General features: G+C 64.8%; 49 protein-coding genes and 1 pseudogene (1 of these 50 only partly in view). 28 read left to right on the forward strand and 22 right to left on the reverse strand.

Annotation, left to right across the window (positions count from 1 at the left end; translation table 11 throughout):
- From GGD65_RS23420 to GGD65_RS23430, 3 genes are all read right to left on the reverse strand, one after another.
- Nucleotides 1-826: the 5' portion of a phosphoenolpyruvate carboxykinase gene (locus tag GGD65_RS23420; protein ID WP_183236737.1), read on the reverse strand. Its footprint begins 791 nt before the window's first position; only the first 826 of its 1,617 coding nucleotides appear in the window; the start codon lies at nt 824-826; its stop codon lies beyond the left edge, outside the window.
- Between the two features lie 286 nt (nt 827-1,112).
- Nucleotides 1,113-3,707 (reverse strand): CHAT domain-containing tetratricopeptide repeat protein, encoded by a 2,595-nt coding sequence (locus GGD65_RS23425; protein WP_183236738.1) that lies wholly within the window; start codon nt 3,705-3,707, stop codon nt 1,113-1,115.
- Between the two features lie 76 nt (nt 3,708-3,783).
- Nucleotides 3,784-4,518, reverse strand: coding sequence for a HugZ family protein (locus tag GGD65_RS23430; RefSeq protein ID WP_183236739.1), 735 nt, complete (start codon nt 4,516-4,518; stop codon nt 3,784-3,786).
- Nucleotides 4,519-4,759: 241 nt separating this feature from the next.
- Between GGD65_RS23430 and GGD65_RS23435 the strand changes: the two genes are divergently transcribed.
- The 5 genes from GGD65_RS23435 to GGD65_RS23455 all read left to right on the forward strand — a co-directional run bounded on the left by GGD65_RS23435 (nt 4,760) and on the right by GGD65_RS23455 (nt 8,789).
- Nucleotides 4,760-5,461, forward strand: a complete 702-nt coding sequence (locus GGD65_RS23435) for a response regulator transcription factor (protein ID WP_008542552.1) — start codon at nt 4,760-4,762, stop codon at nt 5,459-5,461.
- A gap of 116 nt (nt 5,462-5,577) precedes the next feature.
- A complete protein-coding gene (locus GGD65_RS23440) occupies nt 5,578-7,374 on the forward strand; it encodes a sensor histidine kinase (RefSeq protein WP_018316386.1) in 1,797 nt (598 codons plus the stop codon).
- Nucleotides 7,371-7,940: an HPr kinase/phosphorylase gene (locus GGD65_RS23445; protein WP_183236740.1), complete on the forward strand. Its 570-nt coding sequence runs from the start codon at nt 7,371-7,373 to the stop codon at nt 7,938-7,940. The genes GGD65_RS23440 and GGD65_RS23445 overlap by 4 nt, the downstream gene beginning before the upstream one ends.
- Before the next feature lie 133 nt (nt 7,941-8,073).
- Nucleotides 8,074-8,475 (forward strand): PTS sugar transporter subunit IIA, encoded by a 402-nt coding sequence (locus GGD65_RS23450; RefSeq protein WP_007597752.1) that lies wholly within the window; start codon nt 8,074-8,076, stop codon nt 8,473-8,475.
- The gene (locus GGD65_RS23455) at nt 8,472-8,789 is read left to right on the forward strand and encodes an HPr family phosphocarrier protein (RefSeq protein WP_018316388.1); all 318 of its coding nucleotides are present in this window, start codon (nt 8,472-8,474) and stop codon (nt 8,787-8,789) included. Before GGD65_RS23450 ends, GGD65_RS23455 begins: the two co-directional genes overlap by 4 nt.
- Nucleotides 8,790-8,916: 127 nt before the next feature.
- Here GGD65_RS23455 and GGD65_RS23460 read toward each other — a convergent pair whose 3' ends face one another.
- Nucleotides 8,917-10,542, reverse strand: a complete 1,626-nt coding sequence (locus GGD65_RS23460; protein WP_183236741.1) for a glycosyltransferase family 39 protein — start codon at nt 10,540-10,542, stop codon at nt 8,917-8,919.
- A 114-nt stretch (nt 10,543-10,656) separates the two neighbouring features.
- Here GGD65_RS23460 and lepA point away from each other — a divergent pair, with 114 nt between their 5' ends.
- The 4 genes from lepA to GGD65_RS23480 all read left to right on the forward strand — a co-directional run bounded on the left by lepA (nt 10,657) and on the right by GGD65_RS23480 (nt 14,894).
- On the forward strand, nt 10,657-12,468 hold the full coding sequence (gene lepA / locus GGD65_RS23465) for a translation elongation factor 4 (protein WP_026201664.1): 1,812 nt from the start codon (nt 10,657-10,659) through the stop codon (nt 12,466-12,468).
- A 301-nt stretch (nt 12,469-12,769) separates the two neighbouring features.
- Nucleotides 12,770-13,150 (forward strand): nuclear transport factor 2 family protein, encoded by a 381-nt coding sequence (locus tag GGD65_RS23470; protein ID WP_179732014.1) that lies wholly within the window; start codon nt 12,770-12,772, stop codon nt 13,148-13,150.
- A gap of 13 nt (nt 13,151-13,163) precedes the next feature.
- Complete coding sequence (locus tag GGD65_RS23475; protein WP_183236742.1) at nt 13,164-14,093, forward strand: NAD(P)-dependent alcohol dehydrogenase; 930 nt, start codon at nt 13,164-13,166, stop codon at nt 14,091-14,093.
- 99 nt (nt 14,094-14,192) lie between these two features.
- On the forward strand, nt 14,193-14,894 hold the full coding sequence (locus GGD65_RS23480) for a YafY family protein (protein ID WP_183236743.1): 702 nt from the start codon (nt 14,193-14,195) through the stop codon (nt 14,892-14,894).
- Between the two features lie 119 nt (nt 14,895-15,013).
- On the opposite strand, the pseudogene GGD65_RS23485 reads toward GGD65_RS23480, so the two are convergent.
- A pseudogene (locus GGD65_RS23485) lies at nt 15,014-15,175 on the reverse strand (SRPBCC domain-containing protein); the annotation flags it as partial.
- A gap of 691 nt (nt 15,176-15,866) precedes the next feature.
- On the opposite strand from GGD65_RS23485, the gene GGD65_RS23490 reads away from it, so the two are divergent.
- Together GGD65_RS23490 and GGD65_RS23495 are read left to right on the forward strand one after the other, a co-directional pair.
- Complete coding sequence (locus GGD65_RS23490) at nt 15,867-17,108, forward strand: MFS transporter (RefSeq protein ID WP_183236744.1); 1,242 nt, start codon at nt 15,867-15,869, stop codon at nt 17,106-17,108.
- A gap of 215 nt (nt 17,109-17,323) precedes the next feature.
- Nucleotides 17,324-18,847 (forward strand): FAD-dependent monooxygenase, encoded by a 1,524-nt coding sequence (locus tag GGD65_RS23495; protein WP_183236745.1) that lies wholly within the window; start codon nt 17,324-17,326, stop codon nt 18,845-18,847.
- Between the two features lie 128 nt (nt 18,848-18,975).
- Here GGD65_RS23495 and GGD65_RS23500 read toward each other — a convergent pair whose 3' ends face one another.
- Complete coding sequence (locus GGD65_RS23500; RefSeq protein ID WP_183236746.1) at nt 18,976-19,452, reverse strand: GNAT family N-acetyltransferase; 477 nt, start codon at nt 19,450-19,452, stop codon at nt 18,976-18,978.
- 134 nt (nt 19,453-19,586) lie between these two features.
- Between GGD65_RS23500 and GGD65_RS23505 the strand changes: the two genes are divergently transcribed.
- A complete protein-coding gene (locus GGD65_RS23505; protein WP_246783386.1) occupies nt 19,587-20,813 on the forward strand; it encodes an amidase family protein in 1,227 nt (408 codons plus the stop codon).
- 80 nt (nt 20,814-20,893) lie between these two features.
- Nucleotides 20,894-21,244 carry a hypothetical protein gene (locus tag GGD65_RS40285; protein WP_246783387.1) on the forward strand — a complete coding sequence of 117 codons (351 nt, stop codon included), beginning with the start codon at nt 20,894-20,896 and terminating at the stop codon, nt 21,242-21,244.
- On the opposite strand, the gene GGD65_RS23510 is transcribed toward GGD65_RS40285, so the two are convergent.
- Nucleotides 21,216-21,962 carry a hypothetical protein gene (locus GGD65_RS23510; RefSeq protein WP_183236747.1) on the reverse strand — a complete coding sequence of 249 codons (747 nt, stop codon included), beginning with the start codon at nt 21,960-21,962 and terminating at the stop codon, nt 21,216-21,218. The genes GGD65_RS40285 and GGD65_RS23510 overlap by 29 nt on opposite strands.
- A gap of 184 nt (nt 21,963-22,146) precedes the next feature.
- Between GGD65_RS23510 and GGD65_RS23515 the strand changes: the two genes are divergently transcribed.
- The gene (locus GGD65_RS23515) at nt 22,147-23,304 is read left to right on the forward strand and encodes an acyl-CoA dehydrogenase family protein (RefSeq protein WP_183236748.1); all 1,158 of its coding nucleotides are present in this window, start codon (nt 22,147-22,149) and stop codon (nt 23,302-23,304) included.
- Nucleotides 23,305-23,476: 172 nt separating this feature from the next.
- Nucleotides 23,477-23,908, forward strand: a complete 432-nt coding sequence (locus GGD65_RS23520) for a hypothetical protein (RefSeq protein ID WP_018316399.1) — start codon at nt 23,477-23,479, stop codon at nt 23,906-23,908.
- A 36-nt stretch (nt 23,909-23,944) separates the two neighbouring features.
- Here the strand turns inward: GGD65_RS23520 and GGD65_RS23525 are convergent, their stop codons facing one another.
- Entirely contained in the window at nt 23,945-26,107 is a 2,163-nt protein-coding gene (locus GGD65_RS23525; protein ID WP_183236749.1) for an EAL domain-containing protein, read from the reverse strand.
- Nucleotides 26,108-26,644: 537 nt separating this feature from the next.
- Between GGD65_RS23525 and mepA the strand changes: the two genes are divergently transcribed.
- The 5 genes from mepA to modC all read left to right on the forward strand — a co-directional run bounded on the left by mepA (nt 26,645) and on the right by modC (nt 30,637).
- Complete coding sequence (mepA, locus tag GGD65_RS23530; RefSeq protein WP_183236750.1) at nt 26,645-27,589, forward strand: penicillin-insensitive murein endopeptidase; 945 nt, start codon at nt 26,645-26,647, stop codon at nt 27,587-27,589.
- A 189-nt stretch (nt 27,590-27,778) separates the two neighbouring features.
- Nucleotides 27,779-28,282: a hypothetical protein gene (locus GGD65_RS23535; protein WP_183236751.1), complete on the forward strand. Its 504-nt coding sequence runs from the start codon at nt 27,779-27,781 to the stop codon at nt 28,280-28,282.
- Nucleotides 28,283-28,477: 195 nt separating this feature from the next.
- Nucleotides 28,478-29,263 carry a molybdate ABC transporter substrate-binding protein gene (modA, locus tag GGD65_RS23540; protein WP_183236752.1) on the forward strand — a complete coding sequence of 262 codons (786 nt, stop codon included), beginning with the start codon at nt 28,478-28,480 and terminating at the stop codon, nt 29,261-29,263.
- A gap of 13 nt (nt 29,264-29,276) precedes the next feature.
- On the forward strand, nt 29,277-29,972 hold the full coding sequence (modB, locus tag GGD65_RS23545; protein ID WP_018316404.1) for a molybdate ABC transporter permease subunit: 696 nt from the start codon (nt 29,277-29,279) through the stop codon (nt 29,970-29,972).
- Nucleotides 29,973-29,974: 2 nt separating this feature from the next.
- Nucleotides 29,975-30,637: a molybdenum ABC transporter ATP-binding protein gene (modC, locus tag GGD65_RS23550; protein WP_183236753.1), complete on the forward strand. Its 663-nt coding sequence runs from the start codon at nt 29,975-29,977 to the stop codon at nt 30,635-30,637.
- A gap of 124 nt (nt 30,638-30,761) precedes the next feature.
- Here modC and GGD65_RS23555 read toward each other — a convergent pair whose 3' ends face one another.
- Nucleotides 30,762-32,555 carry a potassium/proton antiporter gene (locus GGD65_RS23555; RefSeq protein ID WP_183236754.1) on the reverse strand — a complete coding sequence of 598 codons (1,794 nt, stop codon included), beginning with the start codon at nt 32,553-32,555 and terminating at the stop codon, nt 30,762-30,764.
- A gap of 433 nt (nt 32,556-32,988) precedes the next feature.
- Here GGD65_RS23555 and GGD65_RS23560 point away from each other — a divergent pair, with 433 nt between their 5' ends.
- The 3 genes from GGD65_RS23560 to radC all read left to right on the forward strand — a co-directional run bounded on the left by GGD65_RS23560 (nt 32,989) and on the right by radC (nt 36,108).
- A complete protein-coding gene (locus tag GGD65_RS23560) occupies nt 32,989-34,305 on the forward strand; it encodes a mechanosensitive ion channel family protein (protein WP_177237363.1) in 1,317 nt (438 codons plus the stop codon).
- Between the two features lie 181 nt (nt 34,306-34,486).
- Nucleotides 34,487-35,305, forward strand: coding sequence for a type I methionyl aminopeptidase (map, locus tag GGD65_RS23565; protein WP_183236755.1), 819 nt, complete (start codon nt 34,487-34,489; stop codon nt 35,303-35,305).
- Between the two features lie 89 nt (nt 35,306-35,394).
- Complete coding sequence (radC, locus tag GGD65_RS23570; protein ID WP_183236756.1) at nt 35,395-36,108, forward strand: RadC family protein; 714 nt, start codon at nt 35,395-35,397, stop codon at nt 36,106-36,108.
- Between the two features lie 60 nt (nt 36,109-36,168).
- Here the strand turns inward: radC and GGD65_RS23575 are convergent, their stop codons facing one another.
- From GGD65_RS23575 to GGD65_RS23610, 8 genes are all read right to left on the reverse strand, one after another.
- Nucleotides 36,169-36,474, reverse strand: a complete 306-nt coding sequence (locus GGD65_RS23575; RefSeq protein ID WP_026201668.1) for a hypothetical protein — start codon at nt 36,472-36,474, stop codon at nt 36,169-36,171.
- 84 nt (nt 36,475-36,558) lie between these two features.
- The gene (locus GGD65_RS23580) at nt 36,559-36,990 is read right to left on the reverse strand and encodes a hypothetical protein (RefSeq protein ID WP_246783388.1); all 432 of its coding nucleotides are present in this window, start codon (nt 36,988-36,990) and stop codon (nt 36,559-36,561) included.
- Nucleotides 36,991-37,008: 18 nt separating this feature from the next.
- Nucleotides 37,009-37,383, reverse strand: coding sequence for a hypothetical protein (locus GGD65_RS23585; RefSeq protein ID WP_018316413.1), 375 nt, complete (start codon nt 37,381-37,383; stop codon nt 37,009-37,011).
- 102 nt (nt 37,384-37,485) lie between these two features.
- Entirely contained in the window at nt 37,486-38,178 is a 693-nt protein-coding gene (locus GGD65_RS23590) for an AprI/Inh family metalloprotease inhibitor (RefSeq protein ID WP_183236757.1), read from the reverse strand.
- Entirely contained in the window at nt 38,178-39,167 is a 990-nt protein-coding gene (locus GGD65_RS23595) for a 2-hydroxyacid dehydrogenase (protein WP_092261246.1), read from the reverse strand. Before GGD65_RS23595 ends, GGD65_RS23590 begins: the two co-directional genes overlap by 1 nt.
- Nucleotides 39,167-39,985, reverse strand: coding sequence for an ABC transporter permease (locus tag GGD65_RS23600; RefSeq protein ID WP_183236758.1), 819 nt, complete (start codon nt 39,983-39,985; stop codon nt 39,167-39,169). Before GGD65_RS23600 ends, GGD65_RS23595 begins: the two co-directional genes overlap by 1 nt.
- Nucleotides 39,982-40,797: an ABC transporter ATP-binding protein gene (locus GGD65_RS23605; RefSeq protein ID WP_183236759.1), complete on the reverse strand. Its 816-nt coding sequence runs from the start codon at nt 40,795-40,797 to the stop codon at nt 39,982-39,984. The genes GGD65_RS23600 and GGD65_RS23605 overlap by 4 nt, the downstream gene beginning before the upstream one ends.
- A 10-nt stretch (nt 40,798-40,807) precedes the next feature.
- The gene (locus GGD65_RS23610) at nt 40,808-41,830 is read right to left on the reverse strand and encodes an ABC transporter substrate-binding protein (protein ID WP_183236760.1); all 1,023 of its coding nucleotides are present in this window, start codon (nt 41,828-41,830) and stop codon (nt 40,808-40,810) included.
- A 163-nt stretch (nt 41,831-41,993) separates the two neighbouring features.
- Here GGD65_RS23610 and GGD65_RS23615 point away from each other — a divergent pair, with 163 nt between their 5' ends.
- From GGD65_RS23615 to GGD65_RS23625, 3 genes are all read left to right on the forward strand, one after another.
- Nucleotides 41,994-42,800, forward strand: coding sequence for a creatininase family protein (locus GGD65_RS23615; RefSeq protein WP_183236761.1), 807 nt, complete (start codon nt 41,994-41,996; stop codon nt 42,798-42,800).
- A 141-nt stretch (nt 42,801-42,941) separates the two neighbouring features.
- On the forward strand, nt 42,942-43,205 hold the full coding sequence (locus tag GGD65_RS23620) for a hypothetical protein (protein WP_026201669.1): 264 nt from the start codon (nt 42,942-42,944) through the stop codon (nt 43,203-43,205).
- Nucleotides 43,206-43,594: 389 nt separating this feature from the next.
- Nucleotides 43,595-45,565 (forward strand): carbohydrate porin, encoded by a 1,971-nt coding sequence (locus tag GGD65_RS23625; protein ID WP_183236762.1) that lies wholly within the window; start codon nt 43,595-43,597, stop codon nt 45,563-45,565.
- Nucleotides 45,566-45,675: 110 nt separating this feature from the next.
- Here GGD65_RS23625 and GGD65_RS23630 read toward each other — a convergent pair whose 3' ends face one another.
- On the reverse strand, nt 45,676-47,751 hold the full coding sequence (locus GGD65_RS23630; protein WP_018316422.1) for a methyl-accepting chemotaxis protein: 2,076 nt from the start codon (nt 47,749-47,751) through the stop codon (nt 45,676-45,678).
- 242 nt (nt 47,752-47,993) lie between these two features.
- Here GGD65_RS23630 and GGD65_RS23635 point away from each other — a divergent pair, with 242 nt between their 5' ends.
- Nucleotides 47,994-49,289 (forward strand): hemolysin family protein, encoded by a 1,296-nt coding sequence (locus tag GGD65_RS23635; RefSeq protein ID WP_183236763.1) that lies wholly within the window; start codon nt 47,994-47,996, stop codon nt 49,287-49,289.
- 30 nt (nt 49,290-49,319) lie between these two features.
- Here the strand turns inward: GGD65_RS23635 and GGD65_RS23640 are convergent, their stop codons facing one another.
- The 3 genes from GGD65_RS23640 to GGD65_RS23650 form a co-directional block, all read right to left on the reverse strand.
- On the reverse strand, nt 49,320-49,559 hold the full coding sequence (locus tag GGD65_RS23640) for a PilZ domain-containing protein (RefSeq protein WP_018316424.1): 240 nt from the start codon (nt 49,557-49,559) through the stop codon (nt 49,320-49,322).
- A 103-nt stretch (nt 49,560-49,662) separates the two neighbouring features.
- Complete coding sequence (locus GGD65_RS23645) at nt 49,663-51,375, reverse strand: FMN-binding glutamate synthase family protein (RefSeq protein ID WP_183236764.1); 1,713 nt, start codon at nt 51,373-51,375, stop codon at nt 49,663-49,665.
- 382 nt (nt 51,376-51,757) lie between these two features.
- Complete coding sequence (locus GGD65_RS23650) at nt 51,758-52,531, reverse strand: ferredoxin--NADP reductase (protein ID WP_018316426.1); 774 nt, start codon at nt 52,529-52,531, stop codon at nt 51,758-51,760.
- A gap of 384 nt (nt 52,532-52,915) precedes the next feature.
- On the opposite strand from GGD65_RS23650, the gene GGD65_RS23655 reads away from it, so the two are divergent.
- Nucleotides 52,916-53,719 (forward strand): RimK family alpha-L-glutamate ligase, encoded by an 804-nt coding sequence (locus tag GGD65_RS23655; protein ID WP_183236765.1) that lies wholly within the window; start codon nt 52,916-52,918, stop codon nt 53,717-53,719.
- A gap of 138 nt (nt 53,720-53,857) precedes the next feature.
- Here the strand turns inward: GGD65_RS23655 and GGD65_RS23660 are convergent.
- Nucleotides 53,858-54,364: transposase (locus GGD65_RS23660; RefSeq protein ID WP_183236766.1), on the reverse strand; the 507-nt coding region annotated here is incomplete at its 5' end.

Raw genomic sequence — 54,364 nt, forward strand, 5'->3', positions numbered from 1 at the left:
TGGCGTAGCAGCCGCCTTCGAAGTTGAAGACGCCGTTCGGGCCCCAGCCGTGCTCGTCATCGCCGATCAGCGTGCGGTTCGGATCGGCCGACAGCGTGGTCTTGCCGGTGCCGGACAGGCCGAAGAAGATCGCCGCGTCGCCCTTGGCGCCGACATTGGCCGAGCAATGCATCGGCATCACGCCGCGCTCGGGCAGATAATAGTTCAGCGTGGTGAAAACCGACTTCTTCATCTCGCCGGCATAATAAGACCCGCCGATCAGGACGATCTTGCGGGCGAAATCGATCGCGACGACGTTCTCCGACTTGCAGCCGTGCCGTTTGGGATCGGCGCGGAAGCTCGGCATGTCGATGATGGTGAGCTCCGGCACGAAGGTCGGCAGCTCGACCGCCTCGGGGCGGATCAGCAGGGTGCGGATGAACAGCGAGTGCCAGGCGAGCTCGGTGAAGACGCGCGTCTTGATCCGGTAGGCCGGGTCGGCGCCGCCATAGAGATCCTGCGCGAACAGCTTCTTGCCTTCGGCGTGCTTGAGGAAGTCCTGATAGAGCGTCTCGAACTGCTCTGCGGTGATCGACTGGTTGCCGGCCCACCACATCTTCTTGTCGGTGGTGGCGTCACGCACCGTGAACTTGTCCTTCGGGCTGCGCCCGGTGAACTCGCCGGTGTCGGCGCAGAGTGCGCCGTCAGCGGACAGCACCGCCTCGCCCGCAGTGAGCGAGTATTGATAGAGTTGCGGCGCACCGAGGTTCCAGTGAACCTGCTTGAGATTCTTTAAACCGAACTTGTCGGCGCCAAAGGCACCGTTGCGCACGCCCGTCTCTTGCACGAAAAAATCCTCCTAGAACCCGCGACATTCAGCGCGACCAGAACTTCAGCACCATCGCGGTCACCGTGATTTATAGGCCAACCAGCCTCGGCTGGGCGACCTAATAATGATGAACGCTGGCGTTGCCAAGCTGATCCCGCAGGATTTGGTTTATTCAAGGACCGCGCCAAACGTCGCGCATGTCAGCTCTGAGCAGCTGCATCAAAAAATCACGAATGATCGCGCAACCAAATGCGGAATTCGGCGTTGATCAAGGTTTTTGCGACGCACAATTCCGGCTGCCGGCTTATCGTACCTCGCCTTCGCCGATGAGCGCGAACGGTCCCCACATCGCCGGGTAGGCGTTGCGCGGTGACGAGGTGTCGTCGACAAACGTTAACATCGCGCGGCGCAAGGCTTCGGCGCGACCGATTTTTGGTTGGTTCTTGAGCAGCTCGAATGTCGATGTGGTGAGGCGGGTGGCGGCTTCCGAATCCACGGCCCAATGCGAGACCAGCAGCGCGCGGGCACCGGCATAGAAGAAAGAGCGCGCCAATCCCGACAGCGCCTCGGCGCCGGGCTTGTCGCCGGCGATGGTGTTGCAGGCGGATAGCACCACCCAATCGGCGTTGAGCTTGAGCTGGGCCACCTCGCTCGCGGTCAGAAGGCCGTCGTCGAGCTCAGACGGCTGATCGGGAATGGACAATGCAAGCGAGGGCTCGCCCAGTCCCTTGACGTCGCCGGCAACGAGGCCGTGGGTGGCAAAGTAGATGATGCCGTATTGAGCAAGCACTGCACGCTTCAGCGTCGTTTCGCTGGCATCGCGTCCGAGATGGATGTCGGCATCAGTGGCGCCGACGTCTCTCGCCACCGCGTTGAGCTCATCGGCGGTATCGGGCAGTTGCGGCAGCGCCTGCGCGAGCCGCGCGCGGTCGACCCCGGCGCCGCGCCAGAAATCGGTATAGGCAATCGTCGCAATGCTGCGCGCCGCGACCTTGCCGCCTGCGGCGCGACGGTCGGCAGGTCCTTCCAGCGCGGGATTGAAAACGGGATCGCCGAAGCCGGTCATAGGCTTCGCGCCCTGATCCCTGCGCGCGAAGGCACGCAGGGATTTCAGGCTGATCACCGACGGCAGCACCGAGACCGCCTGACGCCGCAGCAGCCAGGCGGCGTCGCGATAACCTTCGAGCCTGTCCGGAATCGCAGCCTGCGGCTTCTCCGTCACCAGCAGATGAAACGGCAATGCGGTCAGCGCCGCCGATGGCACGACCAGGAGGTTGCGCTTGTCCTTCGTCAGCGCCTCGACCGGGCCGAGCAGCGCGACATAGAGCTCGTTCGCGAGCGCAAGATCGAACAGCCCAGATTTGCCGGAGGCATCGCGCGCCTTGCCGACATCCAGTCCCCTGCGGAACGCCGAGACCTTCCGCGCCATCGCGTCCGCGCCGAGCGAGATCTCCTTCCAGTCGGCACCATCGCGCGTGATCGCGATGACATAGCTTCGCTTGTCGACGACGGAATAGATCACCATGGCCTCATCGGCCGACAGCAGCGGCTGGATGTCCTTCACCGCCAGCGGCAGCGGGTTCGAGAGCGAGGCGTAGTCGGGAAACTCGAGCGTGAGCGTCTTTTGCAGCCCCGCGCGTTCGTTCGCAATCGCAACGATCCTCGCGCGGCTGCGTTGCTCGGCTGCGACGTCGCGCTGCGCCGATTGCTTCGACACCGCCGTGATGATCGCCTTGTCGAGCGCCTCGGCCTCGGCCGCGAGATCCTGATCCCGGCGCACCAGCTCGGCGAGCCGGTCGCTGCCGGCGGCCAATCGCACCGCGAGCTTGTTCACGGCAGAGGCGGCGGAAGATTGCGTGCCGCGCTGAATCGCGCCGAGGGCGTCATCCAGCGCCTTGTCGCTCGCCAGCAGAGTTTGCTGGCGCGCAGCGAACAGAACCGGCAGCACGGTGCGCAGCTGCGCGCGGTTGGCGGCAAGCGTCTTCTGCGCAAACGGCAAGGCGTCAGCGGTACGGCCCGACACCTGAAGGAAATAAGCGAGATTGCTGGTCGAGGTCATGACATCGGGATGATCCACCCCGAGTGCACGCTCACGGATGGCAAGCGCGCGGCGATAGAGCGGCTCGGCCTCGGCATAGCGCTGCTGATGCTCGTAGAGCCCGGCGAGATTGTTGAGCGAGCGCGCCACGTCGGGATGATCCGGCCCCAGCACCTTTTCGCGGATCGCGAGCGAGCGCTTGATCGGCGCTTCGGCGTCGGCATCGCGGTTGAGGTCGCGATCGACCTGGCCGAGATTGTTCAGGACGGTGGCAACCGCGGGATGCTCGGGCCCGGCGGCCTTCTGATAGATCGCGAGGGCACGCTGGAACAGCGGTTCGGCGTCGGCAAAATGCTCCTGCTTCACGTAAAGCGTGGCGAGATTGTTGAGGGCCTGGCCGACATCGGGATGCTCGCGCGACAGCGCCTTTTCGCGAACGGCCAGCGCACGCTTGAACAGCGGTTCGGCTTCGGTGAAGCGGCTCTGCCGCTGATAGAGCGCCGCAAGATTGTTCAGGAGCGGCGCGATCTCGACGCTGCCCTGACCGGTCCCTTTCTCCATCAGTGCGATGGCGCGTTTGTAAAGCGGCTCGGCCTGATCGTCGTGGCCCTGGTCGGCGTAAATCTGCCCGAGATTGTTGAGCGCAGCGGCGAGGTCGCGGTTGTTGCTGGTCTTCTCGAGCGAGGCCACCATGCCCTGCGCCAGCGGCAGCGCCTCCGCATATTTGCCGGCGCTTCGGAGCGCATTGATGCGCCCGCTCTGCGCCGACAGATCGCTCTTCTGGGCAAGGCCGGGCGTGGCAAGCGACGTGGCGATCGCGAGCGCCAGACCCGCAGCCAATGCCAAACGACGACGCGTCATGAACCCTCGCTGCGAGCCTTAAGACCTGATCGTCTTGGGTCGCAGCGATGGGGCGCGGCGTTCAAATTGTTGCGTTCTAGTCCATCTTCATGCGTGCTTCGCCAGCGAGGCGGACCAGCATCTTGCGCAGCGATGTGCCGTCGGTCACCCGCTCCGGGAAGTCCAGCCGCAGCGCGTTCTGGCCGTCCTGCATGTCGAGGCCTTCCGGATCGCAGCCGGTGCAGCGCCAGTTCCCCGCGGCAGCGCCAAGGAGTTTGGTCGCATAGAGGCCCATGGCGTCGCGATGATCGGCATTCATGTGTTCGACAGCCCCCGCCTCCGCCGCCAGCAGATCCTCGGCGCCGGTGAGGTCTGTGAGGAACTGGGCGGGCTTGAGATCGACGATCCGGCCGAAGCCGGCGACCAGATGGGTTCCCGTGGGGCGGATCCGGAAGAAGGAGAAATCCTTAAAGGAAACAAAGCCTTCCGCCGACGGATGGGCACTAAGATACCGTCGCTGGAGCAAATCCTTCTCGGCACCGGCCTGCTCCGCCCGGCCGGACAGCATGATCCGGGCGCCTTCCAGCGGATCGCCCTCCGCCCGCTCGTCCAGCATCAGGGAGACCCTGCTGTCGGCGAGAAGGTTCCTCGTATGGACGGCGAGGCCCGAGAGCAGCAAGATCGGGGAACCGTCGGGATGGCTGGCCAGATTGACCAGGGAACAATAGGGATCGCCGCTGCCGGCCATGAGGGTTGCCAGCGCCCCCTGCCGCGATCGCCGCAGCAGGGATTTGGCAAGCTTTGCGGGGTCGAAATCAGGGGTCGGTTGCATCGGCTTTCTCGGCTCAGGTGGTTGCAAGGGGGGCCTTTTTTCGGGTAAACGGGGGCCCGGTTATGGGTCGACATGCGGCGGATCTGCCGTGTTTCGGGGAACTTGGTCACACTTCAGCCCAGCTTGCATTGCTCGGTGACAAGGTTCGAACGCCGACATCGGCACCCATGTATGCGGCGCATCAGTGGATTGCTCGCCGTTTCAAGCCACGACCCAAACGGAAAGCAGAAAGCAGAGGCTCATGCCCACAATCGCTTTGGTCGACGACGACCGCAACATTCTCACATCCGTCTCGATCGCGCTGGAAGCCGAAGGCTACCGCATCATGACCTACACCGACGGCGCTTCCGCGCTTGACGGTTTCCGCACCACCCAGCCCGATCTTGCGATCCTCGACATCAAGATGCCGCGCATGGACGGCATGGAGACGCTGCGCCGGCTCAGGCAGAAGTCCGACCTGCCGGTGATCTTCCTGACCTCCAAGGACGAGGAGATCGACGAGCTGTTCGGCCTCAAGATGGGCGCCGACGATTTCATCCGCAAACCGTTCTCGCAGCGCCTGCTGGTCGAGCGCGTCAAGGCGGTGCTGCGCCGCTCGGCGCCGAAGGACCCGACCGTCGCGCCGAAGGAGAACGACGCCAAGGCGCTCGACCGCGGCCTTTTGCGCATGGATCCGGAACGGCATACCTGCACCTGGAAGAACGAGCCGGTGACGCTGACCGTCACCGAATTCCTGATCCTGCAGGCGCTCGCGACCCGGCCCGGCGTGGTGAAGAGCCGCAACGCGCTGATGGACGCCGCCTATGACGACCAGGTCTATGTCGACGACCGCACCATCGACAGCCACATCAAGCGGCTGCGCAAGAAGTTCAAGGTGGTCGACAACGAGTTCGAGATGATCGAGACGCTCTACGGCGTCGGCTACCGCTTCAAGGAAGCCTGAGGCGCGAGGCGCCTTCACGAACGACGACGAGCATCGCCGGTTCTGATTCCATCGGGACCGGGATCGCTCTAAGGTGTGGGGACCTTCTCAACGCCGTCCTAACACGGGCGTAAGCATTGCTGGACCGAACGCAGCCTGATCCCAACCAGAGCGCCGGCGACGTCGCATCCGACGGCGTTCAGGAGCAGTTTGTCGAAGACAAGCCGCAGGGCTTCCGACCGCTGAACTGGCTCAAGCGCGCCGGGCAATTCTTCTTCGCGCTGTCCTTCTCCAGCCTGACCCGCCGCATCGTCTCGCTCAACCTCGCCGGCCTCGTCGCGCTGGTGGCGAGCATCCTGTATCTGTCGCAATTCCGCGCCGGACTGATCGACGCGCGGGCGCAGAGCCTGCTGGTGCAGGCCGAGATCATCGCCGGCGCGATCGCGGCCTCCGCCACGGTTCAGACCAACGCCATCACCATCGATCCCGACCGGCTGCTCGACCTCAAGCCGGGCGAGACCTATGGCGGTTCGGACGAGTATTCGCCGCTGGACTTCCCGATCAACCCGGAGCGCGTGGCGCCGGTGCTGCGCACGCTGATCTCGCCGACCAAGACGCGCGCCCGCATCTACGATCCGAACGGCAGCCTGCTGCTCGACAGCCGCAACCTCGAAAACGTGCTGCGCCTCGACCTGCCGCCGCCGGCCGAGAAGCCCGGCTTCGTCGAGCGCGGCATGGTCGCGGTGCGCACCTGGCTCAACCGCGGCGACCTGCCGCTTTATCGCGAGCTCGGCCCCGAGAACGGCAACGGCTATGCCGAGGTGGGCGATGCGCTCCAGGGCCAGAAGCGCTCGATGGTGCGGGTCAATGCCCGCGGCGAGGTGATCGTCTCGGTCGCGGTCCCCGTGCTGCGCTCGCGCGCGATCCATGGCGCGCTGATGCTGTCGACGCAAGGCGACGACATCGACCAGATGGTCACCGCCGAACGGCTCGCCATCCTGAAAGTCGGCGGCGTCGCGGCCGCCGTCATGATCATGCTGTCGCTGCTGCTTGCGAGCACGATCGCCGGGCCCGTGCGCCGGCTTGCCGACAGCGCCGAGCGCGTCCGCCGCCGCATCAAGGCCCGCATCGAGATCCCCGATTTCACCCGCCGCCGCGACGAGATCGGCCATCTCTCCGGCGCCCTGCGCGACATGACGAGCGCGCTCTACAGCCGCATCGAGGCGATCGAGATGTTCGCCGCCGACGTCGCCCACGAATTGAAGAACCCGCTGACCTCGCTGCGCTCGGCGGTCGAAACGCTGCCGCTGGCGCGCAACGAGAACAGCCGCGCGCGCCTGCTCGAGGTAATCGAGCACGACGTCAAGCGGCTCGACCGCCTGATCTCCGACATCTCCGACGCCAGCCGCCTCGATGCCGAATTGCAGCGCCAGGATGCGATCCCGGTCGATTTGCGCCGCCTGCTGACGACGCTGGTGTCCGTCGCCAACGAAACCAAGCTCGGCCACGACGTCGCGGTCGAGACGCGCTTCGAGGGCCGCAGCCCGACCGACACCTTCGCCGTGAGCGGCCACGATTCACGGCTCGGGCAAGTGGTCTCCAACCTGCTCTCCAACGCGCAGTCGTTCTCCGAACCCGGCAGCAAGGTGCGCCTCACCTGCCGCCGCGCGCGCGGGGAGATCGAGATCGTGGTCGACGATGACGGCCCCGGCATTCGCGACGACGCGCTGGAACGCATCTTCGAGCGCTTCTACACCGACCGTCCGCATCAGGGTTTTGGCCAGAACTCCGGCCTCGGCCTGTCGATCTCCAAGCAGATCATCGACGCCCATGGCGGGCGCATCTGGGCCGAGAACCGTGCGGGCCCGCCGGATGACGAGGGCGTGCCGACGATCACCGGCGCGCGCTTCGTGGTGAGGCTGCCGGCGCTATGAGCCAAGGCAGCTTGAAAGAAGGCAGCTTGAACGAAGGCAGCTTAAACGAAGTCGGGCCGAGCGTTCACGCCTCCGCAGTCAAGATCGGACAACGGGCGGTGCTGATCCGCGGTCCCTCGGGCTCCGGCAAGTCGCGCCTTGCCTTTGATTTGATCATGGCCGGACGCTCGGGCGTGGTCGAAAGGGCCGTTCTGGTCGGGGATGACCGTGTCCATCTGGCGACAGTCGGCGATGAAATTGAAGTCCGCCCCGCGCCGGTATTGGCTGGCCTGATCGAGATTCGGGGCCTCGGGATCCGCCGCTTCGACTTCGTGGAGCATGCGACCGTGGGTCTCGTGGTCGATCTGGATGCCGCGGACGCCGAGCGCCTGCCTGCGACGGATTCGCTGAAAACCCTCATTTCCGGTGTCGAAATACCGCGAATCCCGGTTGGCCGCGGATATTCACCCCTCCCACTGGTTGTCGCGGCCTTGACCACTACCAAGAGTTCATCTTCCGTTAACCCCTCAGGCGATTGTTTGAAGGGAAATGGTAACCATATGAACCCCACTATCGCGACCGAATAGACCGGCGCAGCTCCCCTCATCCATCCGTCTAGATTCAGGGAGATACGCAACATCCCCTCTTGCGCAGGGGCTCTGGATGGTCAAAGTGGCGCGTTCGTGCGGTGCACCAAAAGCGCCCGCGAGGAGTTTTCCGATGATTGGTCTAGTACTTGTGACCCACGGGCGCCTTGCCGACGAATTCAAGGCAGCGCTTGAACATGTCATGGGCCCACAAAAGCAAATCGAAGCGATCACGATCGGCGCCGAAGATGATTCCGATCTCTGCCGAAGTGACATCATCGAGGCGGTTAACCGCGTCGATTCCGGCGACGGCGTTGCGATCCTCACCGACATGTTCGGCGGCACGCCGTCGAACCTTGCAATATCCTGCATGAGCCGGCCCAAGGTCGAAGTGCTCGCGGGCATCAACCTGCCCATGCTGGTCAAGCTCGCCAAGGTGCGCGAGGAGCGTCCGCTGCCCGACGCGATCGCGATGGCCCAGGAAGCAGGCCGCAAATACGTCACCATCGCCAGCCGCGTGCTCGCCGGCAAATGAGCGACGAGGCGCCACAAGCGGGGACAGGCGTGCCCGCGGGCGCGATCTCCAAGGACCTCCTGATCATCAACAAGCGCGGCCTGCATGCGCGAGCCTCCGCGAAATTCGTCCAGGCCGTCGAGCGCTTCGATGCGCAGGTCTGGGTGACGCGCGGCGGCGAGACCGTTGGCGGCACCTCGATCATGGGCCTGATGATGCTTGCCGCAGGACCGGGCACGACGATCACCGTGGCCGCCGCCGGCACGGACGCGGAAGCTGCGCTCGCGGCGATCACCGAGCTCGTTGAAAGCAAGTTCAACGAGGAAGGGATCTGAACCACGCGCTCGGTTGCCGTAGGGCGGGCAAAGCGAAGCGTGCCCACGACTTTTCTGCGATTGGCGCGAGATGGTGGGCACGGCGCTTCGCGCCTTTGCCCACACTACGACACCGAGAACGCCGCAATCACTTCGCCGGCGGCGCGATGTAGACGTTCCAGCTCATCGCCGGGCCGGCCTTGCCGTGGGTGAAGCGGCGCGTGGTCATCATCACGCGCTCGGCGTTCGGCGCCACCTCCGAAACCCACTTCTCGAACTTGGGCAAGCGTTCGTCGGTCGCATCGACCACGCCGATGAAGCCGTATCTCTTGACTTCGTCGAGCGAGGTCAGCCCCGACGCCCACGCCTCGTTCGGCGTGAACGGGCTGGGGTGATCGGGGCTGTAGAACACCATCGGCTGGATCGTTTCCATCGTCCCCGCAACGACCGCCCAGCGCGAGGCGAAGCGCGCGTGCCAGGCCTGGGTCAGCTCGCGTGCGAGCTCCGAGCGCGCGCCATAGGTCGCCGTGTTGCCGGCATTGGCCGTCATCTCGCGCGCGGCGATCCAGGGCGAGGCGGCGAGCGTGGCAACGCTGAGCACGAGCCAGATCGCGGCGATGTTGAACAGGCTCGCGCCCTGCACCCGCAGCGCCGGAATCGCGACCAGCGCGAGCGGCACCAGGAAGAACAGCGAGATCCCCCAATCGGTCTTCAGGTAGACGCCGAAGACCAGCGCGCCGAGCGGCGGGCCGAATGCGACGATGATCTGGATCATCCACACGTTCAGCGCCTTCGAGACATTGACGCCCGGATTGGCGCCGCGCGCCCAGGCGCGCGTGACGATGCGCAGAGGTGCTCGCACGAGCAACGTCATCCACGGCGGCACCAGCGCCATCGCGAGCCCGGCCAGCGCCACCGGCAATGCCAGCAGTCCGAGATTATGCAGCATGTAGCCGGTGACGAGCTGATGCACCTGGCCGCTGTCCGCGAGGCTGTAGGTGTCGCCGGCATAGGTCAGCGGCACGAAATGCGCCTCGGCCAGCCAGACCACGTGCGGGATCATCGCCACGACCATCGTCGCGATCGCGACCCACGGCGCCGGCGAACCCAAAAATCTCATCCGCTCCGGATGGATCAGCGCGGCAAGCCCGATGGCGCCGATCATGGTCAGCACCCAATATTTGGTCATCAGCGCCAGCGCGCCGGCAAGGCCGAGCAGGACGCCGGACTGCCAGCTCCGCTTCTCGAATGCATTGAGATAGGCGAGCACCAGCAGCGGCAGGGTGATGAGCTGAAGCAGATCCGGGTTGTATTTGAAACCCTTGAAATTGAAGATCGGGTAGAGCGCGACCATCACCACGACCAGGAACGCGCGCCGCGCATCCACCACGCGCAAGGCAACCAGCCAGCAGATCACCATGCCGGCGCTGACCGTCGCCATCGCCAGTGCATAGGTCGCCCAGTCCGCCGCCGGGAACAGCTTGAACCAGAGCCCGGCGACCCAGCCCGACAGCGGCGGGTGCTTGCCATAGCCCCACAGGAATTTCTGGCCCCAGCCATAGGCTTCTGCGACGTCCATGTGAACGTCCTGCGCTGCCTTCAGATTGATCAGGATGAAGGTCCAGAGCACCGCATGCAGGATGGCGAGCTGGATCACCAGCCACAATCTCGCCTCGGGGCGGACCGCGCAGGCAACCAGCCAGGCCCGGAAGCGGGCAAAGCTCGGGCGGGCCTTCGTGCGCACTCCAGGGGTGGGAAGAGACGTGGTCGACATGGGCGCTTGCCTAGCGCGTTTTGGCCCATCGTGGAATCAGCTTGGCGTGAAGAAAGGCCCTGAAATTACAGCAATATGGTTGCCGCACGGGGATGTGAGTGGTATCCCGCGCCCATGACGACCGTCCCCATTTCCAACATCCGCAATTTCTCCATCGTCGCCCATATCGACCATGGCAAATCGACGCTGGCCGACCGCCTGATCCAGATGACCGGCGGCCTCTCCGACCGCGAGATGGCGGGCAAGGAGCAGGTGCTCGATTCCATGGACATCGAGCGCGAGCGCGGCATCACCATCAAGGCGCAAACCGTGCGCCTGCAGTATCGCGCCAAGGACGGCAAGGACTACATCTTCAACCTGATGGACACGCCCGGCCATGTCGACTTCGCCTACGAAGTCTCGCGGTCGCTGGCGGCCTGCGAAGGTTCCCTGCTGGTGGTCGACGCCAGCCAGGGCGTCGAGGCGCAGACGCTTGCCAACGTCTACCAGGCGCTCGACAACAATCACGAGATCGTCCCGGTCCTGAACAAGGTCGATCTTCCCGCGGCCGAGCCCGAGAAGATCAAGCAGCAGATCGAGGACGTCATCGGCATCGATGCCTCCGACGCGGTGATGATCTCGGCCAAGACCGGCCTTGGCGTGCCGGACGTACTGGAAGCCATCGTCACCCGCCTGCCGCCTCCGAAGGGCGACCGCAATGCGACTCTGAAGGCGCTGCTGGTCGACAGCTGGTACGACGTCTATCTCGGCGTCGTCGTTCTCATCCGCGTCGTCGACGGTGTCATGAAGAAGGGCAGCCGCGTGCGCATGATGGGCACGGGCGCGGCCTATGACGTCGAACGCGTCGGCTTCTTCACGCCGAAGATGCAGCAGGTCGACGAGCTCGGCCCCGGCGAGATCGGCTTCATCACCGCCGCGATCAAGGAAGTCGCCGACACCCGCGTCGGCGACACCATCACCGACGACAGGAAGCCGGTGACGGAGATGCTGCCGGGCTTCAAGCCGGCCATCCCAGTGGTGTTCTGCGGCCTGTTCCCGGTCGACGCCGACGATTTCGAAACGCTGCGCGGCGCCATGGGCAAGCTGCGTCTCAACGACGCGAGCTTCTCGTTCGAGATGGAAACCTCGGCCGCACTCGGCTTCGGCTTCCGCTGCGGCTTCCTCGGCCTGCTGCACCTCGAGATCATCCAGGAGCGGCTATCGCGCGAGTTCGATCTCAATCTGATCGCGACCGCGCCGAGCGTCATCTACAAGATGAAGCTGACCGACGGCACCGAGATCGAGATCCACAATCCCGTCGACATGCCTGACGTGGTCAAGATCGCCGAGATCCAGGAGCCCTGGATCGAGGCCACGATCATGACGCCCGACGAATATCTCGGCAGCGTGCTGAAGCTGTGCCAGGACCGCCGCGGCTCGCAGAAGGAGCTGACCTATGTCGGCTCCCGCGCCATGGTGAAATACGATTTGCCGCTCAACGAAGTCGTGTTCGACTTCTACGACCGGCTCAAATCGGTCTCCAAGGGCTACGCCTCGTTCGACTATCATCTCACCGACTACAAGCCGGCCGACCTCGTCAAGATGCAGATCCTCGTCAACAACGAGCCGGTCGACGCGCTCTCGATGCTGGTCCACCGCACCCGCGCGGAGGGGCGCGGCCGTGCCATGGTCGAGAAGATGAAGGAGCTGATCCCGCCGCACATGTTCCAGATCCCGATCCAGGCGGCGATCGGCGGCAAGGTGATCGCCCGCGAGACGGTGCGCGCGCTGCGCAAGGACGTCACCGCAAAATGCTACGGCGGCGACATCACGCGTAAGCGCAAGCTTCTGGAGAAGCAGAAGGAAGGCAAGAAGAAGATGCGGCAGTTCGGCAAGGTCGACATCCCGCAGGAAGCTTTCATTGCCGCGCTGAAGGTGGATAGCTGAGCGAACGCTCGGGGTGGGCCGGCCCGTCTTCGGGGCCAGCCAGCAAAAATTGCGAAAACAACCCCATGCACAGTAGCCGCCCCCTTGGCGGCATTGCATTTTTTCGATTTTTCGAAACCCGTTTGCCTCGTCGGGCAAAACAGGGGCATCGTGCCATCATCGCGGCGCGTGATCGGCCGGCCCAATCCCGTCGAAGCAACCTGACGAACAACTGACGGCCGCGCCGATTTTCTACTGCCAGAATCTGTCACTGCCCTGCACTAGGTTTCCTTTCAGTGTACCAATCACTGAAAGGAACCCCATGACGACCCAGAGCGCCGGCAAGGCACAGCAAATCGCCAAGACCTATGTCGAGGCTATCGCCCACAGGAATGTCGATACGATCATCTCTGTCACCGCGGATGACGTCGTATGCACTTCGCCAATCGGGCGAATTACGGGAACCCAGAAGTTTCGCGCGTTCCACGACGGGTTCGCCCGCATGGTCAAGAAGGTGACGATCCTCGCCACCTACGGCGACGATGAGCAGGCTGTCGTCGTTTACAACGCGGACACCCATCCCGTTGCCAACGCCGTCGTCGCGGAGCTCCTCACGGTGAGGAACGGCAAGATCGCGTCGACCGAAGTGATCTACGACGCGTCTCCCTTCTCTGCCCATATGGCTGCGGCCCAACCGCATTGAGGCACGATCGACCATGAAGCGGATTCAATATGACAGTTACGGCGGCCCCGAAACGATGAAGCTTGAAGCCTTCGAGCTGAGGGCCCCGGGGACGGGCGAGGTCGCGGTCAAGGTCAAGTTCGCCGCAATCAATCCCATCGATTGGAAGGTGCGCAATGGCTCTCTGAAGATGCTGACCGGGAAGACATTTCCGCGCGCGATGGGCAGCGATTTTTCCGGCATCGTGACCGCGGTCGGCCCCGGTGTCACACGCTTCAAGATTGGCGATCCCGTGTTCGGCATGGCGCAGATAAGGAATGGCGGCGCGCTCGGCGAGGCCGTGACCGCACCCCAGACCTTCGTCGCCCGGAAGCCGGATTCGGTCTCGTTCGAAGACGCGGCCTGCCTGGCCACGCCGGGAGTTACCGCATGGAACGGACTCCTGGACAAGGCCGCCCTGAAATCCGGCAAGCAAGTATTCGTCAACGGCTGCACCGGCGCCGTCGGTGAGGTCTCGGTGCAGCTCGCAAGGATGCTCGGGGCGACCGTTGCGGGAACATGCGGTGCACAGGCGATGCGACGAGCCCGCGACCTCGGCGTCCAGCCTCTCTTCGATTATCGAGCAACCGATCTGTCGAAGATCCGTGAACGCTTCGACGTTGTCTACGACACGGCGGGAACGATGGCGGTTGCGGCCGGACTTGCTCTGCTGCGTCAAGGCGGCGCGTATCTCGACATCAATCCAACACCAGCCAAGTTCGTTCGCGCGGTCTTCAACCGGAGACTTAAGCCGATTGTCTGTATCGCGCGGGCCGATATCCTCGACGGCCTCGCCGCCGCCGCGGGAAATGGGAAGCTTCGTCTGCCGATCGCCGAGACCGTGCGCCTGAACGATGCGATCCCACTTATCGCGGCGCTCGAAACGGGGCGCAGGCTCGCCGGTAAAGCCCTGGTCGCGATGTGAGAATGCTGCCTGGACCATCGAAGCGGCACGACTGCTCGAGGCCGTGCCGCCCGCAACCCTGCCGCCAATTTCTGGCATGATCTGTGTTAGACTTGCGGCATGTCCAAGAGCCAGCGGCTATTCGACCTCATGCAAATCCTGCAGCGGCACCGCCATCCGGTGTCGGCCAAGAATCTTGCTGCCGAGGCGGGCGTGTCGTTGCGCACGATTTATCGCGACATCGCCGACTTGCAGGCGTTCGGCGCACAAATCGAGGGCGAGCCCGGCTTCGGTTATGTCCTGCAGCCCGGCTTTCTCCTTCCTCCCCTGATGTTCTCCGAGCAGGAAATCCAGGCTCTGGCGCTCGGTGCCCAATGGGTATCCCGCCAGACTGACGAAGAATTCGCACTGGCCGCACGTGACGCACTCGCAAAAATCGGGGCCGTGCTCCCGTCGGAATTGCAACACAAGATCTACGACAATGCCTTTCACGTGGGGCGAAGACCGAGGCCGCCTGCTGAAGCCGTCGATCTTCGCATCGTGCGCCAGGCCATGCGCGACCAACACAAGCTTTCCATCGTGTATCGCGATCCCAAAGGCACGAAAACCACCCGGACCATCTGGCCGATTGGCGTCGCATTCTTCGATTCCCGGCGCATCCTTGCCGGCTGGTGCGAAATGAGGAAGGATTTTCGCTCGTTCCGAACGGATCGGATCGAGAGAATCAAGCTCAGGATGGAACGCTATCCCGGCCGCCGACGCGACCTCGTCAAGCAATGGCGGGCCCAAGTCGATGCGGATCGCGGCAAGCCTGCGGACTGACGATTAGCGCGCACCTTTCAAATTGCGGATGGGTCGAGCCCTTGCGAAGCCCGTCGACAAAGCGGGCGAAGCGGCTTCTCGCCGTTCTCGCCCGCGCTGCACGCTTGCCTTCTGGTCAATCACGCCTTCTGCTTCGCCTCGACGTAGCGCGCGAAGCTGTCGAGGATCGCCTGCCAACCACCCCTCTGCTGCTCCTCGGAGTGCGTCGTTTCGCCATCGAATCCGACGCGGACAACCACGCCGTTCGGGCCAGGCACGAACTCCACCTCGGCCTTGCGATCGAGGCGGCGGCATCACGTCCAGTGTGATCCACGGTCCTTCCGGCACGTCTCCATCCAAGGACGGACGAGACACCTGCTGGCATTGACGAAGGAAGGCTTGTTCGTCCGTAACCACATAGCCGAGAGGCTGAGCCCCTTTAATAAATCCTCGCAGGGAATCGTCCGAGAGCTCACCCGAATGGACACTTTGCTGATTTACGCAGAGGGCCGTTAGCAGCGGCCTGGCATGACAGACATCCAGTAGACTATCGAGGTGCCCGCCTGCTCCGTTCATCGCGTGACGCGCGACGCTCCAAGAGACTCCGCTGGCCTTGGCCAAATCGCCGCAGGTCGTGAACTTGCTATGCCGAGCGGATTCCATCAAGAGAGCAAGTGACTTCTCGATCTTGAGACCCTTGGAATTCCGCCTTGCTCTCTCTTCGAGCAGCTCTTTGTAAAAGATCGCTGTTCGTCGCGTTGCGTTTTTCGTGATTGCCTATCCAAGACTCAATTTCACTATCGCTCTTGTCTTTGAGATTCATATCGGCAGCCTCGTCCAACATTCTCAAATGCAATCAAAGTATAGCACTCTGTGCGATCAGGAGATCCAAGTTTCAAAGCTAGATCGCTGACTAGCCTTGCCCTCCGCCGCCTTCTGGGCCACCATCCCACCCGCGCACCATCAACAAAACCAACAGCGCCGAGGAAACGCATGAGCAAGCCGTCACGCTTCGACTATGGCTGGGTCGTTGTCGCCGCGGGTGCGCTGATGACGTGTGTCGGGTTCGGCACGATGCTGTCGCTGGCGGTGTTTTTGCAGCCGATATCGGAAGCGATGGGCTGGTCGCGCGCCGGCGTCTCGGCAGCGGCGACGCTGGATTTCCTCTGCATGGGATTTGCCGCGTTCCTGTGGGGTACGCTGTCGGACCGGTTCGGCACCCGCATCGTGGTGCTCGCGGGAAGTGTTCTGCTGGGGCTTGGTCTCGTGACCGCAAGCCAGGCGACAAGCCTGTGGCAATTCCAGCTTTGCTTCGGTGTGCTAATCGGCATTGCGGCCGGCAGCTTCTACGCACCGATGATGGCGCTCGCGAGCGCGTGGATCGAGACCAACCGCAGCCTTGCGGTGGCGCTGGTCTCCGCCGGCATGGGCGTGTCGCCGGTGACGATCGCGCCGACCGCGAGCTGGCTGATCACGACCTATGACTGGCGCACCGCGATGCTGGTGATCGGCATCGCTGCGTGGGCGCTGCTGATCCCCGCCTGCTTCCTGGTGCGCCCGGCGCCGGTGGCGGCGGGCGCCGCGGGTACCGACTCGGCGCCGGAGGTCGAGCTGACCGCGGCGCAGGCGCTGCGCACGCCGCAATTCATCGCGCTCGCCGCGGCACATTTCGCCTGCTGCGCAGCGCATTCCGGCCCGATCTTCCACATGGTGTCCTATGCGATGGTCTGCGGCATCGCTCCGCTCACGGCGGTGACGGTCTACAGCGTCGCCGGCGTCTCGGGCCTCGGCGGCCGCCTGCTGCTGGGCGCCCTCGCCGACCGCATCGGCGCGAAGCCCGTGCTGGTCGGCGGCCTGCTCGTGCAGGCGATGTGCATCGCGACCTATCTTGCGGTCGCTCAGCTCGGCGAATTCTACGCGCTCTCGGTGGTGTTCGGCCTCGCCTATGGCGGGGTGATGCCGCTCTATGCGGTGCTGGTCCGCGAATTCTTCGGCGCGCGCATCATGGGCACCGTGTTCGGCGCGGTGTCGGCCTTCGCCAGCCTCGGCATGGCGCTCGGGCCGTGGGCTGGCGGGCTCGTGTTCGACAATTTCCAGCGCTACACATGGCTGCACGTCGGCTCCTTCGCGATCGGCCTCGCCGCCGTCGCGGTAGCGCTGAGCTTCCCGACGAAACGCAGACCATTGCTCGACCCATGCTACGAGCCGGGATCATCCGCGCTCACCAGCCGTTGACGAAGCCGCGCTCCAAACGCTAAATGGTCATGTCGGAAAAGGCAGACTTGGTCTGGTAAGCCCAAGTCCTTTCGGTAACGAAAGCTCTGGTCTTTGGCCTCGCGCCCGGGATCCCCACGACGAACAACGGTCGCCGACCAGGCGATCCATGGTTCGTCCGTGAGGTCCTCAGGTTCGGGAAACGCTCCGGTCGAACATCGACAACGGAGTGGTCTATGCAAAATCCCGACACTGTCCCTTATGACGTCATCATTGCCGGCGCCGGTCCGGTCGGTCTGTTCCTGGCGTGCGAGCTGCGGCTTGCGGGCTGTTCGGTGCTGGTGCTGGAGAAAGCGCAAGATCCGCATTCGCCGCTCAAGCGCCTGCCGTTCGGGCTTCGTGGTCTTTCGGTGCCCACCATCGAAAGCTTCGACCGCCGTGACCTGCTGAATGATCTCAAGCTCCGCGCGGCCAGCCGCGACGTGCCGGTGACCGCGCACTGGATGCAGCAGCAGCGCCGCCCGGGCGGTCATTTCGCCGGCATCCAGTTTTTCCACGATCAGATCGACGGCACGCAATGGCCCTATCGCTTGCCGGGCCAGATCGGCAGCATCGCGGCCGAGATGGCAAGCATCGAGGCGGTCCTCGCGATCCGTGCCGCAACGCTTGGTATCGAGATCCGACGGGGCTGCGGCGTCGAGTCTCTCGCTCAATCAACCGATGGCGTCACCGTTGCAGCGGGCGGCGGAACGGTGCGAGGCCGCTGGCTCATTGGCTGCGACGGCGGGCGCAGCCTCGTGCGAAAGGCGGCCGGCATCGGTTTCACCGGCACCGATGCCGAGTTCACCGGCTATTCCGTGCAAGTCGAGCTGGCCGATCCGGCCGCGCTCAGGACGGGGCGCCATTACACGGCGTCGGGCATGTACACCTATACGACACCCGGCACGATCGCGATGGTCGATTTCGACGGCGGCATGGCTCATCGCAGCGAACCGCAGCGCGACCATATCGAAACGGTGCTGCGTAAGATCTCGGGCCTCGATGTGACAGTGACGCGCCTGCGGCTCGCCACCACCTGGACCGACCGCGCCTGTCAGGCCACCGACTATCGCGTGGGCCGCGTGCTGCTGGCGGGCGATGCCGCACACATCCATTCGCCGCTGGGGGGCCAGGGCCTAAACCTCGGCCTGGGCGATGCCATGAACCTTGGCTGGAAGCTCGCCGCGACCATTCGCAGCGACGCGCCGGCCGGCCTGCTCGACACCTATTCGGCCGAGCGGCGGCCGGTGGGCGCAAAAATCCTCGACTGGTCGCGCGCCCAGGTCGGGCTCATGCGTCCCAGCCGAAGCTCGCGCGCGCTCGAAGCTATTATCCGCGATCTCATCGACACGCGCGACGGCGCGACCTATTTCGCCGAGCGGGTCTGGGGCGTTTCTCTCCGCTATGACCTCGGAGATCTTCATTCATTGGTGGGGCGCAGCGTGCCCGACTTCGAATTCGTCGATGGAACGCGACCAGGCGAGTTGCTCAGAACGGGACGAGGGCTGCTGCTGGACTTCGACGCCCGGCCATCACTCCAAGCGCTTGCGCGCCGCTGGCAGAGGCGGATCGACTACGTCGCAAGCGACGCCCGGGATCGATTGGGCCTGACCGCCTTGCTCGTGCGCCCCGACGGCGTCGTGGGCTGGGTCAGCGAGGGGACACCGGACCTCGAGGAAGCATCAGAGGCTGCAGTGCGCTGGTTCGGTGAACCCGATTGAGGCGGGAACATGAAAAAGGCGCGTCCAATCCTCCGCGCCTCGCCATCGGACATGGCGCTCAACTCTCGCGAAACCCGTCGCTTCGTTACGTGAATGCGGCATCTGTTGCCCGATCGTGGGAACGCTCACTATCCGGCTCCGTGAGACCGAGCGCCATCGAGCTCCCGCTCCATGACGATCGTGCGTTCATCACCATAATAGCTGTCGCGCACGGCTCTGAACCCGAGCCGCGCATAGAACCCCTCGGCGGTGACGGACGAAGGGACGGTCAAGGCGGAGACGTTTCGCTCACGCGCTGCGCGCTCGACCTCCGCCATCAGCCGCTTGCCGACGCCTCGGGTCTGAACATCAGGTTCCACGAAGACGGTGCGGACGACTCTTCCATCAAGGCTTGCCGTTCCAATGATGCGGCCGCCAATGGCGGCGACGAAGACTGTACGCTTGCCTATCAGCTGCCTGACGGCATCCGGACTGAAGCTGCGCCCGACCCGTTCGATAATCTCGTCCGTGTAGTCCTTTGCGTTCGTCTCGCGCAGCGCATGCAAAATGACCTCGCTGATGCCATCGGCATCGTCTTCGCGCGCTGGCCGGATCGTGCACTCCATGGATCGCTCAACTGAAGCCGCTGGAAGGATTGGAAGCTCACGCCTGCGCCGCGACCGGCAATCAGCTTGTCGCGCAACCAAACTCAATGCTACCATTGGTAGCATAATAGTCGCAAGCCGCCCGAGAGGACACGATGGACCAGCCGATCCGCGGCGATGCTCGCCTCGCCCCGATTGTCGCCGGCACGGAGGGGCCGGCCGCGCTGGCGCCGGAGCACGCGCCGTTGAGCGAGATCGTCGACGCCTTGGCCGGCGGGCAGCTCACCGCCAGCGCGCTGGCCGAACTTTATCTCGCGCGCATCGAGGCCTATGACCGCAACGGCCCCGCGCTCAATTTCGTCCGCGCGCTCAATCCCGATGCGCGCGCGATCGCGGCCGAGCTGGACGACATCAAGCCATCGGTCGGGCGGCCGCTGGCCGGCGTGCCGATATTGTTGAAGGATAACATCGCCACCGGTGACAAGCAGCCGACCACGGCCGGCTCGCTGGCGCTGGAAGGCGCGCGCGCCAGGGACGACGCGACCCTCGTCAAGCTGCTGCGCGACGCCGGTGCGGTGATCCTCGGCAAGGCGAACCTGACGGAGTTCGCCAACATGCTCGCGGTCGACATGCCCTCGGGCTATTCGTCGCTAGGCGGTCAGGTGAAGAACCCTTACGCGCCGGCGCTGGCGGACGAACACGGCATCCCGGTCGTGCAGCCAGGCGGATCGAGCTCGGGGTCGGCGGTCGCCGTGGCGGCCGGCCTGTGTGCGGCGTCGATCGGCACCGAGACCTCGGGCTCGTTGCTGTTCCCCGCCAGCCAAAACGGTCTCGTCACCGTGAAGCCCACCGTCGGACTGATCAGCCGCGCCGGCATCCTGCCGCTCGCGCACAGCCAGGACACCGCGGGGCCAATGACGCGCACCGTGCGCGACGCGGCGCTGCTGCTGAACGTGCTGGCCGCCAGGGACCCGCTCGATCCGGCGACACGAAAGCAGCGGCGGCCCGTCGACTTCACCGCGGGCCTTGCCGCCGACGCTATCAAGGGCGCGCGCATCGGCGTGCCGAGCGACCCCGCCGATCCCTTGAACGATTGCTATTACGGCAAGCTGCCGCCCGACTGGATCAAGGTGATGACCGAGACGATCAAGGTGCTGGAGGATCTCGGCGCCGTCATCGTACGCGCCAACATGCCGACGCTGGGCTGGATCGGCGGGCCGGGCACGACCATGGCCGTGCTCAACCGCAATCCACTGAGCGCACACAAGGGCACCATCGCGAGGCCGCCGGTCGTCTTCCTCTACGAGCTGAAGCACGATCTCAACCTCTATTTGAGGGATTGGGCGACCGGCACGGACATCAAGCCATCAGCGACGTCATAGCCTTCAACGAAGCGAACGCGGGGAAGGCGTTGCGCTTCGGTCAGGACCATTTCCTGGCCGCTGACTTGACCAGGGGCGATTTGAGTGAGCGTGAGTACAAGTCGGCACGTGCCATGGACCTGCTCTCGGCCAAGACGCGCGGCATGGATGCTTACATGAACCAGCACAAGCTCGACGTGGTGCTGTTCGCCGGCGCCACGGGCGCCGCGATTGCCGCCAAGGCAGGCTATCCCAGCGTCATGGTGCCGGGCGGCATCGTCTCGGGGACAACGGAGAGCAAGGATACACCCGATTATCCGCTCGGCGTCGCCTTCGCAGGGAGAGCCTGGAGCGAGCACAAGCTGCTGCGGCTGGCCTATGCCTTCGAGCAGGCGACGCACGCACGCAAGCCGGCGCCGGGGCTCAATTCACCGCTCGCAGCGCGGCCGTGAAGGCGGCGAGATCGGTTCGCGCCGTTTCGTCCGGTGCCCATCTCGGAAGGTCGGCAAGCTGCTCGATCACGCGGGCCCGATCCTGCGGCAGCAGGAAGCTCGCCCAGACCTCGCGGGTGTCGCGGATGGCGGCGGCGACCAGCCGGGCGTTGGCGGGCGTGCCGGCGCCCTGGATCGCCGCGCAGACGGTGCCCAGGATGAATTCGGCGGCGCTCCGGCGGAAGCCCGTAAATCCATCCTGGCGGATACGGGTGCGCTGCTCCGGCGCGAGGCTCGCCATGAACAGCTCGCCCGCAACCGCCTCGCGCGCCATACCGCGGATGGCAAAGTTCATCGCCGCCGCGTACTGGTCGCCATACTCGGTCATGTTGCGCTGGAGCGCCGCAAGATCGGGCTGCGCCCCCGGCTTCGCGCCATAGAGCGCGAACAGCTTGGAGGTCGCGTTGGCGGCGTCCATCCACTCCATCAGCCAGCTCATGTCGCTCGCCTTCGCCGGCGGCAACGCCTCCAGGGCCTCGACGTCGAACACGCGGCCGAGCAGCGCGGTGGTCTCCGGCCGGGTCAGGTCGGGTCGCTCCCCTTTCTTCGCCACGCCTTCGACGTAGACCCGGAACATCCGCGCGGCCTCGCCCGCGGCGGCCGCGTCACGGGCCCCGTCCTGCGCCAACGCCGGCGAAGCGAGCGCGAGCAGGACGATGAGGATTCTGACGATCGGCATGGGCAACCTCATCCGGCGACACGTTCGTGGCGATGATGGTTGTTCGTCGCGAGCCGCGTTGCCGAGGTTCACGGCCCCGGCCTTCTTGCGGCGCGCGCGGAGATGGCCGCACCTTGATCCTCCCCGTCAAATAGACCACCATCCTGTTCTCACCGCTCACGACAGAAGGGGCGAGGACACGCGAATGTCGGAGCTTCCCGGATCTGAACTCGTCGAACGTGCCCGCGCCATCGCGCCGCTGATCGCGCGCGAAGCGGACGAAATCGAGCGGACGCGGCGGCTGACGCCTTCCGTGGTCGCGGCGCTGATCGAGAACGGATTCTATCGCGCCCTCCTCCCACGGAGCCTTGGCGGTGCGGAAGTCTCCATCGAAGCCTTCATGCAGATGCTGGAGGAAATCGCGAAGGCCGATGCGTCTACGGCCTGGTGTCTCGGCCAATGCAGCGTCTGCGCGATGATCGCGGCTTCGCTCGATCGCGATACCGCGCAGGAGATCTTCAACACCGCGCCCGGCATCCTCGCCTGGGGCGCGATCGCGCATGAGGCGCGCGCGGTCGCGGGCGGCTATCGCGTCACGGCGCGCTGGGATTTTGCCTCGGGCTCGCGGCAGGCAAGCTGGCTGGGCGCGCATGTGCGCATCGTCGATGCCGACGGGACGCCCCGCAAGAATGCCGATGGCTCGCCGGAAGTGCGCACCATTCTGTTTCCTGCCGCAAGTGCGACGTTGCACGACGTCTGGCAGGCGATCGGGCTCGCCGGCACCGGCACCGATTCCTACGAGGTGGGCGACCTCTTCATCCCCGAGCGCTTCACGGCGTTCCGCGACGTGCCGTCAGGCTTGCGCGAGACCGGCCCGCTCTACAGGATCGGCACCGGCTCTGCCTTCAGCCTCGGCTTTGCCGCGGTGTCGCTCGGCGTGGCACGCGCGACGCTGGATGCAGCGATTGCACTTGCGCGCGAAAAGCGCCCGTCACTGGCGGCCGGCGCGATGCGCGGCAACGCGGCGGTGCAGGGGCTGATCGGCCGCACCGAAGGCGATTTGCGCGCCGCGCGCGCCTATCTCTATGCCTCCGCGACCGCGATGTGGCGCGAGCTGTCCGCGACGGGCGAGTTCAGCGCCGCGCACCGCAGCGCGGTGCGACTGGCCGCGACCTGGACCATCCATCAATCGGCACGTGTGGTCGACACCGCCTATCACATGGCCGGCGCGACCGCGGTGTTTCGCAGCAACCCGTTCGAACGCCGATTTCGCGACATGCACGCGATCGCGCAGCAGATCCAGGCGCGGGATAGCCATTACGAGGATGTGGGGAAGGCAATCCTGTCAACGCCCGAGCCGTGATCCGCTTGTCGGCTCAAGCTCGGTGCGCGCCGAGCGACGGCGGCCGATCGCGGGCACGTTGGCTGGATCCATAGGGTTGCTCAACGCATTTTGATCACACCCTTCGGCAGCCTAAGGTAGCGTCTCACAACAGCATAATCTGCAGGACACGCCCAGACAAAAGGGAGGTGATATGCGCCGGATTCCAACCCTGATCGGTACGATCCTCTTCACGTTGGTCATGGCGGCATCCGCTTCTGCGGAAAAGGTCTATTATCTTCACGACCCCGGCGGAAACACCGCCGCGCATATCTACACGTACACACACGTCAACGCAGAATATGATCGCGTGGTGATCGACGGTCGCTGCAAGTCGTCTTGCACAACGGTCCTGGGGGTCGTTCCCCTCGACAAGATCTGCATTGCCCCGAGCGGCTATTTCATGTTTCACGCCGCGCATCACGGCGACCGCAGCATCAACCCCGGCGAGACTCAGTTGATGATGTCGTCCTATGCGCCCGCGGTGCGGGACTGGGTGATGAAGCACCACGCGCTCGAACAGGTGGACCCGTACACTTACCTGTACGCCCGGAATGTGACGTTCATCCGCCACTGTCGCCGGTAGCCCCGAACTTCAACCTGGAAGCGGACGCTCCAAGATCTACGCCACCAGCGCGGCGTCCTCGCCGTCGATGCCGCGCTGCGCGGCCAGCAGGCTGATGATCTCGGCGTTCGGCCGGGCCTTGCTGAACAGGAAGCCCTGGCCCTCGTCGCAGCCCTCGGTGCGCAGGCAGCTGAGCTCGGCTTCTGTCTCGACACCTTCGGCGGTGATGGTGACGCCAAGACCCTTCCCGAGGCTGACGATGGAGCGGATGATCGCCTGGGCCTCGCGGTTGGCTCCTAAATCGCGCACGAAGGACTGGTCGATCTTGATCTTGTCGAACGGAAAACTGCGCAAATAGCTGAGGCTGGAATAGCCGGTGCCGAAATCGTCCATCGAGATGCGCACCCCGAGCGCGCGCAGCGCATGCAGCGTCGCCAGCACCTGTGCGCTCTTCTCCAGCAGCAGCGTCTCGGTGATCTCGAGCTCGAGCCGCCGCGGCGGCAGGCCGGAATGCCTCAAGGCGTCCGTCACGATCGAAAGCAGATTGCCGCTTCGGAACTGCAGCGGCGACAGGTTGACCGCGACGCGAACGTCGTCCGGCCAGGTCGCGGCGTCCAGGCACGCCCGGCGCAGCATCAACCCGCCGAGCGGATTGATCAGGCCGGTGTCCTCGGCGACCGGAATGAACTCGGCCGGCGAGATCATGCCACGCTCGGCATGCGGCCAGCGCACCAGCGCCTCGAAGCCGGTGATGCGGCCGCTCTGCAGGTCGATCAATGGCTGATAGTAAGGGCGCAGCACGTCGTTCTGGATCGCGCCGCGCAGCTCGACCTCGATCTTGCGGCGGCTCTGCGCTTTGGCATCGAGCGCGGCCTCGAAGAAGGCGAAGGTGCCGCGCGCGTCCAGCTTGGCGCGCGACAGCGCCATGTCGGCGCTCTTGAGCAGCTTTTCGGAATCATCGCCGTCGCCCGGCGCCATCGCGATGCCGATCGAGGCGCCGATCACCACGGAATGGCCGTCGAGCAGATAGGGATCGGCAATCGCCGCGAGCAGACGTTTTGCCAGCATCACCGCGTCCTCGGGACGCGTCAGGCCGCTCTGCACGATCGCGAACTCGTCGGAATTGAGCCGTGCCAGCGCGTCTTCCTCACGCAAGGTGGAGCGCAGCCGCTTGGCGACGCCGCGCAGCAGCTTGTCGCCGACCGCGTATCCCAGCGTGTCGTTGACCGACTTGAAACTGTCGAGCCCCAGCATCAGCAGCGCGACCTTGTCGGTGCTGCGCCGCGTGTGCAGCAGCATCTCGTCCACCTGCTGGCGCAGCAGGCTGCGGTTGGGCAGGCCGGTCAGGCCGTCGTGCTGGGCCATGAAGGCGAGCCGAGCCTCGGCGCGCTTGCGCTCGGTGATGTCCATCAGCGCGAGCAGCACCGCCGGCCGCTCGGCATAGGTCAATTCGCGGGAATAGATCGCAAGGTCGATCAGCGCGCCGTCGGCCTTGACGTGCTTCCAGGTGCGGCCGGCCTGCTCCTCGCCGGTCGAGCCGGCGGTCCAGGGCGGCTCGCTGTCGAAAGCCTGCAGCGAGCGGATCTTCAACCGCTCGAACTCGGCGCGGCTGTAACCGTAATGCGCGACCGCGGCGTCGTTGACGCCGAGGATGCGCTCGTCGTCCAGCGCGCAGACGATCATGGGAACGGGATTGCCGTCGAACAGCAGGCGGAACGAGGCCTCGCGCTGCTTCAACTCGGTGATGTCGACGCGCAGGCCGACGACGCCGCCATCGTCGGTCAGGCGCTCGTCGATCAGGATGACGCGGCCGTCCGACAGCTTCTGCTCGTGGCGCGCGCCGGGCTGATAGAGCCTTTGCAGGCGCTCGGCGATCCACTCGTCCTCGTGGCCTATCGCCTCAGGATAATCGCCGCGAGCAACGCCGATGCGCAGCGTGTCTTCGAGACGCGCGCCCTCTTCGAACAGATCGGCGGTCTTGCTGTAGATCTCGGCGTATTTCTTGTTCCAGAGGACGTAGCGGCCTTCGGCGTCGAGAAACACGATGCCTTGCGGCAGGATGTCGACGGCCTGGCGCAGGCGCTCGTGGGATTTGCGCGCGTCCGCGATCGCAGCTTCCGCCTCGGCGCGGCTGCGCAGGACTTCATCGCGCTCCGTAAGGGCGCGCGGCGCGCGCGCGAAGCGCGGCTTGCGCGGCGATTGGCCGGCCCGGGCAAGCACGCTTTGCTTTCGTTTTCTTGTTTTTCGAGACCCCAAACCCAACTTCACTCGTCCCAGTCGCGCCCAACGGCGCAAGTTTTGGGGCAAGTGTCTGAAAAAAAGTAATCTTGGGTGGTCCGGCCGGACGCGGCCGCGCCTTGCGGCGGCTGTAGACCGGATCGATTTGCCTGTTTGAGAGGCGCAGCAGCGTCACAGGGCGCGGCAAACCTGTTGCCTCGCCGCTATCGCAGAAAGACCGCAAATATGCGCACTATTCATGATTCAATTCCGAAAATGCATCGGCTTGCATGCCGGCGGAAAACGGTCCTCGCTCCGCGCATGAATTTTGGTCAATGCAGGATACGGTTATCGCACTGTTAAGAATCCGGCTGGCTCCACGAAAAAACACGACTTTTGGACGACCTTGTTGGACGTGGGATCGACATGCCGGGCGCGCCTTCGCGCTGGGGCAACGGTCGTCAAGACGCTGTGAGATCGTCCGCCGAAGCACAGCCCCATTCTTAACCCCGACGCCGTGTTGGGTTATAAGGGCTGCGCATGAGTCCCCGCCGCCTCACCCCTCTCCTGGTTTTAGCGGCGTTCCTGACCGCCGGCGGCGCGCTGGCCCAGGACAAGGGCAGCGTCACCCCGAAGCCGCTGCCGCCGCTGGCCAATCCCAACGACCCCGATCTCGCCGCCAAGGAGCTGTTCGCGCGCAAGCTGCTGCCGTCGAAGGGGGCGGCCCATGTCATCGGCTCCTACACCAAGGGCTGCATCGGCGGCGCCGAGCAGATGCCGCTCAACGGCGACAATTGGCAGGTGATGCGGCTGTCGCGCAACCGCAGCTACGGCCACCCCGAGATGATCGCGCTGATCAAGCGGCTCGCGGCCAAAGCGCGCAAGGACGCGGGATGGCCCGGCATCCTGGTCGGCGACATCGCTCAGCCGCGCGGCGGGCCGGCGCTGTCGGGTCATGCCAGCCACCAGATCGGCCTCGATGCCGACATCTGGCTGACGCCGATGCCGGACCGCCGCCTCTCGCGCGAGGAACGCGAGGACATGTCGGCGGTGATGATGGTGCGCCGCGACCGGCTCGACATCGATCCAAAAGTGTTCACGTCAGGCCATGTGCTGGTGCTGCGCGACGCGGCGCGGGAGCCTGCGGTGCAGCGCATCTTCGTCAACGCCGCGATCAAGAAGGCGCTGTGCCGCGAGGCCAAGGGCGACCGCGCCTGGCTCTCGAAGATCCGCCCCTGGTGGGGCCACGATTATCATTTCCACATTCGCATGCGCTGCCCAGCGGGCGCCGGCGAATGCGAGGGCCAGCCGTCGCAGGCCGAGGACGAAGGCTGCAAGCCCGCCGATCTCGCCTATTGGTTCTCCGACGCGGTGCTGCACCCCAAGCCGCCGCCGGAGCCGCCAAAGCCGAAACCGCCGATGACGCTGGCGCAGATGCCGGCAGCATGCAAAGCGGTGCTGCATGGGGCGGATGCAAAGCCGTAGTGTGTGTGGACCGCGCTGCCGCTGTCGTCCCGGGATGACGAACTCGTTGGTTGGTTCGCGTCATAATAATGCGTTAGGATGACCTCGCCGCTCAGCCGTAAGCCCGCGGCATCTCCGGGACGCGCATCCCGTCGAACAAGCCTGACCGCAAGCCTCGCACCGCTCGCGCGGCCAACGATGGGATTTCACATGCGCGTCTTTGCCTTCCTCGCTGCACTCTCGTTCGGCGCGACCTCCGCTCTCGCCGCTGAAGAACCGAGCGGCTGCGACAAGTTCAAATGGCCGATCGAGCGCGAGCGCGCCGCGCTCACCGCGCCGGACCGCACAACACTCGCATCGGGCAGCGAGCAGGCGAGCTTGCCCTCCTCGGCCATCACGCTGGGACTGGTTGCTCCAAGCGAGGCAAAACTGCCGACGCCGCCGGAGCGCGCGCCCAAGGACGGCAGCTTCGCCGGCTTCACGAGCGTCAAGTCCGCCACGGCCGGGCTCTACACGATCAGCCTGTCCGCCGGCGCCTGGATCGACGTGGTCCAGGATGGGCATGTTCTCAAGCCCGTGGCCTTCAGCGGTGCCACCGGTTGCGGCGGCATCCGCAAGTCCGTGAAATACGAGCTTTCGGCGCAGCCTTTCGTCCTTCAGCTCAGCGGCGCCAAGGAGAATTCGGTCGGGATCGCGATCCTGCCGGCGCAATAGGCCCGCCCGGCCGGACAAGCGGCCACCCTTTGACCTCGGGCGCCAGCCTGCTATCTTCGCAATTGCGATATCCCTGCCGGCCGTAAGCCGCAGCCGGGCCCCGTGGAGCAGCGCTTCCACCCGTCGCGACCTGACCCACCAACGCCAGACCTGTGCGTGCATCTTGCGCGCGCGGACTCGCACGGAGCGCTCCCCATGTTACGCATTTGTCGACTTTTCACCGCCCTCGTGATCCTCGCAAGCGCGAGCCTTTCGCCGGCCGCCGCCGAGGACAAGACCATCACCGTGTTCGCCGCGGCGTCCATGAAGAACGCGCTCGACGAGATCGATGCCGCCTACACCGCCAGGACCGGCGTCAAATTCTCGGTCAGCTATGCCGCGAGCTCGGTGCTGGCGCGGCAGATCGAGCAGGGTGCGCCGGCCGACGTGTTCGTCTCCGCCGACACCGACTGGATGGACTACGCGATCGCCAGGAAGACCATCAACGAGCCTTCCAGAGTCAATCTGCTCGGCAACAGCATCGTGCTGATCGCGCCAAAGGATTCCAAGATCGACAACGTCACCATCACGCAAGGTTTCGACCTCGCCAAGCTTGCCGGCGACGGCAGGATCGCAACCGGCGACGTCAAGTCCGTACCCGTCGGCAAATACGCCAAGGCGGCGCTGGAGAAGCTCGGGGCATGGCACGCCGCCGAGCCGAAATTCGCGATGGCCGAGAGCGTGCGCGCCGCGCTGACGCTGGTGGCGCGCGGCGAGGCCAACCTCGGCATCGTCTATGCCACCGACGCCAAGGTCGAGCCCGGCGTCAAGATCGTCGGCACCTTCCCGGCGGAGTCGCATCCCGCGATCATCTATCCGGTCGCCGCGACCACGACGGCGAAGGACGGGACCAGCGACTATCTCGCCTTCCTGCGCTCCTCCGCCGCCAAGACCATTCTGGAAAAATACGGCTTCAAGTTCCTGGTCAGCCCGACAATCTGATATTCACCACTTGATGTCAGACATCTCTCCCGCCGAATGGACCGCGATCCTGCTCTCGCTCAGGGTCGCGATCATCGCAACGCTGGTGGCGACGCCGTTCGGCATTGCGCTGGCGTGGCTGCTTGCCCGCAAGGACTTTTGGGGCAAGTCGATGCTCGACGCATTCGTGCATCTGCCGCTGGTGCTGCCGCCTGTCGTCACCGGTTATCTCCTGCTCCTCACCTTCGGCCGCAAGGGACTCGTCGGCGGCTTCCTGGCCGACACTTTCGGCATCGTCTTCGCCTTCCGCTGGACCGGAGCGGCGCTTGCCTGCGGCCTGATGTCGTTCCCGCTGCTGGTGCGCCCGATGCGGCTGTCGATCGAGGCGATCGACCGCCGGCTCGAGCAGGCCGCCGAGACGCTCGGAGCCGCGCCATGGAAAGTGTTCTTTACGGTGACGCTGCCCTTGGCGCTGCCCGGCGTGCTCGCCGGCATGGTGCTGGGCTTTGCCAAGGCGATCGGCGAGTTCGGCGCCACCATCACCTTCGTCTCCAACATTCCCGGCGAGACCCAGACGATTTCCTCGGCGATCTATTCGCTGATCCAGACGCCGGACGGTGACGCCGCGGCCGGCCGGCTCGTGATCGTCTCGATCGTGCTGGCGCTGGGCGCACTGATCGCCGCCGAATGGTTCGCTCGCCGCGCTACGCAGCGCCTGCACGGGAATTGACCATGCTGCGCGTCGACGTCGAGAAGCAACTCGGTGAATTCTCGCTTCAAGCATCCTTCACCGGCGAGGGCCGCGTCATCGGCCTGTTCGGCGCCTCGGGGGCCGGCAAGACGTCGCTGGTCAACATGATCGCGGGGCTGCTGCGGCCGGACCGCGGCACCATCGTGCTCGACGGCGAAACCGTCGACGACACCGCGGCCGGCATCCATGTCCCGGCCTGGCGCCGCCGCATCGGCTATGTATTCCAGGACGCACGGCTATTCCCGCATCTCAACGTCGCGCAGAATCTCGACTATGGACGGCAGATGAACCGCCTGGCGCCGGATCCGGCGCAGCACAAGCGCGTCATCGACCTGCTCGATATCGGTAACCTGCAGGGCCGCCGTCCCGGGAAGCTCTCCGGCGGCGAGCGCCAGCGCGTCGCGCTCGGACGCGCGCTGCTGGCAAAACCGCGCCTGCTGCTGCTCGACGAACCGCTCGGCGCGCTCGACGAGGGCCGCAAGCTCGAGATCCTGCCCTATCTGGTGCGGCTGCGCGACGAGGCGAACGTGCCGATGGTCTATGTCAGCCACGACGCCGCCGAGCTGCGCCAGCTCGCGACGCAGATCGTGATGCTGAAACAGGGGCGGGTGACGAGTTTTGGCGGAGTGAAGGTGCTGATGTGAGGGCGTAGCCCGGATGGAGCGCAGCGCAATCCGGGACTCTTCCGTACCGATACAGCGGCCCCGGATTACGCTGCGCTCCATCCGGGCTACGAACTGTCATTCGAAAAGCGAAGGTCGAGCCCCGCTAAACTCCCGCCACCGACGTCCACACGTCCGCGAGCCTGCGCCGCAGCGCCTGCGCCCGCGTCAGCGGCGGTGGCGTCTCGTCTTCTTCCGGCAGGCGCAGGCCGACGACATTGACGCGGCCGCCGGAGATGCTGCGCGCGACCAGCACGATCTCGTCGAGCGGGAGCTCGGCGCCCTCTTTCGGGGCGCGGTCGAGATGGACGTCGAAATAATCGGCCAGCGTCAGCTTGCTCTCGTCCTCGCCGACCTTGACGCCGTAGATCCCGGCGAGCTCGGCCAGCGTGTGCTCACCGGAGACCATGAAGTCGCCGAGCAGATGCGGATCGGGCGCCGAGCTCGGCTGCATGTCGACGAAGAAACGGTCGAGCGATTCGGCCTTTTCCGGCGGCGCCAGCAGGTAGATGTAGTCGCCGGGCGCGATGGGGTCGGCCTCCAGCGGCGTCAAAATGTTCTCGTTGCGGATCACCAGCGTCGGCTTGGACCAGGACGGGATCAGGCCGCGGCGGAAATACAGGCTCTTGGGCCGCACCGGATAGCCGACCAGCTGTTGCTCGAGCTGGCCGGGCAGATCCAGCTCGACACGGCGCGGACCGCGCTCGGCGCGCGGCAGCGCCACGTGCAGCTTGCGCGCGGCGGGGGCCAGCGTCCAGCCTTGCAAGAGCAGCGAGATGATGACGACGACGAAGGCGACGTCGAAATAGAGATAGGCCTTGGACAGGCCGACCAGCATCGGGATCGAGGCCAGGAAGATCGCGACGGCGCCGCGCAGGCCGGTCCAGGCGATGAAGATCTTTTCGCGCCAGTTGAAGCGGAACGGCGCCAGGCACACGAACACGGCGATCGGCCGCGCCACCAGCATCAGCACGAAGGCGACCCCGACCGCCGGCAGCACGCTGGCCCCTAACCGGCTCGGCGAGACCAGCAGGCCGAGCAGCACGAACATCACGATCTGCGCCAGCCAGGTTGCGGCATCGAGGAAAGCCACCACCGAATTATGCGCGCGGGTCGGCCGGTTGCCGATGATGATGCCGGCCAGATAGACCGCGAGGAAGCCGGAGGCGTGCATGATCTGCGAGCCGCCGAAGATCACGAGCGCCGCGGTCGTCACGAACGGCGCGTGCAGACCCTGCGGCAGCGCGACCTTGTTGAGCGCGATGACGACGAGCCGTCCGCCGAAGACGCCGACGACGGCGCCCAGCACCGCCTCCTGGATGAACTCCATCGCCACATGGCTTGCGGAGCTCGATCCCAGTGAGATGTATTCGACCAGCATCAAAGTGAGGAAGATCGCGAAAGGATCGTTGGTGCCGGATTCGGCCTCCAGCGTCGCGCCGACGCGCGGGCGCAGGCGCAGGCCCTGGGTGTGCACCAGCAGGAAGACGGCGGCGGCGTCGGTCGAGGCGACCACCGCGCCGACCAGCAGCGACTCCGTCCAATTGAGGTCGAGCGCGTATTTGGCGAACGGCGCCGTGATCAGCGCGGTCAAGAGCACGCCGACGGTCGCGAGCACAACGGACGGCGCGAGCACGGTGCGGATGCTGGCAAAGCGCGTTCGCAGGCCACCGTCGAACAGGATCAGGGCCAGCGCCACCGAGCCGACCAGATAGGTGGTGCGGACGTCGTCGAACTGGAGCCCGCCGGGGCCGGAATCGCCCGCGAGCATGCCGATCACAAGGAAGACGAGCAGCAAGGGCGCTCCGAAGCGCAGCGCAAGCAGGCTCGACAGGATACCGGCCATCACGAGGACGGAGCCGAGCAATATGGCGATGCTGACGGAGTCGAGAGAGGCCATGCGGTGCTGCGGGTTACTCCGGAATGGACGCAATAAAGGGCTAGGCAGGCACCGGCAGTGCGCCCCCTCGCCCCGCTTGCGGGGAGAGGGTTGGGGTGAGGGGGGCTCTCCGCGGGGGCGGCGACAGATGGACTCGCGGAGAGTCCCCCTCACCCGGATCGCATCTGACGATGCGATCCGGCCTCTCCCCGCAAGCGGGGAGAGGCGAAGAGCGCGCTTGCCGGTACCCTATTCGTCCAACAATTATTCTGCTTCAGCATCTCTATCGTCGCCGCAGCGGCACGCCAACCCATTTCTCCCGCTCGCGGCAATCTGCCCGCATTTTACGGCCTTAACGCACTTCACTTCGCGGTGTATCGATGGCCCGGCCGCGCTCTTTGTGGGATTCTGCGGCTCCCTCGAATCAATTCCTCCCCGCTTGCCGACGAGACCGATGGACATGGACCTCAAGGACTTCATGGAGTTCGTGCAGACCACCGCGCGCAGCGTCGGGGCGGAAATCTCCTCGCCCTGGTTCTACCTGCAATTCGGCCTCATCCTGGCCGCGGCCGGCATCGCTTATGCCGCCGAGACCGGCGTGCGCAACCGGGTCGACATGACCGCGCTGACGATGCGCTGGCCGCTGCCGCTCCGGCACTTCGCCCGGGTGATGGTCTCCAGCGCCTCGACGGCGGTGTTCACCTTGCTCGTGATCATCTCGCGCGTGGTGATGTATCACGCGACCTGGCCGAGCCGCTCCTATCTGCTGATGGTCGCCGCCAAGCTGGGCTTCGCCTGGCTCGTGATCCGGCTGGTGACCTCGGTGCTGCGCAACGCCTTCATCGTCCGCCTGGTGTCGATCACGGCGTGGCTTCTCGCCGCGCTCTCGATCCTCGGCCAGCTCGATACGACGGTCGACCTGCTCGATTCCTACGCGATCGTGCTCGGCGGCCTCAGGCTGACCCCGCTGCTGGTCCTCAAGGCCGGCGCGCTCCTGCTGATCGCGCTGTGGCTCACCAACATCGCGAGCAATTTCGCCGAGAGCCGGATCAACGCAACCACCGATCTGACGCCGTCCGTGCAGGTGCTGCTGGTCAAGATCATCCGCATCGGGCTTCTTGCCGTCGCAATCGTCATTGCGCTCGGCGCGGTCGGCATCGACCTGTCGGCGCTTGCGGTGTTCTCCGGCGCGGTCGGCGTCGGCATCGGTATCGGCCTGCAGAAGATCGTGGCCAACTTCATCTCGGGCATCATCCTGCTTGCCGACAAATCGGTGAAGCCCGGCGACCTCGTCACCATCGGCGACAATACCGGCCGCATCAGCGCGATGAAGACGCGTTACATTTCCGTCGCCGCCGGCGACGGCCGCGAGTTCCTGGTGCCGAACGAGGATCTGGTGACGCAGAAGGTCGTCAACTGGACCTATACCGACAAAAACACGCTGGTGAAGATCGCCTTCGGCACCAATTACGACGCCGACCCCCGCCTGGTCACCAAGCTCGCCGCCGAGACCGCAGCGGCCCATCCGCGCGCGACGAAGGGCAAGCCGCCGAACTCCATCCTGACCGAGTTCGCGGAAGCCGGGATGAAGTTCTCGCTGACCTTCTGGATCGCGGACCCCGACGGCATGGACAACGTCAAGAGCGACGTGATGCTGGCACTGTGGGACGCCTTCAAGCGCGAGGGCATCCGGGTTCCCTACCCCGTCCGCGAAATCCGCATCCGCGGCGGCGCGCTGCCGGTGGAAACCACCGTAGAAGTCCCGAATTAGGCCCGCTTTCGGGCGCAACAGGCGGCAAGATCCTTGTTTGACGCGTTTTCTTCACACGAACCGGTAGCCACGTCGCTCGAAAACGCTCCGCCTTGGCTTGCGCGAAGGCCCGCAATCATTAAATTGGGGCCTGAAATCAAGACTTTCCGCCGATAAGCCCACCTCAGAAGATTGCGCCCGCATGAGCTACGTCGAAGCCTCCGATACCTCCCTGCGCAAGACCGGACAGATCAAGCTGCATGGGCCGAGCGCCTTTGCCGGCATGCGCAAGGCGGGCGCGCTGGTGGCCAAGTGCCTCGACGAGCTCACCGACATCGTCGGGCCCGGCGTGCCGACCGAGCGCATCGACGAATTCGTCCGCGACTTCGCCTTCAGCAACAATGCCTATCCGGCGACGCTGATGTATCGCGGCTATCGCTACTCGACCTGCACCTCGCTCAACCATGTGGTCTGTCACGGCATGCCCGGTGACCGTCCGCTGAAGGAAGGCGACATCGTCAACATCGACGTCACCCTCATCGTCGACGGCTGGTATGGCGATTCCAGCCGGATGTATGCGGTCGGCCCGATCGCCCGCAAGGCCGAGCGGCTGATCGAGGTGACCTATGAAGCGATGATGCGCGGCATCGCCGCGGTGAAGCCCGGCGCCACCACCGGCGACATCGGCCACGCCATCCAGAGCTTCGTCGAGCCGCAGGGCATGAGCGTGGTGCGCGATTTCTGCGGCCACGGTCTGGGCCGCATGTTCCACGACGAGCCGAACATCATCCATATCGGCCGGCCCGGCGAAGGCGTGCAGCTCAAGCCCGGCATGTTCTTCACCATCGAGCCGATGATCAATCTCGGCAAGCCGCATGTGAAGATCCTCTCCGACGGCTGGACTGCCGTCACCCGCGACCGATCGCTGTCGGCACAGTTCGAGCACTCCGTCGGCGTCACCGCTGATGGCGTCGAGATTTTTACGCTGTCGGAGCGGCACGGCGAGAAGCAGATCGGGTGATCCTTCAGGGTCACCCTTAGGCATCAACCGAACTCGCCGACGCAATTGACGGTTGCAAAAGCGCTAGCCCCCGGCGATGCTGGCGGCCGATGCCCGCCAAGCCGGACCACGACAAGAGCAAACCTGAGGACGCGCCGCATTATCACGGCCATCGCGAGCGGCTGCGCGAGCGCTTCTACAATGCCGGCGCGGATGCACTGAGCGATTACGAGCTCCTGGAGATGGCGCTGTTTCCGACGCTGCCGCGGCGCGACACCAAGCCGCTCGCGAAGACGCTGATCAAGACCTTCGGCTCGTTCGCCGAGGTCGTGCACGCGCCGGTGGCGCGTTTGCGCGAGGTTGACGGCATCGGCGAAGCCGCGATCAACCAGCTCAAGCTGATTGCGGCCGCCGCGAGCCGCGTGACCAAGGGCGAGGTCAACAGCCGCAACGCGCTGTCGTCCTGGAACGAGGTGATCGATTATTGCCGCTCCAGCATGGCGTTTGCCGACAAGGAGCAGTTTCGCCTGCTGTTTCTCGACAAGCGCAACCAGCTCATCGCCGACGAGGTGCAGCAGACCGGCACCGTCGACCACACCCCGGTCTATCCGCGCGAAGTGATCAAGCGCGCGCTGGAATTATCAGCGACCGCCCTGATCCTCGTGCACAACCATCCCTCAGGCGATCCCTCGCCCTCGCAGGCGGATATCCAGATGACGAAGGCGATCATCGACATCGCCAAGCCGCTCGGGATTGCCGTGCACGATCACATCATCGTCGGCAAGAGCGGACATGCCAGCCTGCGCGGGATGCGGTTGATCTAGGGCGAGATACCGTCCGTCGCGATGCGCGTTGCGGCCGCTCGCCAAGAACGCGATGATCGCTCAGTAGCAATACCTGTGATCGACCCGGACGTAGTAGCCGTCCGGCCTCTGCATGTAGCAGCCGCGCTGATAGGCGTAGTAGCCGGAGCGGCGGCGCTCGCCTTCGGAGGCGATCGCGGCGCCCGTGCCGGCGCCGACGACGGCACCGATGGCAGCACCGCGGCCTCCGCCGAGCGCGCCACCGAGGATCGCCCCGCCGACGCCGCCGATGATCGCGCCGCCGATGGCATCCTGGGCGGCGGCCTCATGCACCGGCACCGCCATCGCAACCGTCAGACACACCGCCATTCCAACAGCTCGAAGCATCCCGAATCCTCCCGGTTGATGCCGCCAGTCATAGCGCTCGGGACGGCGCCGGACCAGACCAATTGTCGCAGCCAGCGCGGGGCCTCAGGCCGAAGGACCCTTGCCCAGGGCAAACGAGAGCACGATCGCGTCCGGTGCCTGCTTGAATTCCCTGGTCACTGTCTCGCGCACGAGGCCGGCGAGGTCGCCCAACGGCTTGGTCTGATAAAGGCCCGGAAACATGACCGTCACCGATGCGAGGCGGCCATTGCGCCAGTTGAAACCGACCTGCGGCCTGACGCCGGTCGATTGCTCGAGATCGCCCTCCACGGCCCGTGCGTGCTGCATTCCGTCTTTCAGCGCGCCAAAGGCATCGCAGCCGGACAGGGCAAAGGCGAGGACAACGATGACGACGGCTCTGAACATCGAAGGGCCCGAACGGAATTCATGCTCTACGCTGGATTGCAGCGACCGTATCATGCACCATGTCATGCAGGCCACAGAAAAGACGTGGCGGCCGCCCAGACGGCGGCGCACTTGCCTCCAGGCCGAAGATTACGGTTCGACCCAGCGCTGCACGGCCTCGACGGTATCGGCGGGCGTGGTGTTGAAGCAGATCGCAGCGTCAGGCGCGAGGCGGTGGACGAGGTTGAGCACCTTCTCGAACAGCACGAGGCGCTCCTTCGGCTCGCGCAGGCCGGCGCCGATCACGACACAGTCGAAGCGCTCGTCGCGCAGTGCCGCCGTGACGCTGGCTTCCGCGGTGGCGTCGAGATCGATCAGGCAGCTCGTGACCTCGAAGCCGAGATCGCGCAGACGCAAGAGCTGCGCCTCGATGTAGGTTCGCACGAGCTCCGGCGTGAGCTGCGGGAATGCGCTGTAGTCGGCACTGCCGGGTTCGATGCCGATCGCGAGGACGCGCTTGGCCATGCCGGATCTCCCAACGAAATCACCTCTTCCGTCAACGAGATGCCCGGTCTGCAGGTTCCGCCTTCGCGTGGCGTCATTCGGCGGCAACGGATGTCGGGCCGCCTATTGACGCAGCATGATGAGGGGATCGGCGGTATCGGGGACGCGCCGCCACTGCGCGTTGTCGTCGGCCTCGAACTGCCAGACGTTGCCAGACTTCGACATCAGGATGATCTGGCCGCGCTCGAGCCGCCATTGCGTCGGGTTGAACTGCGCGATGGCCGCGTCGCATTTCGGCTTGAGGAAGACCTGGAAATTGTCCTGGCCGGCTTCCGTGTTGGTCAGCGTCAGCCCGCAGACCGGCTGGCCGTTGCCGCGCACCATCGTCCAGTCCCCGATCATCTGGTCCATCGACTTGGCCATCGAGCGGGCGGCGGCGAGATCCTGCAGGATGTAGACGCCCTCGCCCTGGCGCAGGCCTTCGAAGATGCCGGCCTCGACCTCGGTGAAGTCGATCACGGCCTCACCGGTCGCATCCTGCAGGCGGACGATGTCGAGGCCCCTGACGCTCCAGGCGACGATGTCCTTGGTGAAGGGCAGCGCTGCCTTGCAGGCCGGCTCCAGCTCGAGCTTGAAGCCCTGCCCCGCGACATCGCCCTTCATCGTGACGACACAGGTCTTGCTGCGCTCGGTGGTGGAGAGCTCCCACTGACCGAGCATCTCTTTCTTCAGGCTCGTTGCATCCTGCGCATGCGCAGCGCCGATCGCGGCCAAGTGGGCCGCGACGGCGAATGCAACGACCCGAAGAATTTTCATCAGCGCCCCTTGAACGGCGTTTCGGCAACCGGCGTCAGCGGCGCCTTGCCTGAGAACCATGACTTGAGGTTGTCGACCACGAGCTGGTCCATCGCGTTGCGCGTCACCACCGAGGCCGAGCCGATATGCGGCAGCAGCACGACGTTCTGCATGGTCTTGAGCTCGTCCGGCACAGTCGGCTCCGCCGCGAACACGTCAAGGCCGGCGGCCAGGATGGTACCCGACTTGAGCGCCTGCACAAGCGCCGGCTCGTCGACCACCGAGCCGCGTGCGACGTTGACCAGCACACCGCGCGGGCCGAGCGCCTTCAGCACCTCGGCATTGATCATCTTGTTGGTCGAGGCGCCGCCGGGCACGATCACCATCAAGGTGTCCACCGCCTTCGCCATCTCGATCAGATCAGGGTAGTGCTTGTAGGAGACGTCCTTGGACGGGTTTCGCGAGTGGTAGACCACCGGCACCAGCGAGGCATCGAGCCGGCGCGCGATGGCCTGCCCGATCCGGCCCATGCCGACGATGCCGACCTTGCGGTCGCGCAGCGAGCCGACGCTGAGCGGATAGTTCTGCGTCTGCCAGAGCCCGGAGCGCACGTAGCGGTCGGCCTTGATGAATTCGCGCAAGGTGGAGATCAGCAGGCCCATCGCGACGTCGGCGACCTCCTCGGTCAGCACGTCGGGCGTGTTGGTGACGATGATGCCGTGCTCGGCCGCGTATTTGGCATCGACGTGATCGTAGCCGACGCCGAAGCTTGCCACCATCTCGATCTTGGGCAGCTGCGACAGCGAACCCTTGTCGGCACGGACGGTGTGATAGGTCACGGCGACGCCACGGATTTTTTCGCGGATCGCCGGCGTCAGCCGTTCGAGGTCGCCGTGCGTCTCGGCCTTGTGCACGACGAAATGGTCGGAAAACCCGTTCTCGAGAATCGGCCGCACCGGCCCATAGATCAGAAGGTCGATCTTTTCGGACGAAATCGAACCGGCAGCCATCAGTTTTCCTTTCCAAGCGCGCTTTCATGCCAGCGCCGTAAAACGAGGTGCGAAACTAGCGCCAGCACCCCATAGATGACAATCCCGGCAAGCGACAACAAAAGCAGCGCTGCGAACATGCGGGGTATGTTCAATCGATAGCCTGATTCCGCGATCCTGTAGGCAAGCCCGGAGCCGGCGCCCGCTGTTCCGGCCGCGATCTCGGCCACGACCGCGCCGATCAGCGACAGGCCGCCTGCGATGCGCAGGCCGCCGAGAATGTAGGGCAGTGCCGCGGGCAGCTTGAGAAAGCGCAGCGTCTGCGGCTTTGAGGCGCCATAGAGCTGGAACAGGCCGGCAAGGTTGCGATCGACCGAATTCAGCCCGAGCGTGGTGTTGGACAGCACCGGGAAGAACGCGACAATGAAGGCGCAGACGACGACTGCGGTTTGCTGCTCCAGGTAGATCAGGAGCAGCGGCGCAATCGCGATGACAGGGGTGACCTGGAGGACGATCGCATAGGGAAATAGCGAGTATTCCACCCATTTCGACTGGTTGAACAACAGCGCCAGCGCGATGCCGCCGATGCTGGCCGCGGCAAAACCTTCGAGCGTGGTCAGCAGCGTGGTGGCGAGCGATTGTGACAGCACCGCCCAGTCCTTGATGAGCGTCAGGACGATGACGGAGGGCGCCGGCAGCACGTAAGGCGGGATGTCCTTGATGCGGACCATGAGTTCCCAGGCGAGGATGCCGGCCGCGAACACGATGACGGGAAGCCCAAAGCGCATCGCGCGTTGCGCGCCTCGCGGTTTTGCGGTGACGGGGGCCTGCGCGTTCATAACGTCGACTGCCCCGAATAGGATGGCGCCAGCGCCGCCGACACCTTCCGGCAATAATCGGAATAGGCCGCGGAGGTGCGAAACGCCTCGCCGCGCGGCTCGACCGTCTCGATGCGGATATCGGCCTGGATGCGGCCGGGCCGCGCCGTCATCACCACCACGCGCTGCGACAGATAGACGGATTCGAACACCGAATGGGTGACGAAGATGACGGTCTTGCCGAGGCTGCGCCACAGCGCGAGCAGATCATTGTTGAGGCGGAAGCGCGTGATCTCGTCGAGCGCGGCGAACGGCTCGTCCATCAGCAGGATATCCGGATCGGTGACCAGCGCGCGCGCCAGCGACACCCGCATCTTCATGCCGCCGGAGAGCTCGCGCGGAAAGGCATCGGCGAAATCGGCGAGCCCGACGCTGGCCAGCGCCGCGTCGGCACGCCCGCGCGCCTCGGCCTTCGGCACGCCGGCGAGCCTCAGCGGCAGCCGCACATTCTCGCGCACACTGGTCCAGGGCATCAGGGTCGGCTCCTGAAACACGAAGCCGATGCCGTGGCCCGGCAGCACCTCGCCTTCGTGACGCGCCACCCGCACGATGCCTGACGACGGCGCGCTGAGCTCCGCGATCAACCGCAGCACCGTCGACTTGCCGCAGCCGGACGGACCCAGCAGCGAGATGAACTCGCCCTTGCGGACAGTGAGGTCGAACGGGCCGAGCGCCATGACGCCATTGTCATAGGTCTTCGTCACGCCGCGCAGGCTGACGGCGAGATGCGTCAGGCCGGCGTCGGCCGCGGACGAGGTTTTGCCTGATGACATCGAGCTTGCGCTACGGCTTGCTCGGGCGCAGCTCGACGCCGACGCCCTTGTTGACGAAGCGCAGCGTGTAGGATTTGCGGAAGTCGAGTTCGGGCTTCACGACGCCGGCCTTGACCATCTTGTTGAAGAAGGAGGTGTAGCGCTCGTCGCTCATCGCGCCGATGCCGTTCTTCAGGCTGTCGCCGGAATCGACGATGCCATGCTCCTTCATCTTGGCGACGGAATAAGCGAGCAGGTCGTCGGTCATCTCCGGATTGAGCTTCTTGATCATGGCATTGCCGGCGGAATTGTCGCGGTAGATGTAATTGTACCAGCCGATCATGGAGGCATCGACGAAACGCTGCACCAAATCGGGCTTCTTCTCGACGACGTCGCGGCGCGTCTCGATCAGGGTCGAATAGGTGTTGAAGCCGTAATCGGCGAGCAGCAGCACGTTGGGCTTGAAGCCGGCGGCCTTCTCGACCGCGAAGGGCTCGGAGGTGACATAGCCCTGCATCGCGCTCTTGGGATTGGCGATGAAGGGTTGCGGGTTGAAATTATAGGGCCGCACGTTCTTCTCGTTGAAGCCGTATTCGGACTTCAGCCACTGGAAATAGCTGGTCATGCCCTCCTTGGAGACGAACAGCGTCAGCGGCTTGAGGTCCTCGATCTTGCTGACCTTGGCTTCCGGCTGCGTCAACATCACCTGCGGATCTTTCTGGAAGATCGCGGCGATGGTCACGACGGGGACGTTGTTGGCGACCGCGTCGAACGACATCAGCGTGTTCGCGGCCATGAAGAAATCGATCTTGCCGGCGATCAGCAGCATCCGGTTGTTCTCGTTGGGACCGCCGGGAACGATGGTGACGTCTAGCCCGTATTTCTTGTAGGTGCCGTCGGCGACCGCCTGGAAGAAGCCGCCATGCTCGGCCTCGGCGACCCAGTTGGTGCCGAAGGTGACCTTGTCCAGCGTCTCGGCATGCGCCTCGGCGCTGCAGACGAAAGCAGCCATCAAGCCCGCAATGAACGCTCTGCGCAGATGAAAGGGGGTCATAATGGCACTCCGTCGATCGCTTCCAGCATAATCGCGTCTAGCTCGTGGCAGGCCAACGCGATAAAACCGCATGACGTCAGGGGACGCGAGCCGGCCGGGCCCGCATCCCCTTACCCCAAATTACGTGACAAATTCGGGCAATGAAACCTCCAAAGAAAACTCAATGATGCCATCCCGCGACTGGACCGAAATCCGCTGGGCCGAGACAACCCCTACGGAATCGTCGCGCTGGATCGCAGTGCTGCCGCTGGCGGCGACCGAGCAGCACGGCCCGCATCTGCCGTTCGAGACCGACGTGCTGATCGCGGACGCCTATCTCGCGCGCGTGCGCGAGCTTCTGCCCGACAACCTTCCGGCCAGTTTTCTTCCCGTCGAACCGGTCGGGATTTCCACCGAGCATATCGACTATCCCGGCACGCAAACGCTGCCGACTGAAACCGCGCTGAAGCGATGGACCGGGATCGGCGAGGACGTCGCGCGTCGCGGCGTGAAGAAGCTCGTCATCATCACAAGCCATGGTGGCAACAGCGCGGCCATGATGCTGATCGCGCAGGATCTGCGTGCGCATCAGAAACTGTTCGTGGTGACGACGTCATGGTCGCGGCTGTCAGGCGCCGACACATTGTTCCCGGCCGACGAGGTGCGCCACGGCATTCATGGCGGCGCGGTCGAAACCTCGATCATGCTGGCGCGCTTTCCCGACCAAGTGCGCAAGGAGGCGATCGCGGATTTTCCGGCGAGCAGCATCGCGCTGGAGCAGCAATATCGCTGGCTGTCGACGCAGCGCCCGGCGCCCTTCGCCTGGCAGGCGCAGGATCTCAACGCCAGCGGTGCCGTCGGCAATGCGACATTGGCCGTGGCGGCGAAGGGCGAGCAGCTGATCGATCAAGGCGCTCGTGCTTTTTGCGAGCTCCTCAGCGAGGTCGATAACTTCGACGTGAACAGGCTCGCCAAGGGGCCGCTCGGCTAGCCGACATCCTATTGTAATCATTTACAAAAACTCATTTCTCCAGGAACGGATTTGCCGCATTCGAACCGGACACGGGGAGCCTCCGTCAAACTGGGCACGCGGGCCACAACGGACCGCCTCAACCCCGGATGGAGTTTTTACATGTCGATCAAGACCAAGATTGCCGCTCTCGCTCTCGCGACCCTCGCCGTCACCGGCAGCATCGTGTCCACCACCTCCTCTGCCGAAGCCAAGCAGCCCGGTTGGGTCTGGGGTGTCGGTGCCGGCATCGCGACCGCCGCCGTCGTCGGCTCCGCGATCGCCGCCAACAACGACCCCTATTACTACGGCTATCACCGCTGCGGCTGGGTCGCCCAGTACAACGCTTTCGGCCAGTACGTCGGCCGCGTTCGTACCTGCTACTGATCTGAGTACCTGAGGCCGATCTTACGTGGATCCTGCGTCCGACACGGGCGCCTCATCCACCCCGTGTCGTGCCCCCGACCCCGCCCGGCTGTCCCCCCGGGCGGGTCATTCTTTTTTGCCGGGAGTTTGTTGCCGTCCCGTCACACAGCGGTGCGAACCATCGCGTGCGGCAATCTTCATCAGTTGCTATTGCGAATTAATCGCAATAAGGTTCGCGCAAGTTCAGGAACTTGGGACGAAATCGCGTCGAATCGAGATCATCTCGATGACGCGAGCAACCAAGACTGATGACAGGACCGCTGCGAATCGGCAGGGATGTCGCGGCGGATGGATTCCATTCGCGTTTGGGGGCGTGCGTTTTGACGTTGAGAGGTCACCGTTACAGGTACTTGCGGACGGCCGCGGCGATTGCCTCGGGCGTGCTTTCTTTTCCCGCCGTGGGCCGTGCGGCCGGTCTGCCGCTGAAGGCGCCGGCGCTGAGAGCTGTCTATGACTGGACCGGCCTCTATATCGGCGCGCATGCCGGCTACGGCCGCGGCTCATCGCACTTTGCGCTGAACGACGGCACAGGGATCAACGATAACGGCGTCTTCAGCGGCATGATCGGCGGCGTGCAGGCCGGCTACAATTACCGGCTCAATTCCGGCTGGCTGGTCGGCGTCGAAGGCGATTTCACGTTTCCCAACTACATCACGTCGAATTCGATCGTCTCCTTCCTGGCGACGCCCGGCAACACCGTCACCCAGCAATGGGACTACGCCGCCAGCCTGCGCGGCCGCGTCGGCTATACCAGCGGTCCGTGGCTCGTCTATGCCACCGGCGGCTTTGCCTGGATGGGCGAGCGCTATTTCGACGCGCCGGCCTCCGGCGCCGAAGTCCCGAAAATCCTGAACACGCGACCCGGCTGGATCGCCGGTGCCGGTGTCGAATACGGCTTCGCGCCGCATTGGAGCGCACGGCTCGAATATCTCTACAGCCGCTTCGACGGCGCCAATGTCGCCTTCTCCACGGGGGCCCAATACAGCTCCTCGTCGCTGGACTTCCAGCAGGTCAGGCTCGGCCTCAACCGCAAGGTCGATTGGCCGGGCATGCCCAGCTACAATCCGAAAAGCTCCCTGATCGACACCGAATCGGATCGCTGGGAGATCCACGGCCAGAGCACCTATCTGCCGCAAGGTTATCCCTCATTCCCCGCGCTCTACACCGGACCGAACTCGCTCACGCCGTCGCCGCAAGCCAAGGCGACCTGGAGCAACAGCCTGTTCCTGAACGCGCGGCTGTGGGACGGCGGCGAGGTCTACTACAATCCCGAGCTGCTCCAGGGATTTGGACTGAGCGACACCGTGGGCGCGGCTGGCTTCCCGAACGGCGAGGCGCAGAAGTCGAACTTCCCCTATCCGCACTACAACACCTCGCGCCTGTTCGTGCGCCAGACCTTCGGTTTCGGGGGTGAGCAGGAAGAGCTCGCGAGCGGCCAATTGCAACTCGGCCAGAAGGTCGACGTGTCCCGCCTCACCGTGCAGGCCGGCAAGTTCGCGGTGGTCGACGTGTTCGACGGCAATGCCTACGCCAAGGACACGCGCAAGGATTTCATGAACTGGTCGCTGTGGGCGCCTGGCGCCTTCGACTATTCCGCCGACAAGGTCGGCCTCACCTACGGCGTCACCGCCGAGCTCAATCAGAAGCTATGGGCGCTGCGCGGCGGCTATTTCCTGATGGTCGCGGAGCCCAATGCAAATCATTTCGACACCAAGGTCGGGGAGCGCGGCCAGTACGTGATCGAGCTCGAGACGCGCTTCTCGCTGTTCGGCCAACCCGGCAAGCTCAGGACCATGGGCTGGCTCGACAGTGCCAATATGGGCAGCTTCCGCGAGACGCTGAACAATCCCGCGCTCAATCTCGACATCGCGCAGACCCGGCGCGGCCGCATCAAGGTCGGCTATGTCGTCAACCTCGAGCAGGCGATCACCGAGGATGTCGGACTGTTCAGCCGCTGGAGTTGGAACGACGGCAAGAGCGAAACGCTCGCCTTCACCGACATCAACCGCAGCCTGTCGGCTGGTCTTTCGATCAAGGGCACGAAATGGGGCCGGCCTGACGACGTGATCGGCGTCGGCGGCGCGATCAACGCGATTTCGCAGGACTACCGGGACTTCCTCGCCGCCGGCGGCCTCGGCGTGCTGATCGGCGACGGCGCGCTCAACTACCGCAAGGAGCGCATCCTCGAAACCTACTACGCTTACGCGCTGAACAAGAATCTGACACTAACCGCCGACTACCAACTCATCGTCAACCCCGCCTACAATGCCGACCGCGGACCGGTGTCGGTGTTTTCGGGGAGGCTGCACGGCGAATTCTGAGCGGCGGCGCGAGTGCGGCGAAATCAGGTGGTGGCCGTTTCACCTCTCCCGCTTGCGGGAGAGGGAGCTGACCTCCGTTATGGCAACTAGCCCTGATCCCACCACGCAGTCTAAGCCGCCCGGATCGCGTCCAGGAATTTTCCGACCTCGACCTTGAGGCGCGTGCTCTCGCCGGACAGCGATCGCGCAGAGGTGAGCACGTTGGCGGAGGCTGATCCGGTCTGGCTCGCGCCGCGCTGCACGTCGACGATGCTGGCGGAAACCTGCTGGGTGCCGCGCGCGGCCTGCTGCACGTTGCGGGAAATCTCCCGTGTCGCTGCGCCCTGCTCCTCGACCGCCGCGGCTATTGCGGACGCAATCTCGGACATGCGGGAGATGGTGTCACTGATCGACCTGATGGCGCCGACGGAGTCCTCCGTCGCGGTCTGGATTCCCGTGATCTGCTGGCTGATCTCGCCGGTGGCCTTGGCGGTCTGCTCAGCCAGCGCCTTGACCTCGGAGGCGACCACCGCAAAGCCGCGCCCAGCCTCGCCGGCGCGCGCCGCCTCGATGGTGGCGTTGAGCGCCAGAAGATTGGTCTGGCCCGCGATCTGGCTGATGAGCTCGACGACGTCGCCGATCCGCCCCGCGGCCTTGGCGAGCTCGCCGACATAATCGTTGGTCCGCCCCGCCTGCTGCACCGCCTCGCCGGCGATGCGCGCGGAATCCTGCACCTGCCGGCTGATCTCGTCGACCGACGAGGCCATCTCCTCGGCCGCCGCGGCAACGGTTTGCACGTTGGTGGAGGCCTGTTCGGAAGCGGCCGCGACGGTCGCGGTGACCTTTTCCGATTGATCGGCCGTGCTCGTCAGCGTTCCCGCGGACACTTCCAGCTCCGAGGAAGCCGACGACACCGTGTTGATCACGTCGCCGATCATGGCTTCGAAATCGCGCGCGATCTGGTCCATGCGCTGGCTGCGCCGCAGCTTCGCGTCGGCCTCGACCGCGGCCGCCTCGTCGGCGGCCTTCTTGGCGAGCAGTGAATCCTTGAAGTGCTGCAGCGAACCCGCCACCTGGCCGATCTCGTCATTGCGGCCCGTCGCGGGGATCTCGACCTCGTGCTGTCCGGCAGCGAGCGTTCCGATCACGTCCGCGAGCCGGCTGAGCGGCGTCACCACGCGTCTGCGCAGCATCATGGTCACGGCACCGAGCGTCCCCAGCAGCGCCAGCACGGCGACACCGCCGAGCGCGAGCATCGCCAGCGCGCCATCGCGCGACGCCGAGGCACGCTCGGAAGCTTCGGCCAAGGCGGCATCGCGCACGCCGTAGAACATCTGGATGGCTGGCACGATGACCTTCGCCAGTTCGTCGGCGTTGCTGCTGTACTTGCCGTCACTCCGGGCTGCGGGAATCTCCTTGTCGACGGCAGCCGCAGCTTTTCCAAAATACGATTCCGTTGCCGCCTTCAGCGCGGTCGCGATGCGGGAGGGATTTCCGAGTTGGTCGATGCCTGCCTCGATGCGCTCGCGGTCGGCCTCCACGCGGCCTTGCATGCGATCCATCAGCGACAATTCGCTCGCCGTGAGCGGGCGGCTCGCCGACAGCGCCGGGGACAGCGTGGCGGCTCGGCTGCCGGCCGCAACACGTAGATCCTGGGCCGTCCGTGCCAGGCTCAACAGCGCCGCGAGCGAGGAATCGGCGTTGATGACTTTCGCTTCGAGCCGGTTCATGACCGGTTCGATGTTGCCGATGACGTCGGCAACACCGGGGAGGAAGCCCTTTGTCGCGGCACTGTCGCGCGCCGCCAGGGGAACGCCCATCGCGCGATCGGCAGCGTTGGTGACCTCCTTCAGCCGCCGCGCGGCACGGTCGAGATTCTCCGCAATCGCGCCGCCGTCATCCAGCACCATGACGGCGCGTCTTGCGGCCTCGAAGCCCGCCTCGGCGGCTTTCGCAGCCTTCGTGGCAGCTTCGAGCTGTGCCGGTGTTGCGGCGCCTTCCTGGAAGATCGGACCGATATAGGGAGCGCGAAGGCTGGCGACATGCTGGCTGGCCATCAGCGTCGCACCAAAGGCATCGACGGTCTTGATCGCGTCGGAGCGGTTCGTGAAGATTCGCGTCTGGGGTATCAGCACCTCGGCGCCGAGGATGACTGCAAACACCGTCACCGTCAGCATCGACAGCGCGAAAAGCTTCCCGATCCGCATCCTGGGTCCCCCGAATACATTTCTGCAATGTCGAAAACCTAGCCGGGCGGCCACTAAGAGCCCGTTAAGCAACGGCAGCCCCGTAGTTCCACGGGAACTCGCGCAAAGCATGTCGAGGCCCGCGGCCGCGCGGTTCCCTCGGGGCGTCAAACGCGGCAAAATTGCCGGCATTTCTTCGCCGCATACCTATATCAAGCCGTGTGCCGACCTATTCGGCCACACTCATTTACCTCGGAACGTCAATGCTCTCGGTCGAACTCGTCATCGTCGTCGTCCTGATCGTCATCAACGGCCTCTTGTCCATGTCAGAGCTGGCCGTGGTCTCGTCCCGCCCGGCGCGGCTGTCGCTGCTCGCCGCCAAGGGCGTGCGCGGCGCCGAGCGGGCGCTGACACTGGCAGCCGATCCCGGCAAGTTCCTCTCGACGGTGCAGATCGGCATCACGCTGGTCGGCGTGCTCTCCGGCGCGTTCTCCGGCGCGACGCTCGGACAGCGGCTGACGCAATGGCTGCTCGAGCTCGGTCTGTCCACGGGAATTGCCGACATCGTCGGCGTCGGCATCGTCGTGACGCTGATCACCTACGCCACCCTGATCGTCGGTGAGCTGGTGCCGAAACAGGTGGCGCTGCGCGACCCCGAAAGCATCGCGGTCAGGGTCGCGCCCGCCATGCACGTGCTTGCGAAGGTCTCGCTGCCGCTGGTCTTTCTGCTCGATCTCTCGGGCAGGCTGATCCTCACGCTGCTCGGACGCGGCGGCAAGACCGAGGAGAAGGTCTCGGAGGACGAGATCCACCACCTCGTCAGCGAGGCCGAGAGCGCGGGCGTGCTCGAGCCCGGTGAGAGGGAGATGATCGCCGGCGTGATGCGGCTCGGCGACCGGCCGGTTGGCGCGGTGATGACGCCGCGCACGGAGGTCGATGAGATCGACCTCAACGACGATCCGGCGGCCATTCGGGAGATCATCGCCAAGAGCCCGCATTCGCGCTTTCCCGTCTCCGACGGCGACCGCGACAAACCGATCGGCGTGCTCCAGGCCAAGGACCTGCTGATCGCCTATATGAACGAACGCAACCCGGACCTGCGCGCGCTGGTGCGCGAGGCGCCCGGCATCCCGGCGTCGGCAGACGCGCGCGACGTGCTGACCATCCTGAAAGCCGCGCCGGTCCACGTCGGTTTCGTCTACGACGAATATGGCGGCTTCGAAGGCATGGTGACGGCCGCCGACATCCTCGAATCGATCGTCGGGGCCTTCCATTCGGAGGCCGGACCGCCGGAGCCCGCCTTTGTCAGGCGCGCCGACGATTCGCTGCTGATCTCCGGCTGGATGCCGGTCGACGAATTCGGCGAATTGCTCGGCGTCGAATTGCCGCCGCACCGCTACAACACGGTGGCGGGCCTGGTGCTGCAACAGTTCAACGTGCTGCCTGATACCGGCGATGCCTTCGATTTCGGCGGCTGGCACATCGAGGTGGTCGATCTCGACGGGCGAAGGATCGACAAGATCCTGGCGAGCCGGTTGAGTGAGGTCGAGACGGGGTGAAATTGAGCGATAGCCCGCGCCCGCTCATGGTCACCCGAACCTCACGCCGATCCGCTTCTCCTTGCGCCAGATCACGGTGCACGACAGATGCGTTCCGTCGGCTTGGACGAACAGGGTGAAATGCTCGGGGATGCCGACCGGGCTGGTGACGTCGAGCGCGGCGCCGGTATCGGACAGGTTGCGGACGGTGCAGTCGATCGCGCCGCCGCCGAACTCGATCGTTCCGGCCTTCAGCACGCGATGTCTTGCCTTGTCGCGCCGTTCGTCCATGGGCACAATATACACCCAAAGTTGAACAAAATCCTAGATGCCAGCTGCGCTCGCGGCGAATGTGCGCGGGCCGGGCAGGTCTCGCCGCGGGCCGAACGATGCCTTACAGCGCCGGCTGGAACGTTTCCGCCTGAGCCATCCGCCAGGCGTCGCGGAAACGCGGGTCTTCGGTGCCTTCGAGCAGCTCGCCAAGGCGCAGCGCCGGATAGAGCTGCGCAAAGGATCTCACATCGGTGGTCGAGGTGCGCTGGGTGAAGTGAATCGGGCGCAGCTGCTGCGGATGCTCGAGGCCCGCCGCGGCGATCAGCTCGGTCAGCGAATGCAGGGTGGCGTGGTGATAATTGTGCACGCGGTCGATCTTGAGCGGCACGTAAAGCGCACGCGCGCGCGTCGGGTCCTGCGTCGCCACCCCGGTCGGGCAGCGGTCGGTGTGGCAGCTCAGCGACTGGATGCAGCCGAGCGAGAACATGAAGCCGCGCGCCGAGTTGCAATAGTCGGCGCCGATCGCCATCGCACGCGCCATGTCGAAGGCGGTCGCGATCTTGCCGGACGCTCCGATCTTGATGCGGTCGCGCGCATTGATGCCGATCAGCGCGTTGTGGACGAAATTGACGCCCTCGCGCATCGGCATGCCCAGATGATCCATGAATTCCAGCGGCGCCGCGCCGGTGCCGCCTTCATTGCCGTCGACGACGATGAAATCAGGATAGATGCCGGTCTGAATCATCGCCTTGCAGATCGCCAGGAATTCCCAGGGATGGCCGACGCACAGCTTGAAGCCGGCCGGCTTGCCGCCGGACAGGCGGCGCATCTCGGCGATGAACTGCATCATGCCGGCCGGGGTGGAGAAGGCGCGATGCGAGGCCGGCGAGATGCAGTCCTCGCCCATCGCGACGCCGCGGATCTTGGAGATCTCCTCCGAGACCTTTGCCGCCGGCAGCACGCCGCCGTGGCCGGGCTTGGCGCCCTGGCTGACCTTGAGCTCGACCATCTTGATCTGGTCGTCACTGGCGACGCGCGCGAACGCTTCGGGATCGAAGGTGCCGTCGGGATGTCGGCAGCCGAAATAGCCGGAGCCGATCTCCCAGATGATGTCGCCGCCCATCTCGCGATGATAGGGGCTGACACCACCCTCGCCGGTGTCGTGCGCAAAGCCGCCCTTCCTGGCGCCGGCATTGAGCGCACGCACTGCGTTGGGGCTGAGCGCGCCAAAGCTCATCGCGGAAATGTTGAACACCGAAGCCGAATAGGGCTTCTTGCAGTCGGGACCGCCGATGCTGATGCGGAATTTCTCCGCGGCATGCGCCTTCGGCGAAACCGAGTGATGCATCCACTCGTAGCCCTGGCGGTAGACGTCCTCCTGGGTGCCGAACGGACGCTTGTCGAGCTCCATCTTGGCACGCTGATAGACCACCGCGCGGGTGTCGCGCGAGAACGGCATGCCGTCCTTCTCGCTCTCGAAAAAATACTGCCGCATCTCCGGGCGGATCTCTTCGAGCAGGAAGCGGATATGCGCCGAAATCGGATAGTTGCGCAGCACCGCGTGGCTCTTCTGCAGGAGATCGCGGACGCCGAGCAGCGTCAGCGCGCCGAAGATCAGGATCGGCACCAGCAGGATGTCGAAGATCTTGCGGTCGGCGATGCCGATGCCGATCAGGAGCGCGGTGACGACCGCGCAGATCGTCAGCACGATGTAGCGCGGCGAGAATGGCAGCAGCAGGGTCTCCATGATCCCCTCCTCCGCCAGCGGCAGGCGTTTGTGGGATGAGTGTCGGGAGGAGTCCTGCGTCTTGGTGTCGTCGGCCACGATTCCCATCCTCTCGCCAGCATGAGGCGGTACGATACGCCCTCGCCTGTCATACGGATATGACGCGGCCCTTGTTTCAGGCTAGCGAATTCGGCCGAGATAAATCAATCAGCCGAGAGGATAGGCTTTTGCAGTGCAACAGAGGGGATGGAAACGGGGACTGGTGGAGGCAACAGTCGCCACCACAACTGAGCTGTCGTCCCGGGCAAGCGTCAGCGCAGACCCGGGATCCATAACCACAGGGGTCCATGGTGAAAAAAGCCGTCACTCCGAGTCTTCGCATAACCGCGGCTGGTGGGTATGGGTCCCGGATCGGCGCGCGCTTAGGCGCGCTTGTCCGGGACGACACCGGAGTGGATCGCTAAGTGTTCGGCAAGACGGCGACCAGAGCTTACCGCTCGACGAACGCCTTCTCGATCACGAAATGGCCGGGCTTGTTGCCGCTGCCTTCGATGAAGTCACGGCCTTCGAACATCACCTTCAGCTCTTCGAGCATCCCCGGGCTGCCGCACATCATGATGCGGTCGGTGGCGATGTCGAGGGGCGACTGCCCGATATCGTTGAAGATCTGCTCGGAGTTGATGAGGTCAGTGATGCGGCCGCGATTCCTGAACGGCTCGCGGGTCACGGTCGGGTAGTAGATCAGCTTGTCCGCGAGCAGCTCGCCGAACAGCTCGTCCTCGCGCAAGGAAGCGACCAGCTTCTCGCCATAGGCGAGCTCGGAGACCTGGCGGCAGCCGTGCACCAGCACGATGGACTCGAACTGCTCATAGACCTCGGGGTCCTTGATCAGGCTCGCGAACGGCGCGAGGCCCGTTCCGGTCGAGAGCAGCATCAGCCGCTTGCCGGGAAGGAGGTTATCGGTGATCAGCGTGCCGGTCGCCTTGCGGCCGACCAGGATGGTGTCGCCTTCCTTGATCTTCTGCAGACGCGAGGTCAGCGGGCCGTCCTGAACCTTGATCGAGAAGAACTCGAGCTCTTCCTCGTGGTTGGCGCTCGCCATGCTGTAGGCGCGCAGCAGCGGACGGCCGTCGATCTCGAGGCCGATCATCGCGAACTGGCCGTTCTGGAAGCGGAAGCCCGTATCGCGCGTGGCGCGGAAGCTGAACAACGTGTCGGTCCAGTGCTGGACGGAAAGAACCTTCTCTCGGTAAAACGCGCTCATGATTTTCGATATTCCGAATAATTGCGGTTTTAGGGCAAAAGCGTTGCCCGGCCCTGAAACGGGGCGGACACCATTGCCATGGCGGAGGATTTCGCGTGTGTGATCTACGCCATTGAGACCAATAATCAACCTCGTTCCGGATGCAATTGATGCCGGTCAAACCGGCATTTGCGGCGGAATTGGCCATATTGTTAATGAATCTGCTGCCGGGCGCGCGCCGCGGGCAATTTCTTTTCCCTGCCGCGTTCGAATGCAGCACTTAATTTCCATCGCGCTCGCGAGAATTTCATTAAGAATAGCTCTGACTTTCACCCCGGTTCGGCGCCGTTTCCCGCATTTTTGCGGCTTTTGGCGCCAGGAACGTCTGAAACGCGACAGAAACACATGGCGGCAAGCGACGAGCGAATCTTCGTCCAGGCGATCAGGCGCTATTGCGCGGGCCATGGCATCGCGGTCGATGTCCGTGCCGATGGCTGGCTGATCGCGATGCGCCGGGGCGATGAGCGGCGCTTTGCCTTCGGCTACGACATCGGCCTCAACAGCGCCATCGCCCATCGCCTCGCCAACGACAAATCGGCGACATCAGAGGCGCTGGCGTTGGCGGGCGTTCCCTGCATTTCCCATCACCTCTTCCTCAACCCAAGGCTGGGCGTGCTCGTCGCCGGTGCCGATTGGCGCCAGCAGATGCTCGCGCTGCTGGCTCAGAATCCGCAAGGCGTGGTGGTGAAGCCGAACGAGGGGACATCGGGACGCTCGGTGTTCAAGGTGACGACGGCGGCCGAACTCGACCACGCGGCTGGCGAGGTGTTTTCAATGAGCGCCGGGCTCGTGATCTCGCCCTATGTCGCGATCGAGGACGAGGTCCGTGTGGTGCTGCTCGGAGATGAACCCCTCATCGTCTACAGCAAGCAGCGTGGCACGGATTGGCGGCACAATCTCGATGCCGGCGCCAAGCCGGTGCTGCAGGAGGATGGCGACGTTCGCACCGCCTGCGTGAAGCTGGCGAGCGATGCCGCGCGTGCCATCGGCATTGTCTTTGCGTCGATCGACGTGGTTCGCGTGAATGGCGAGTGGAGCGTGCTCGAGATCAATTCCGGCGTGATGATGGAAGCGCTGGCCAAGCTGCATCCGCAACTCGTGCAAGCGGCGTATGACGCGGCGCTGGACCGGGTGTTTGGGCAGAGATAGCAGCCGCGGGCTCGCTGCACCCTCTCCCCTTGTGGGCCTGTTGCGTTATCGGTCTTGGAGGCTGAGGACATGAGGAGAGAGGGGCGCGGTCACGGCAATTGCCAGCCAAGTCTGTAGTGTTCGCCCTCGGCGGGCGGTTCAGGCCGCGATCGTGGCCCACTGCCTCATGTTGAAGGCGATCGAGGCGAGCAGGACCTGCCCGCTTGCCTTCATCAGACCGACGTAGCGGATGCAGGTCAGTCGCATGCGGCGTTTGAGAGTGGCGAAGGTGGTCTCGACCTGGGCTCGTCGGCGCGCGATGAGGCGGTTGTAGCGTTTGAGCCTTGGCGGCAGTTCCGGATGATGTCTGTTGGGACGGAACGCGATGCGGGGCTTTTTGCCTTCTGCTTTCAACCGGGCTCGTCTGGCATGGGTGTCGTAGGCCGCATCGGCCCACACCGCGGCTTCATCGCCGCGGATCAAATCATCGGCTGGCGTGGTGTCGTTGATGTTGGCAGGCGTGGTCAACACCGTGCGGATCAGGCCGGAGCCCTCGTCGACCCCCACATGGGCCTTGTAACCGAAGGTCGAGCCGCTCTTGCCCTGCCGCTTGGTGAAGCGGGCGTCGGGATCGTTTGAGGGACGATCCTCCCTCGGAGGAGCTGA

It is taken from the genome of Bradyrhizobium sp. CIR18 (assembly GCF_014198295.1).
Lineage (GTDB): Bacteria > Pseudomonadota > Alphaproteobacteria > Rhizobiales > Xanthobacteraceae > Bradyrhizobium.

Bases quoted from the DNA above. Each gene is read 5' to 3' on its own strand.
- GGD65_RS23645 (WP_183236764.1), bottom strand. From the start codon at position 51,375: ATGGGAATCGTGGCCGACGACACCAAGACGCAGGACTCCTCCCGACAC.
- GGD65_RS23610 (WP_183236760.1), bottom strand. From the start codon at position 41,830: ATGACCCCCTTTCATCTGCGCAGAGCGTTCATTGCGGGCTTGATGGCT.
- lepA (WP_026201664.1), top strand. From the start codon at position 10,657: ATGACGACCGTCCCCATTTCCAACATCCGCAATTTCTCCATCGTCGCC.
- GGD65_RS23590 (WP_183236757.1), bottom strand. From the start codon at position 38,178: ATGAAAATTCTTCGGGTCGTTGCATTCGCCGTCGCGGCCCACTTGGCC.
- GGD65_RS23510 (WP_183236747.1), bottom strand. From the start codon at position 21,962: ATGCCGATCGTCAGAATCCTCATCGTCCTGCTCGCGCTCGCTTCGCCG.
- modC (WP_183236753.1), top strand. From the start codon at position 29,975: ATGCTGCGCGTCGACGTCGAGAAGCAACTCGGTGAATTCTCGCTTCAA.
- GGD65_RS23605 (WP_183236759.1), bottom strand. From the start codon at position 40,797: ATGTCATCAGGCAAAACCTCGTCCGCGGCCGACGCCGGCCTGACGCAT.
- GGD65_RS23495 (WP_183236745.1), top strand. From the start codon at position 17,324: ATGCAAAATCCCGACACTGTCCCTTATGACGTCATCATTGCCGGCGCC.
- GGD65_RS23615 (WP_183236761.1), top strand. From the start codon at position 41,994: ATGATGCCATCCCGCGACTGGACCGAAATCCGCTGGGCCGAGACAACC.
- modB (WP_018316404.1), top strand. From the start codon at position 29,277: ATGTCAGACATCTCTCCCGCCGAATGGACCGCGATCCTGCTCTCGCTC.
- GGD65_RS23435 (WP_008542552.1), top strand. From the start codon at position 4,760: ATGCCCACAATCGCTTTGGTCGACGACGACCGCAACATTCTCACATCC.
- map (WP_183236755.1), top strand. From the start codon at position 34,487: ATGAGCTACGTCGAAGCCTCCGATACCTCCCTGCGCAAGACCGGACAG.
- GGD65_RS23640 (WP_018316424.1), bottom strand. From the start codon at position 49,559: ATGGACGAACGGCGCGACAAGGCAAGACATCGCGTGCTGAAGGCCGGA.
- radC (WP_183236756.1), top strand. From the start codon at position 35,395: ATGCCCGCCAAGCCGGACCACGACAAGAGCAAACCTGAGGACGCGCCG.
- GGD65_RS23500 (WP_183236746.1), bottom strand. From the start codon at position 19,452: ATGGAGTGCACGATCCGGCCAGCGCGCGAAGACGATGCCGATGGCATC.
- GGD65_RS23655 (WP_183236765.1), top strand. From the start codon at position 52,916: ATGGCGGCAAGCGACGAGCGAATCTTCGTCCAGGCGATCAGGCGCTAT.
- GGD65_RS23520 (WP_018316399.1), top strand. From the start codon at position 23,477: ATGCGCCGGATTCCAACCCTGATCGGTACGATCCTCTTCACGTTGGTC.
- GGD65_RS23475 (WP_183236742.1), top strand. From the start codon at position 13,164: ATGAAGCGGATTCAATATGACAGTTACGGCGGCCCCGAAACGATGAAG.
- GGD65_RS23595 (WP_092261246.1), bottom strand. From the start codon at position 39,167: ATGGCTGCCGGTTCGATTTCGTCCGAAAAGATCGACCTTCTGATCTAT.
- GGD65_RS23585 (WP_018316413.1), bottom strand. From the start codon at position 37,383: ATGGCCAAGCGCGTCCTCGCGATCGGCATCGAACCCGGCAGTGCCGAC.
- GGD65_RS23555 (WP_183236754.1), bottom strand. From the start codon at position 32,555: ATGGCCTCTCTCGACTCCGTCAGCATCGCCATATTGCTCGGCTCCGTC.
- GGD65_RS23600 (WP_183236758.1), bottom strand. From the start codon at position 39,985: ATGAACGCGCAGGCCCCCGTCACCGCAAAACCGCGAGGCGCGCAACGC.
- GGD65_RS23630 (WP_018316422.1), bottom strand. From the start codon at position 47,751: ATGCGGATCGGGAAGCTTTTCGCGCTGTCGATGCTGACGGTGACGGTG.
- GGD65_RS23445 (WP_183236740.1), top strand. From the start codon at position 7,371: ATGAGCCAAGGCAGCTTGAAAGAAGGCAGCTTGAACGAAGGCAGCTTA.
- mepA (WP_183236750.1), top strand. From the start codon at position 26,645: ATGAGTCCCCGCCGCCTCACCCCTCTCCTGGTTTTAGCGGCGTTCCTG.
- GGD65_RS23480 (WP_183236743.1), top strand. From the start codon at position 14,193: ATGTCCAAGAGCCAGCGGCTATTCGACCTCATGCAAATCCTGCAGCGG.
- GGD65_RS23470 (WP_179732014.1), top strand. From the start codon at position 12,770: ATGACGACCCAGAGCGCCGGCAAGGCACAGCAAATCGCCAAGACCTAT.
- GGD65_RS23515 (WP_183236748.1), top strand. From the start codon at position 22,147: ATGTCGGAGCTTCCCGGATCTGAACTCGTCGAACGTGCCCGCGCCATC.
- GGD65_RS23635 (WP_183236763.1), top strand. From the start codon at position 47,994: ATGCTCTCGGTCGAACTCGTCATCGTCGTCGTCCTGATCGTCATCAAC.
- GGD65_RS23450 (WP_007597752.1), top strand. From the start codon at position 8,074: ATGATTGGTCTAGTACTTGTGACCCACGGGCGCCTTGCCGACGAATTC.
- GGD65_RS23430 (WP_183236739.1), bottom strand. From the start codon at position 4,518: ATGCAACCGACCCCTGATTTCGACCCCGCAAAGCTTGCCAAATCCCTG.
- GGD65_RS23560 (WP_177237363.1), top strand. From the start codon at position 32,989: ATGGACATGGACCTCAAGGACTTCATGGAGTTCGTGCAGACCACCGCG.
- modA (WP_183236752.1), top strand. From the start codon at position 28,478: ATGTTACGCATTTGTCGACTTTTCACCGCCCTCGTGATCCTCGCAAGC.
- GGD65_RS23490 (WP_183236744.1), top strand. From the start codon at position 15,867: ATGAGCAAGCCGTCACGCTTCGACTATGGCTGGGTCGTTGTCGCCGCG.
- GGD65_RS23425 (WP_183236738.1), bottom strand. From the start codon at position 3,707: ATGACGCGTCGTCGTTTGGCATTGGCTGCGGGTCTGGCGCTCGCGATC.
- GGD65_RS23575 (WP_026201668.1), bottom strand. From the start codon at position 36,474: ATGCTTCGAGCTGTTGGAATGGCGGTGTGTCTGACGGTTGCGATGGCG.
- GGD65_RS23455 (WP_018316388.1), top strand. From the start codon at position 8,472: ATGAGCGACGAGGCGCCACAAGCGGGGACAGGCGTGCCCGCGGGCGCG.
- GGD65_RS23620 (WP_026201669.1), top strand. From the start codon at position 42,942: ATGTCGATCAAGACCAAGATTGCCGCTCTCGCTCTCGCGACCCTCGCC.
- GGD65_RS23535 (WP_183236751.1), top strand. From the start codon at position 27,779: ATGCGCGTCTTTGCCTTCCTCGCTGCACTCTCGTTCGGCGCGACCTCC.
- GGD65_RS23505 (WP_246783386.1), top strand. From the start codon at position 19,587: ATGGACCAGCCGATCCGCGGCGATGCTCGCCTCGCCCCGATTGTCGCC.
- GGD65_RS23460 (WP_183236741.1), bottom strand. From the start codon at position 10,542: ATGTCGACCACGTCTCTTCCCACCCCTGGAGTGCGCACGAAGGCCCGC.
- GGD65_RS23650 (WP_018316426.1), bottom strand. From the start codon at position 52,531: ATGAGCGCGTTTTACCGAGAGAAGGTTCTTTCCGTCCAGCACTGGACC.